This window comes from Sphingopyxis sp. LC363, from assembly GCF_000756385.1.
Taxonomy (GTDB): Bacteria; Pseudomonadota; Alphaproteobacteria; order Sphingomonadales; family Sphingomonadaceae; genus Sphingopyxis.
Map to the genome: position 1 here is coordinate 55846 of NZ_JNFC01000001.1, position 57235 is coordinate 113080.

The 57235-nt window shown below is 66.6% G+C and carries 47 protein-coding genes (2 of these 47 running past the window's edge); 27 read left to right on the plus strand and 20 right to left on the minus strand.

Going from position 1 to position 57235, the window contains the following annotated elements; translation table 11 throughout:
- The 3 genes in view from FG95_RS00280 to FG95_RS00290 are tightly spaced (at most 28 nt apart) and all read left to right on the plus strand, a layout consistent with a single transcriptional unit that may run on beyond the window.
- Positions 1-107, plus strand: the 3' portion of a protein-coding gene (locus tag FG95_RS00280) for a hypothetical protein (RefSeq protein ID WP_037553165.1). The gene continues 223 nt to the left of window position 1, outside the view; 107 of the gene's 330 nt are visible here — the last part of the coding sequence; its start codon lies beyond the left edge, outside the window; its stop codon occupies positions 105-107.
- Between the two features lie 28 nt (positions 108-135).
- Positions 136-486: a hypothetical protein gene (locus tag FG95_RS19705; protein ID WP_152567538.1), complete on the plus strand. Its 351-nt coding sequence runs from the start codon at positions 136-138 to the stop codon at positions 484-486.
- 19 nt (positions 487-505) lie between these two features.
- Positions 506-817, plus strand: coding sequence for a hypothetical protein (locus tag FG95_RS00290; protein ID WP_037553166.1), 312 nt, complete (start codon positions 506-508; stop codon positions 815-817).
- A gap of 32 nt (positions 818-849) precedes the next feature.
- Here the strand turns inward: FG95_RS00290 and clpB are convergent, their stop codons facing one another.
- Together clpB and FG95_RS00300 are read right to left on the minus strand one after the other, a co-directional pair.
- Complete coding sequence (gene clpB, locus FG95_RS00295) at positions 850-3429, minus strand: ATP-dependent chaperone ClpB (protein WP_037553167.1); 2580 nt, start codon at positions 3427-3429, stop codon at positions 850-852.
- A gap of 81 nt (positions 3430-3510) precedes the next feature.
- Positions 3511-5085, minus strand: coding sequence for a leucyl aminopeptidase (locus FG95_RS00300; protein ID WP_037553169.1), 1575 nt, complete (start codon positions 5083-5085; stop codon positions 3511-3513).
- A gap of 150 nt (positions 5086-5235) precedes the next feature.
- On the opposite strand from FG95_RS00300, the gene FG95_RS00305 reads away from it, so the two are divergent.
- From FG95_RS00305 to FG95_RS00320, 4 genes are all read left to right on the plus strand, one after another.
- The gene (locus FG95_RS00305; RefSeq protein WP_200880125.1) at positions 5236-7392 is read left to right on the plus strand and encodes an acylase; all 2157 of its coding nucleotides are present in this window, start codon (positions 5236-5238) and stop codon (positions 7390-7392) included.
- A 97-nt stretch (positions 7393-7489) separates the two neighbouring features.
- Complete coding sequence (locus FG95_RS00310) at positions 7490-10369, plus strand: M16 family metallopeptidase (RefSeq protein ID WP_037553170.1); 2880 nt, start codon at positions 7490-7492, stop codon at positions 10367-10369.
- Between the two features lie 26 nt (positions 10370-10395).
- Complete coding sequence (locus FG95_RS00315; protein ID WP_037553171.1) at positions 10396-10698, plus strand: hypothetical protein; 303 nt, start codon at positions 10396-10398, stop codon at positions 10696-10698.
- Positions 10699-10820: 122 nt separating this feature from the next.
- The gene (locus FG95_RS00320) at positions 10821-12065 is read left to right on the plus strand and encodes a multidrug effflux MFS transporter (protein WP_037553173.1); all 1245 of its coding nucleotides are present in this window, start codon (positions 10821-10823) and stop codon (positions 12063-12065) included.
- 443 nt (positions 12066-12508) lie between these two features.
- Here the strand turns inward: FG95_RS00320 and FG95_RS00325 are convergent, their stop codons facing one another.
- From FG95_RS00325 to FG95_RS00345, 5 genes are all read right to left on the minus strand, one after another.
- Positions 12509-14047, minus strand: a complete 1539-nt coding sequence (locus FG95_RS00325; RefSeq protein ID WP_037553175.1) for an amino acid permease — start codon at positions 14045-14047, stop codon at positions 12509-12511.
- Between the two features lie 100 nt (positions 14048-14147).
- A complete protein-coding gene (gene pbpC / locus FG95_RS00330; protein WP_037553176.1) occupies positions 14148-16286 on the minus strand; it encodes a penicillin-binding protein 1C in 2139 nt (712 codons plus the stop codon).
- A gap of 176 nt (positions 16287-16462) precedes the next feature.
- A complete protein-coding gene (locus FG95_RS00335) occupies positions 16463-22306 on the minus strand; it encodes an alpha-2-macroglobulin family protein (RefSeq protein ID WP_081932941.1) in 5844 nt (1947 codons plus the stop codon).
- A 137-nt stretch (positions 22307-22443) separates the two neighbouring features.
- The gene (locus FG95_RS00340) at positions 22444-22821 is read right to left on the minus strand and encodes a histidine triad nucleotide-binding protein (RefSeq protein WP_037553177.1); all 378 of its coding nucleotides are present in this window, start codon (positions 22819-22821) and stop codon (positions 22444-22446) included.
- Between the two features lie 10 nt (positions 22822-22831).
- Positions 22832-23152 (minus strand): phosphoribosyl-ATP diphosphatase, encoded by a 321-nt coding sequence (locus FG95_RS00345; protein WP_037553379.1) that lies wholly within the window; start codon positions 23150-23152, stop codon positions 22832-22834.
- 176 nt (positions 23153-23328) lie between these two features.
- Between FG95_RS00345 and FG95_RS00350 the strand changes: the two genes are divergently transcribed.
- Positions 23329-26403 (plus strand): TonB-dependent receptor domain-containing protein, encoded by a 3075-nt coding sequence (locus FG95_RS00350; RefSeq protein WP_161786520.1) that lies wholly within the window; start codon positions 23329-23331, stop codon positions 26401-26403.
- Positions 26404-26746: 343 nt separating this feature from the next.
- On the opposite strand, the gene FG95_RS21280 is transcribed toward FG95_RS00350, so the two are convergent.
- A complete protein-coding gene (locus tag FG95_RS21280) occupies positions 26747-27523 on the minus strand; it encodes a cold-shock protein (protein ID WP_037553179.1) in 777 nt (258 codons plus the stop codon).
- Positions 27524-27786: 263 nt separating this feature from the next.
- On the opposite strand from FG95_RS21280, the gene FG95_RS00360 reads away from it, so the two are divergent.
- The 12 genes from FG95_RS00360 (at position 27787) to FG95_RS00410 (ending at position 41103) form a co-directional block, all read left to right on the plus strand.
- Entirely contained in the window at positions 27787-28404 is a 618-nt protein-coding gene (locus FG95_RS00360) for a ribonuclease D (protein WP_037553181.1), read from the plus strand.
- A gap of 20 nt (positions 28405-28424) precedes the next feature.
- A complete protein-coding gene (gene lptC / locus FG95_RS00365; RefSeq protein WP_037553183.1) occupies positions 28425-29063 on the plus strand; it encodes an LPS export ABC transporter periplasmic protein LptC in 639 nt (212 codons plus the stop codon).
- Positions 29060-29638 carry an LptA/OstA family protein gene (locus FG95_RS00370; protein WP_081932942.1) on the plus strand — a complete coding sequence of 193 codons (579 nt, stop codon included), beginning with the start codon at positions 29060-29062 and terminating at the stop codon, positions 29636-29638. Before lptC ends, FG95_RS00370 begins: the two co-directional genes overlap by 4 nt.
- 106 nt (positions 29639-29744) lie before the next feature.
- Complete coding sequence (locus tag FG95_RS20680) at positions 29745-29894, plus strand: hypothetical protein (RefSeq protein WP_161786521.1); 150 nt, start codon at positions 29745-29747, stop codon at positions 29892-29894.
- A gap of 46 nt (positions 29895-29940) precedes the next feature.
- Positions 29941-31761 carry an ABCB family ABC transporter ATP-binding protein/permease gene (locus tag FG95_RS00375; protein WP_037553185.1) on the plus strand — a complete coding sequence of 607 codons (1821 nt, stop codon included), beginning with the start codon at positions 29941-29943 and terminating at the stop codon, positions 31759-31761.
- A gap of 112 nt (positions 31762-31873) precedes the next feature.
- Positions 31874-33916 (plus strand): putative bifunctional diguanylate cyclase/phosphodiesterase, encoded by a 2043-nt coding sequence (locus FG95_RS00380; RefSeq protein ID WP_235211409.1) that lies wholly within the window; start codon positions 31874-31876, stop codon positions 33914-33916.
- 70 nt (positions 33917-33986) lie between these two features.
- Positions 33987-35630 carry a YbaL family putative K(+) efflux transporter gene (ybaL, locus tag FG95_RS00385; RefSeq protein ID WP_037553186.1) on the plus strand — a complete coding sequence of 548 codons (1644 nt, stop codon included), beginning with the start codon at positions 33987-33989 and terminating at the stop codon, positions 35628-35630.
- A gap of 79 nt (positions 35631-35709) precedes the next feature.
- Positions 35710-37485 carry a DNA helicase RecQ gene (recQ, locus tag FG95_RS00390; protein ID WP_037553188.1) on the plus strand — a complete coding sequence of 592 codons (1776 nt, stop codon included), beginning with the start codon at positions 35710-35712 and terminating at the stop codon, positions 37483-37485.
- A gap of 65 nt (positions 37486-37550) precedes the next feature.
- Positions 37551-37985 carry a TIGR01244 family sulfur transferase gene (locus tag FG95_RS00395; protein ID WP_037553189.1) on the plus strand — a complete coding sequence of 145 codons (435 nt, stop codon included), beginning with the start codon at positions 37551-37553 and terminating at the stop codon, positions 37983-37985.
- Positions 37982-38386 carry a hypothetical protein gene (locus FG95_RS00400; protein ID WP_037553190.1) on the plus strand — a complete coding sequence of 135 codons (405 nt, stop codon included), beginning with the start codon at positions 37982-37984 and terminating at the stop codon, positions 38384-38386. Before FG95_RS00395 ends, FG95_RS00400 begins: the two co-directional genes overlap by 4 nt.
- On the plus strand, positions 38379-39293 hold the full coding sequence (locus FG95_RS00405) for a sterol desaturase family protein (protein ID WP_037553191.1): 915 nt from the start codon (positions 38379-38381) through the stop codon (positions 39291-39293). Before FG95_RS00400 ends, FG95_RS00405 begins: the two co-directional genes overlap by 8 nt.
- A gap of 223 nt (positions 39294-39516) precedes the next feature.
- The gene (locus FG95_RS00410; protein WP_037553192.1) at positions 39517-41103 is read left to right on the plus strand and encodes a GMC family oxidoreductase; all 1587 of its coding nucleotides are present in this window, start codon (positions 39517-39519) and stop codon (positions 41101-41103) included.
- A 3-nt stretch (positions 41104-41106) separates the two neighbouring features.
- On the opposite strand, the gene FG95_RS19710 is transcribed toward FG95_RS00410, so the two are convergent.
- Positions 41107-41661: a winged helix-turn-helix transcriptional regulator gene (locus tag FG95_RS19710; RefSeq protein WP_052181945.1), complete on the minus strand. Its 555-nt coding sequence runs from the start codon at positions 41659-41661 to the stop codon at positions 41107-41109.
- A 61-nt stretch (positions 41662-41722) separates the two neighbouring features.
- Here FG95_RS19710 and FG95_RS00420 point away from each other — a divergent pair, with 61 nt between their 5' ends.
- Positions 41723-42097: a VOC family protein gene (locus FG95_RS00420; RefSeq protein ID WP_037553193.1), complete on the plus strand. Its 375-nt coding sequence runs from the start codon at positions 41723-41725 to the stop codon at positions 42095-42097.
- Positions 42094-42573 (plus strand): hypothetical protein, encoded by a 480-nt coding sequence (locus FG95_RS00425; RefSeq protein WP_037553195.1) that lies wholly within the window; start codon positions 42094-42096, stop codon positions 42571-42573. Before FG95_RS00420 ends, FG95_RS00425 begins: the two co-directional genes overlap by 4 nt.
- Before the next feature lie 233 nt (positions 42574-42806).
- On the opposite strand, the gene FG95_RS00430 is transcribed toward FG95_RS00425, so the two are convergent.
- From FG95_RS00430 to tldD, 10 genes are all read right to left on the minus strand, one after another.
- Positions 42807-45197 (minus strand): TonB-dependent receptor, encoded by a 2391-nt coding sequence (locus FG95_RS00430; protein WP_037553197.1) that lies wholly within the window; start codon positions 45195-45197, stop codon positions 42807-42809.
- Positions 45198-45551: 354 nt separating this feature from the next.
- Positions 45552-46925 (minus strand): ammonium transporter, encoded by a 1374-nt coding sequence (locus FG95_RS00435; RefSeq protein ID WP_037553199.1) that lies wholly within the window; start codon positions 46923-46925, stop codon positions 45552-45554.
- A gap of 17 nt (positions 46926-46942) precedes the next feature.
- A complete protein-coding gene (locus FG95_RS00440) occupies positions 46943-47281 on the minus strand; it encodes a P-II family nitrogen regulator (protein WP_003043080.1) in 339 nt (112 codons plus the stop codon).
- Between the two features lie 195 nt (positions 47282-47476).
- On the minus strand, positions 47477-48181 hold the full coding sequence (locus FG95_RS00445) for an endonuclease/exonuclease/phosphatase family protein (RefSeq protein ID WP_037553200.1): 705 nt from the start codon (positions 48179-48181) through the stop codon (positions 47477-47479).
- A 15-nt stretch (positions 48182-48196) separates the two neighbouring features.
- Entirely contained in the window at positions 48197-48427 is a 231-nt protein-coding gene (locus FG95_RS00450) for a putative signal transducing protein (RefSeq protein WP_037553201.1), read from the minus strand.
- A 265-nt stretch (positions 48428-48692) separates the two neighbouring features.
- Positions 48693-49271 carry a pyridoxamine 5'-phosphate oxidase family protein gene (locus FG95_RS00455; protein WP_037553203.1) on the minus strand — a complete coding sequence of 193 codons (579 nt, stop codon included), beginning with the start codon at positions 49269-49271 and terminating at the stop codon, positions 48693-48695.
- Positions 49272-49299: 28 nt separating this feature from the next.
- Positions 49300-49875 (minus strand): DUF924 family protein, encoded by a 576-nt coding sequence (locus FG95_RS00460; protein WP_037553204.1) that lies wholly within the window; start codon positions 49873-49875, stop codon positions 49300-49302.
- A 69-nt stretch (positions 49876-49944) separates the two neighbouring features.
- On the minus strand, positions 49945-50346 hold the full coding sequence (locus FG95_RS00465) for a hypothetical protein (protein ID WP_037553206.1): 402 nt from the start codon (positions 50344-50346) through the stop codon (positions 49945-49947).
- A gap of 82 nt (positions 50347-50428) precedes the next feature.
- Positions 50429-51664, minus strand: a complete 1236-nt coding sequence (locus FG95_RS00470) for a hypothetical protein (RefSeq protein ID WP_037553207.1) — start codon at positions 51662-51664, stop codon at positions 50429-50431.
- Between the two features lie 238 nt (positions 51665-51902).
- Positions 51903-53345, minus strand: coding sequence for a metalloprotease TldD (tldD, locus tag FG95_RS00475; RefSeq protein WP_037553209.1), 1443 nt, complete (start codon positions 53343-53345; stop codon positions 51903-51905).
- A gap of 105 nt (positions 53346-53450) precedes the next feature.
- Between tldD and ung the strand changes: the two genes are divergently transcribed.
- From ung to FG95_RS00495, 4 genes are all read left to right on the plus strand, one after another.
- Positions 53451-54155, plus strand: coding sequence for a uracil-DNA glycosylase (gene ung, locus FG95_RS00480; RefSeq protein ID WP_081932954.1), 705 nt, complete (start codon positions 53451-53453; stop codon positions 54153-54155).
- Positions 54156-54165: 10 nt separating this feature from the next.
- Positions 54166-54924 (plus strand): sulfite exporter TauE/SafE family protein, encoded by a 759-nt coding sequence (locus tag FG95_RS00485; RefSeq protein WP_037553211.1) that lies wholly within the window; start codon positions 54166-54168, stop codon positions 54922-54924.
- Positions 54921-55379, plus strand: a complete 459-nt coding sequence (locus FG95_RS00490; RefSeq protein WP_037553212.1) for a YaiI/YqxD family protein — start codon at positions 54921-54923, stop codon at positions 55377-55379. Before FG95_RS00485 ends, FG95_RS00490 begins: the two co-directional genes overlap by 4 nt.
- 303 nt (positions 55380-55682) lie before the next feature.
- Positions 55683-55862 (plus strand): hypothetical protein, encoded by a 180-nt coding sequence (locus FG95_RS00495; RefSeq protein WP_152567539.1) that lies wholly within the window; start codon positions 55683-55685, stop codon positions 55860-55862.
- Positions 55863-55984: 122 nt separating this feature from the next.
- On the opposite strand, the gene FG95_RS00500 is transcribed toward FG95_RS00495, so the two are convergent.
- Positions 55985-56623 (minus strand): glutathione S-transferase family protein, encoded by a 639-nt coding sequence (locus FG95_RS00500; protein WP_037553214.1) that lies wholly within the window; start codon positions 56621-56623, stop codon positions 55985-55987.
- A gap of 101 nt (positions 56624-56724) precedes the next feature.
- Between FG95_RS00500 and FG95_RS00505 the strand changes: the two genes are divergently transcribed.
- Positions 56725-57235 carry the 5' portion of a competence/damage-inducible protein A gene (locus FG95_RS00505; RefSeq protein WP_037553215.1) on the plus strand. It continues 251 nt past the right edge of the window, so only the first 511 of its 762 coding nucleotides appear in the window; its start codon is at positions 56725-56727; its stop codon lies beyond the right edge, outside the window.

The window sequence follows — 57235 nt, forward strand, 5'->3', positions numbered from 1 at the left end:
GCGTTTGCTATACCAATGAAAAGTGGAAGGAAGTGACCGCGCAGGGCAACCAGAATGCGCGCGACACCGCCGAAGCGATGGTGGGCAAGGGCGTGAACTCGAACTGATCGGTCATCGGGGCGAAAAGGGGGGAAGATGCGGGCGCTGGCAATAAGCGTTGCGATCATCGCCGCCACACCGGCGGGCGCAGGTGATGGCACTTTGCGCCTCGCGCGCGCGCCGTCGGACATGTCGGGGGCAGAGATCGACGCCTATAACGAAGGGCGGATGGCGAGCGATCCCGACTATATCCGTTGCCGCCGGATCGAGCAGGTGGGTTCGCTCGTCAAGAAGCTGCGCGTCTGCAACACCAACGCCGAATGGAAGCGCATCGTCGACAAGGGCAATCAGGATGCGCGCGATTCGATGGAAACGCTCGCGCGCGGGTGGAGCGTTTCGCAGGAACCCCAGGATCAGTTGATGCGGGCGCCCGGCCGGCCGCAATGAACGGAAGGATATCTCTCCCATGCTGAATATCTTGACCGCACTCGCGCTCGCCGCCGCCCCGGCGACGACGGAGACCGAAAACCGCCGCGCGCTCGACAAGGCGCCGTCGGCGATGACCAATGCCGAGATCAAGGCGTTCAACGAAGGGCTGGCGATGACCCATCCCGACTATATCAAATGCCGCAGGATCGAGGAGAGCGGCTCGTGGGTCAAAAAAGCACGCGTGTGCCGCACCAACGAGCAGTGGAAGCAGGCATGGGCGCAGGGCAACCAGAATGCGCGCGACACCGCCGAGGCGATGACGCGCGCACCCGTCAATCACAGCAATTGATCCGCGCCGTTCCGGGAGCGGGCTGATCCGGCTCAGGCCGGGGTCAGCACCAGCGCCCCGTCGCCTTCGTCGACCATGATCGTCGACCCATCCTTGACCTCGCCCTTCAGGATCAGGTCGGCGAGCGGGTCCTGCAGATATTTCTGCACCGCGCGCTTCAAGGGCCGCGCGCCATAGACCGGATCATAACCGACGCGGCCGAGCCACGCGCGCGCGGCGTCGGTGAGGTCGAGCGTGACCTTGCGGTCGGCGAGCAATTTCTGGACGCGCGCGACCTGGATGTCGACGATGCCGCCCATATGCTGCTGGCCGAGGCGGTGGAAGAGCACGATCTCGTCGAGCCGGTTCAGGAACTCGGGCCTAAAATGCGCGCGCACGACCTCCATCACCGCGGGCTCGGCCTGTTCGATCGGCGCGTCGTCGGGAAGCGCGGCGATCGCCTGGCTGCCGAGGTTTGACGTGAGGATGATCAGCGTGTTGGTGAAGTCGACCGTGCGGCCCTGTCCGTCGGTCAGCCGCCCGTCGTCGAGCACCTGGAGCAGGATGTTGAACACGTCCGCATGCGCCTTTTCGACCTCGTCGAACAGCACGACCTGATAGGGACGGCGCCGCACCGCTTCGGTGAGCGTGCCGCCCTCTTCATAGCCGACATAGCCCGGCGGCGCCCCGACGAGCCGCGCGACGCTGTGCTTCTCCATGAACTCGGACATGTCGATGCGGACCATCGCATTGTCGTCGTCGAACAGGAAACGCGCGAGCGCCTTGGTAAGCTCGGTCTTGCCGACGCCCGTGGGGCCGAGGAAGAGGAACGAGCCCAAGGGCCGGTTCGGGTCCTGCAGCCCGGCGCGCGCGCGGCGCACCGCGGTCGAGACGGCGCGGACGGCTTCGTCCTGCCCGATCACGCGCTGACCCAGCGTGTCTTCCATGCCGAGCAGTTTCTCGCGCTCGCCCTCCATCATCCGGTCGACGGGAATGCCGGTCCATTTGCTCACGACGGCGGCGATGTCGTCGGCGGTGACTTCCTCGCGCAGCATCGCGTTGCCCGCGGCCGCCTGCGCTTCCTCAAGCCGCTTTTCGAGGCCGGGGATGGTGCCGTAGGAGAGCTCGCCCGCCTTGGCGAGGTCGCCCGCGCGCTGCGCCTGATCGAGCGCCGAGCGCGCGGCGTCGAGCTCTTCCTTGATCTTCGCCTCGGCGTGGATCTTGTCCTTTTCGGCCTGCCATTTCTGGGTGAGTTCGGCCGACTGCTGCTCGAGATTGGCGAGTTCGGCCTGCAAGCTTGCGAGCCGGTCCTTCGACGCGGCGTCGCTTTCTTTGCCGAGCGCGGCCTCCTCGATCTTCATCTGGATAATGCGGCGGTCGAGGCTCTCGATCGCTTCGGGCTTCGATTCGACCTCCATGCGGATGCGGCTCGCCGCCTCGTCCATCAGGTCGATCGCCTTGTCGGGCAAAAAGCGGTCGGAGATATAGCGGTTCGACAGCGTCGCCGCGGCAACGATCGCGCCGTCGGTGATCCGCACGCCGTGGTGCAGCTCATATTTCTCCTTGATCCCGCGCAGGATCGAGATCGAGTCCTCGACCGTCGGCTCGCCGACGAAGACCGGCTGGAAACGCCGCTGGAGCGCGGGATCCTTTTCGACATGCTTGCGATATTCGTCGAGCGTCGTCGCGCCGATGCAGTGGAGTTCGCCGCGTGCGAGCGCGGGCTTCAAGAGGTTCGACGCGTCCATCGCGCCCTCGCCCTTGCCCGCGCCAACGAGCGTGTGCATCTCGTCGATGAACAGGATGATTTCGCCCTCGGCCGCCTTCACATCGTCGAGCACGCCCTTGAGGCGCTCCTCGAACTCGCCGCGATATTTGGCGCCCGCGATCAGTGCACCCATGTCGAGCGCGAGCAGACGGCGGTCCTTCAGGCTGTCGGGCACGTCGCCGTTGACGATGCGGAGTGCCAGCCCTTCGGCTATCGCGGTTTTGCCGACGCCGGGTTCGCCGATCAGTACCGGGTTGTTCTTGGTGCGGCGCGCGAGGATCTGCACCGTGCGGCGGATTTCCTCGTCGCGGCCGATGACGGGATCGAGCTTGCCCTCGCGCGCGACCTCGGTGAGGTCGCGGGCGAATTTTTGGAGCGCGTCGTAGCGGTCCTCGGCCGACGCCGTATCGGCGGTGCGGCCGCCGGTCAGCTTGGCGATCGCGGCGTTCAACGCTTCGGGCTTCACGCCGGCGTCGGCAAAGGCCTTGCCCACCGGCGTGCTCGGGGCGAGCACCATCGCGAGCAGGATGTTCTGGACGGCGACATATTCGCTGCCCGCCTTTGCCGCGACCTGTTCGGCTTGGTCGAGCAGGCGCACCGCGTCGTTGTCGAGCCCCGGTGTCGCCTGCGCGCCCGATCCCGACACGGCGGGGAGCTTGGCGAGCAGCGCGTCGATGCCGGCCACCGCGCGCGCGGTGTCGCCGCCGCTGTTGTCGATCAGCCCTGCGGCCATGCCCTGATTGTCTTCGAGCAAGGCCTTGGCGATATGCTCGGGCGCGATCCGCTGATGGTTCATGCGGATCGCGATCGTCTGCGCCGCTTGCAAAAAGCCCTTGGCGCGGTCGGTAAATTTTTCGAGGTTCATTCTGGATAAGCCCCTTTCTCGCCGGCCAAGATAGTGTTGCTATTGTGCAACACAAGGGGCATTGCGAGGTTCCGCAAGACTCTATTCGCTGTCTCGCGCGAGCTGGTCGAGCAGGCGCACGCCGAAGCCGGTCATTCCCTTGGGAACAAGCGGTGTTGCTTTGTCGGCCTGGTTGACGCCGGCGATGTCGAGATGCGCCCAAGGGGTCGCCTCGTCGACGAAGAATCCGATAGCGTGCGCGCCGAGGCTGGCGCCCGGTCCCTGCCCCGGCGCGATGTTACGGATGTCGGCGATGTCGGATTTGAGCTTCTCGGCGTAATTTTTGTGGAGCGGCATCCGCCACAGCTCCTCGCCGCTCGCGGCGCCGGCGGCGAGCAAGGCGTCGGCGAGCTTTTCGTCGCGCGCGAAGAGGCCGGCATATTGATCGTCGAGCGCGCCGACGATCGACCCGGTGAGCGTCGCGATATTGACGATCGCGCGCGGCTTGTAAGTCGCCGCGACATATTCATTGGCATCGGCAAGGACGAGACGGCCTTCGGCGTCGGCGTTGAGCATCTCGATCGTCTTGCCCGACATGGTGCGCGTGATGTCGCCGGGGCGCTGGGCATTGCCGTCGGGCATATTTTCGGCCAGCGCGGCGACCGCGACGACATGGACCGGCGCGCGTGACTTTGCGAGCGACAGCGCCGCACCGACGACCGAGGCGGCGCCCGACATGTCGCCCTTCATGTTCCACATGCCGTTTCCGGGCTTCAAGGAAATGCCGCCCGAATCGAAGGTGATGCCCTTGCCGACGAAAGCGATCGGCGCGTCGGATGTGCCCGCGCCGCGATAGCGCACCGCGAGCAGGCGCGACCCGCGCGGGCTGCCCTGTCCGACGCCGACGAGCGTTCCCATGCCGAGCTTGCGCATCGCCGCTTCGTCGAGCACCTCGATGCTGACGCCCGGCGCCCCGGCAAAGGCCTCGCGGACGCGCGCGACGAAGCTTTCGGGATAGATGATGTTCGCTGGCTCGTTCGCGAGGTCGCGCGACAGGCGCACGCCGTCGACAAGCGACTTCCAGCGGCGGGCGAAGGCGGTTTCGGCCTCGGCGGGGTCGGCGCCCACCAACGTCACCGCGCCCGTCGGCGGCGTGTTTTTGTCGACCGTCTTGTAGCGGTCGAAGCGATATTGGCCGAGCGCGAAGCCATAGGCGGCGTCTGCCGCGCTTATGTCGCCGAAAGCGCCCGCGATGGTCACCGGATGCGCTTCGCTCTTGAGTTCCTGTGCCGCCTTGCCGCCCGCTTCGGCCAGCGCGAGCGACGAGGGCGTAGCGCCCGCGCCGACGAGCAGGATGCGTGGGTGCGCGCCAATGCCGCGCAGCGACAGCGTCGATCCGGCCTTGCCGTCGAAGCCCGCCGCGGTAGCCGCTGCGGCGACGGCCTGACGCTCGGCCGCGGTCAGCGCGACGCCGTCGAGCGGCGGCAGCGTGGCGTCGGTCATTATGACGACGAGCGCGGCGCCCGCGGGTGCCGTCGCGGCAAAGCCGATCGCGCGCTCGGCGCTGTTCGCGGCGGTCGCCGGGACGACGCCCGACCCGATGACGCTCTGCGCCATCGCGGCGGGTGCGGGCGCCAGCGTAAGGCAGGCGGATAGGAGCAGGCTCTTGATGCGCATCGTTCGAAATTCCCCGTTGTTCAAAGACCTGTATCCTGCATAGCGGCGCTCGGCCCACCCGCAAATCCGCCTCGACGAACGACAGCCGCTTGCCATCGGACGACATGACGGCCACAGATGCGCCCGGACCGGCGACGAAGAGGACCCACGATGCTGCGACGGATTTTACTGGGCTTTCTGGCTCTGGTCGTCGTTGCCGCCGTATCGCTCGCTTTTTGGGAACCGCTGACTGCCGAAGCGCCGCCGGCCCCCGTCTTCAAGCCTGCCGACGTCCGCATCGCGCGCGACAATTTCGGCGTGCCGCATATCTTCGGAAAGACCGACGCCGACGTCGCCTATGGCGTTGCCTATGCCCATGCCGAGGATGATTTCTCGACGCTGCAGGAAGTGCTCGCGATGACGCGCGGGCGCGCCGGCGCGATGCTCGGCGAGGATGGGGCGAAGGTCGACTATGCCGCGGCACTGCTCGATATCCGCGCGACGACGCGGCGCGACTGGCCGCGTCTGCCCGAGGATGTGAAAAATCTGTTCACGGCCTATGCCGCGGGGCTCAACCATTATGCCGACAAGCATCCGGGCGAGGTGCGGTTGTCGGGACTGTTCCCGGTGACCGGCGAGGATGTCGTCGCGGGCTTCGTGCTGCGCTCGCCCTTTTTCTTCGGGCTCGATTCGGTGCTCGGTTCGCTCGTCGAAGGCACCGAGATCGGGCGCGAAGGCGGCCCCGCGCTCGACAAATCGGGCAAGCTCGTCCCGCGCGAGCTGACGCCGGTCGGCACCGACCCGGCCGATAACGGCTCCAATGCGATGGCGGTCGCGCCAGCGCGATCGACCGACGGCGCGACGCGGCTCGTCTCCAATTCGCACCAGCCGTGGACCGGCGGCGTCGCCTGGTACGAGCTGGTCGTCCATAGCGATGAGGGCTGGGATTTCGCCGGCGCCAACTTCCCGGGCTCGCCTTACCCCTTCCTCGGCCACAATAAATATCTCGGCTGGACCAACACGGTGAACCGGCCCGACCTGATCGACGTCTACAAGCTGGTGCTCGACGACAGCGGCGAAAATTACCGCTTTGACGGCGCGTGGCGCCCGCTTGCGGAGCAGCGCATCTGGCTGAAGGTCAAGTTCGGCCCGTTCGTGCTGCCGGTGCCGCGTACCATCTGGCAGTCGGTCCACGGGCCGGTGGTGAAGAATGAAAAGGGCGCCTTTGCGATCCGCTACGCCGGGATCGATCAGGCGAATATGGTCACCCAATATTATCGGCTCAACAAGGCGAAGAGTTTCGCCGAATGGCGCGCGGCGATGGCGGGGCAGGGCGTGCCCGCGACCAATTTCATCTATGCCGATGCAAAGGGCAATATCGGGCTTTTCTACAATGCCATGTTCCCCGACCGCCCGGCGGGGTTCAACTGGCGCGGGGTACTGCCCGGCGACACGTCGGCGGATCTGTGGACGAAGACGCTGCCGTTCGACCGCGTGCCCGCGCTCGTCAATCCGCGCTCGGGCTATGTGATGAACGCGAACAACACGCCGTGGGTCGCGGCGGGGCCGGGCGACGAACTCGACGCCGCGGCCTTTTCGCCGCTGCTCGGGATCGAGGACGATATGACCAATCGCGCGGTGCGGCTGATCGAGCTGTTCGAAGCGTCGGGGCAGATCGACGAGGCGCGGCTCAAGGCGATCAAATATGACACCGCCTATTCGCGGAGGGGCTATGCGAAAGCGTGGATGGACCGGCTGCTCGCACTCGACACCAAGGATGATCCGGCGCTCGCGCGGGCGCAGGAACTGCTGCGCGCATGGGACTGGACTCTCGACGGCCGGGGCAAGGGCGACGCGCTCGCGCTGATGGTGCTGCGTCCGGCGAACGGCCGCCATTACCAGCGCCGTGCGGCACCCGACCCGCGCACCGTGCTGAAGGAGACGGTCGCGCATCTGCAGGAACATTTCAACGGGCTCGATCCGAAGCTCGGCACCGTGCTGCGCCTCCGCCACGGCGAAGGCGCGAACCGCGTCGACCTGCCGCTCGACGGGGGCAACGACACGGTGCGCGCTTCGACCCTGTGGGACGAGGAGCCCGACGGGCGGCTGAAGGTGCGCCACGGCGACAGCTTCATCATGTTCGTGACGTGGGACCGGAACGGGCGCGTGCGCTCCGAATCGATCCAGCCGTTCGGCGCCGCGACGACGCGCCCCGACAGCCCGCATTACAATGATCAGGCGCCGCTGTTCGTGGCGCATAAATTGAAGCCCGTGCTGTTCGATCCGGCCGCGCTGAAGGCCAGCGGCGCGCGTTTCTATCGGCCTTGAAAGCCCGGAACCGCTGTCCTAAACCGTTGATACAGTGCCGTCCGGCACCCGATTTCGAGCAGGCGTTCGCCTGCGTGCCTTGATCTAGGGGATTTTCATGGCTCGTTTCCATCGTTTCGTCGTCGCCCTTGCCTTGTCGACCTCGCTCGTCGCCGCCGCTCCTGCGCTCGCCAAAGCCGCGGCGCCCGCGCCGACCGCCGACCTCGTCAAAGCGGTCGATATTCCCTACGAAGCCTTCACGCTCGACAATGGCCTGCGCGTCATCGTGCACGAGGATCGTAAGGCGCCGGTCGTCGCGGTGTCGGTGTGGTACCGCGTCGGGTCGAAGCACGAGCCCGCGGGCAAGACGGGCTTCGCCCATCTGTTCGAGCATCTGATGTTCAACGGCTCCGAAAACGCTCCCGACGATTTCTTCGAGCCGCTGCGCCAGGTCGGCGCGACCGATTTCAACGGCACCACCTTCCTCGACCGCACCAATTATTTCGAAACGGTGCCGACCGGCGCGCTCGATCTCGCGCTGTTCCTCGAAAGCGACCGCATGGGGCATCTGCTCGGCGCGGTGACGCAGGAAAAGCTCGATAACCAGCGCGGCGTCGTCCAGAATGAAAAAAGGCAGGGCGACAACAATCCCTATGGGCTGCTTCGCTACGAGATTTTCGAGAATCTCTTTCCCAAGGGGCACCCCTATCATCACAGCACGATCGGCTCGATGGCCGACCTCGACGCGGCGAGCCTCGACGACGTGAAGACATGGTTCACCGACAATTACGGCCCGAACAATGCGGTGCTCGTCCTTGCGGGCGACATCGACGTGCCGACCGCGAAGGCCAAGGTCGGCGAATGGTTCGGCGACATTCCGCGCGGTCCCGAGATCAATGCGCCCGCAACCTCGCTGCCGACGCTGCCCGCGCCGCTCGCGAAGGAGGTCAAGGACCTGATCCCGACGACGCGCATCTATCGTATGTGGACGATGCCGGGACTCAACGATGCCGAATCGGTGCCGCTGCAGATGGCGATGTCGGTGCTCGGCGGGCTGTCCTCGTCGCGGCTCGACAATGCGCTGGTGCGCAAGGACCCGATCGCGGTCAGCGTTTCGGCCGGCGCGTCGCCGTTCGAGGATGCGGGGATCGTGCTGGTCCAGGCCGACGTCAAGGCGGGCGTCGATCCCGCGCATGTCGCAAAAAGGCTCGACGAGGAAATCGCGGCCTTTCTCGCAAGCGGGCCGACCGCCGACGAATTGCAGCGTGCGACCGCCAGCTATCTCGGCGGGGCGATCTCGCAGCTCGAATCGGTCGGCGGTTTCGGCGGCAAGGCGGTGACGCTCGCCGAGGGTGCGCTCTATTCGAACGATCCCGCTTACTATAAAGTCGAGCTCGAGCGGCTTGCCAAGGCGACGCCCGAGCAGGTGCGCGACGCGGCGCGCAAATGGCTGTCGCGCCCCGCCTTTTCGCTGACCTATACGCCCGGCGAGCGCACCGAAGGCGGCGAGCATCGCGGCGGCGCGGTGGTCGCGGCGAAGGGTGCGCCGGCGGTCCAGCCCGACCGCTACTGGAACCCGGCGCTCGGCGACGTCGGCCCCGACAGCGGGATGGGCGCGGCGACCGCGATCGCCGACCGCTCGCAGTTTCCTGACGTGACGGGCCTCAAGGCGCTCGAATTTCCCGAGATCGAGCGCGCCAAGCTCAAGAACGGCATCGAGCTGGTGTTCGCGCGCCGCACGACGGTGCCGACGGTCAACGTCCAGGTGAGCTTCGATGCCGGCTATGCCGCCGACCCGCGCAGCGCGCTCGGCACCCAGTCGCTGATGCTCAGCCTGATGGACGAGGGCACGACCAGCCTCGATTCGATCGCCTTTGCCGAAGCGAAGGAGCGGCTCGGCGCGCAGACCTATGGCTATGCGGACGCCGACGAAACCGCGCTCGGGCTGTTCGCGCTCAAGCCGAATTTGCGCGCGTCGCTCGCGCTGCTCGCCGATTATGTGCGCAATCCGGCCTTCGATGCGAAGGAACTGGAGCGGGTGCGCGCGCAGCAGCTCAACCGGCTCAAGGCCGAACTCAACGAGCCGCGCGCGATCGCGCAGCGGGTGCTGATGCCCGCGCTCTACGGCGCCGAGCATCCCTATGGCATTCCGCCCTCGGGCCTCGGCAATGCCAAGGCGGTGACCGAAGCGACGCGCGATCAGCTCGCGGCTTTCCATTCGGCGTGGATCCGCCCCGACAATGCGCGCATCTTCGTCGTCGGCGACACGACGCTCGCCGAGGTGAAGAAGGAGCTCGACACGGCGTTCGGCGACTGGAAAGCGCCGGCAACGCCGAAGCCGACGAAGCATTTCGAGGTCGCGGTTCCGAAGCCGCAGCCGCGCATCCTGCTCGTCGACCGGCCCAAGGCGCCGCAGTCGGTGATCCTCGCGGGCAAGGTGCTCGACGCCAAGGGCGGCGACGGGCTGGAAGTGCTGCGCGCGGCGAACGACATCTTCGGCGGCAATTTCCTGTCGCGCTTCAACATGAATTTGCGCGAGACGAAGGGCTGGTCCTATGGCGTGCGCACAAGCGTGTCGGGCGAAAAGAACCGGGTCAGCTGGATCGCTTCGGCGCCGGTGCAGGCCGACCGTACCGGCGATTCGATCAAGGAGTTGCAAAGCGACCTCAAGGCCTTCCTCGGCGACAAGGGCGTGACCAAGGAGGAATTGCAGCGCACCGTGAACGGCAGCGTCCGCGAACTGCCGGGCAGTTTCGAAACCTCGAGCGACGTGCTCGGCGGGCTGCGCGCGATCGAGAAGTTCGATCGTCCCGACGATTATTATGAGAAGCTGCCCGCGACCTATGAGGCGATGACGCCCGAAGCATTGGATGCCGCGGCGCGCGGGGCGCTCAGCACCGACGATCTCGTCTATGTCGTCGTCGGCGATGCCGCCGTGGTGAAACCGCAGCTTGACGGATTGGGTCTGCCCGTGGAAACGGTGTCTCCCGCTAACTAACATCAGTTTCAGTAAGGAGAGCGCAGATGTCCCAAGTCGATGGCAGCTATGATTGCGTCACCAAGTCGCCGATGGGCGACCAGAAGTCGGTTTTCACCGTCGCCAGCAACGGCGACAGCTTCACCGGCCAGAACGCCGGCGCGATGGGGTCGCTCGATGTCGAAAATGGCAAGGTCGACGGCAACAAGCTGAGCTGGACCATGAACATGAAGGTGCCGATGCCGATGACGCTCGAATGCGAAGCGACGATCGACGGCGACGCGCTGACCGGCACGATCAAGGCCGGCGCGTTCGGTTCGATGGCGATGACGGGCACGCGTCAGGGCTGACCCGTCAGCATCCGGGAAATGTGAAGGGCCGTCCTATCGGGCGGCCCTTTTTGCTTTGCATAGCAATGCCCTTTCACCTTGGGGGTATCCAAAGCGGCGGCTTGGGCGCATAGGCTGCTGCCATGCACAAGCCGGCCCAATCCCCCCAACGGAGCCTGCCGGGCGACCGGGAAATGGTGGTCATGATGGCGATGGTCATGGCGCTCAACGCGCTCGCCATCGATTCGATGCTGCCCGCGCTGCCGTCGATCGGCGAGGCGCTGGGCGTCACCGTCGCCAACGACCGTCAGCATGTCATCTCGATCTATCTGCTCGGCATCGGTTTCGGGTCGTTGCTTTACGGGCCGCTTTCGGATCGCTTCGGGCGCAAGGGTGTGCTGGTTCCGGCGCTGTTCGCCTATCTGGCGCTATCGATCGGCTGCGGGCTCGCGACGAGTTTCGAAATGCTGCTCGCGCTGCGCTTCATCCACGGGCTGGTGAGCGCCGCGCTCGGCGTGATCGTCGTCGCGGTGATCCGCGACCTGTTCGCGGGCGACGCGATGGCGAAGCGGCTGTCGCTGATCTTCCTCGTCTTCATGATCGTGCCGATCATTGCGCCGACGATCGGCGCTGGCATCGCCGCGGTGGCGGGCTGGCGTGCGATCTTCATCGTGCTTGCGGCGATGTCGATCGTGATGCTGCTCTGGCTCCGCCGGCTGCCCGAAACGCTCGATCCCGCCGACGTGCGCCCGCTCGATTTCAAGACGATGGTCGCGGGTTGGGCAACGGTGACGCGGCACCGCCGCGCCGCGGGCTATATGATCGCGTCGGGGATGATGCAGGGCGCGCTCTACGGCTATCTCAACAGCAGCGAGCAGATCATCGCCGAGGTGTTCGGGGCGCGGGCGATGTTCCCGTTGATCTTCGCCATCGTCGCGGTCGGTATCGCGATCGCCAATTTCTCGAACGCCGCGATCGTCGAACGCTTTGGCGCGCGGCGCGTGTCGCAGTCGGCGGTGTTCGCCTTCATGGCGACGTCGATATTGCAGATCGTCGCGGCGCTCAGCGGCGCCGAGACCCTGTGGATGTTCACCGCGCTGATGATGGTCAATGTCGGTCTCGTCGGCTTTATCGGCAGCAATTTCGGCTCGATCGCGATGGAGGATTTCGGGCATATGGCGGGCGTCGCCTCGTCGTATCAGAGCTTTGCCAAGACGCTGGTCGCGGCGACCGTCGGCGCGACGATCGGCCAGCAATATGATGGTACGACGCTGCCGCTCGCTTATGCCTTCCTGATCTCGGCCGTCGTCGGCCTCGCGCTCGTTTTCTGGGCCGAACGCGGCAAGCTGTTCACCCGGCCGGGAACCGCGCCGAAAAGTCCGTATTGACGACCATCTAGGCTCGCGGTCATAGGATCCGCTTGGGGGTGGAGAGTTACCGTTTCCTAAAGCCCAAAATATCGCGTTCGGACAAATCTACCGAGGTAGAAGCCTGCGATAGCTCCTGCCGATGGCCAAAGAGGTCCGAACAGGAAGTCTAGCCCGCTCGTAGAACGGAGACTTTCTGGGTGCTGGCTCTGCCATCTGCTTATGTAGGCAATCATGGTGATTGGAATCGGCAATAAGGCCAAGCAGCCTATCTTGTGGCTCGGAATTGCCAAGCCAACAAAGAAACCCGCAACGAGGCCGATGATTAGAAGAGCTTCAATCCCAATCACACGCTCTTTTTAGGTGCCATAATCAACGTTCGCAATCGGTCGATTGCTGTCATCGTCTTATCGGATAACAAAAAAAGGGGGCCGAAGCCCCCTTTCCCTCTATTGGTCGAACCGTCAGTTGAACGACGGTGCCGGCGGGACCGGCGGCGGCGGTGCGTCGGGGTCGTCCTCGTGCACTTCGACATGCCCCAGACCCACATGGCTGCGCTTGCGGCTGTAGACGAAGTAGACCACCAGGCCGACGGCGGCCCAGATCAGGAAGAGGTTGATGCTCTTCTGGTCGAGATTGAAGAAGAGGTAGAGGCAGCCGAGAATCGCGATCGGCGCCGTGATGTAGATCAGCGGCGTCTTGAACGGACGGTGGCGGCCCGGATCGGTGCGGCGGATCACCATCACCGCGATCGACACCGCAGCGAAAGCGAAGAGCGTGCCCGAGTTCGAGATGTTCGCCAGCTGCCCCACGGGGAAGAAGGCAGCGAACAGCGCGACAGCGACGCCGGTGATGATCGTGATCACGTGCGGCGTGTTGAATTTCGGGTGGATCTTCGAAAAGGCCTGCGGCAGCAAGCCGTCGCGGCTCATCACGAAGAAGATGCGGGTCTGGCCGAACATCATCATCAGAATGACCGACGGCAGCGCAAGGCCGGCGGCGAGGCCGATGAGATTACCGATCTGCGGCCAACCGATTTCGCGCATCGTCCACGCCAGCGCTTCCTTCGAGCAGACCACCGCCTGATCGCTGATGGCGCCGCACGCCGCCGCGAGTTCGCGGCTGCCGGGTTCGAGCGCATGGCCGGTCGCGGCATCGATGCCGACCGGCTGCGCGCCGACGGTGCCGATGACGCCCGCTGCAACGAGCAGGTAGAAGATGGTGCAGATCGCGAGGCTGCCGATCAGGCCGATCGGCATGTTGCGCTGCGGATTCTTGGTCTCTTCGGCTGCGGTGGAAACCGCATCGAAGCCGACATAAGCAAAGAAGATCGACGCCGCAGCGGCGCCGATGCCGCCGATACCCAGCGGAGCGAAGGGTTCGAACTTCTCCATGTTCATCACCGGCAGGGCGAGGACGATGAAGAGCGTCAGCGCGGCGACCTTGACCACGACGAGGAAGGCGTTGACCGTCGCGGATTCGCGTGTTCCGATGACGAGCAGCATCGTGACGAGGCCCGCGATGAACATTGCGGGCAGGTTGATCATACCGCCATCGAACGGCCCGAGCACGTATTTTGCGGGTATATCTATCCCGAAACTATGCTCGATCAACCCGACGACATAGCCCGACCAGCCGACCGAAACGGCGCCCGCGGCCACCGCATATTCGAGGATCAGCGCCCAGCCGACCATCCAAGCGATCAGCTCGCCCATCACGGCATAGCTATAGGTGTAAGCCGATCCCGACACCGGGACCATCGACGCCATTTCGGCGTAACAGAGCGCGGCGAAGGCACAGACGAAGCCGGCGATGATGAAGCTGATCATCATGCCGGGGCCCGCCTTTTGCGCGGCTTCGGCGGTCAAAACGAAAATCCCCGTCCCGATCACGGCGCCGATCCCCAGCATGGTTAACTGAAAGGCGCCGAGCGTGCGCGTAAGCGATTTCTTTTCCGCTGTCGCCAAAATGGCATCGAGCGGCTTTACGCGGTCAAATAGCATATTCTTCCCCTTTGGAGCGGCTGAGCTGCCGCCCGTCTCATGGCGGGGCAGACTAGCCGCTCCGCGCGTCAGCGCAACTTAATTTCAGAGGGCCACCGCCTTACCGTACCGTAAAGCGCACACGGTCAATCATTCGGCCGCCTGGATCAACCAGCGCGAGCATATGCGCGCCCGGGCGGGGCAATATTTGCTGCCCGGCGTCGGCATCGCCGAGCGGTTTTTTGTCTAGGATCAGCCGGTATCCGGCGACCGATCCGCTGACCGTGACCGCGAGCCGCTGGCGATCGATCGGAATGTCGGGGTCGAGCGCGTAGACGCTGCCGCTGACCGGGCTGGTGATGCGCGGGCGGCGCGCGGCCTGCGGCGCGGAGGCCATTTCGGTCTGCGCGGTGCCGGCGAGGAAATATTCGCGGCGCGGCGGCTCGCGCGTGCCGGGGAGGCTGACCTGCCGCACCTCGACGCCGTTCGGCATTTTCGGCGGCTTGCCGGGGCTGCCGGCATGGAGCGCCATCATCACGTCGCGCCAGACCGGCGCGGCGCCCGAGGTGCCCGACACCGCGCGCATCGAATCGCCCTCGAGATTGCCGACCCACACCGCGACGGTGAAGCGGTCGGTAAAGCCGATGCACCAATTGTCGCGCATGCCTTTCGAGGTGCCGGTCTTGGCCGCGGCCCAGAAGGGGAGGCGGAGCGCGCTGTCGGCGCCGAACGCGTCGGCGCGGGCGGAGGCGTCGGCGAGGATGTCGCCGACGATGAAGGCGGCGGCGGGGTTGACGATCGCGCGCGCTTCTTCACCATCTTTGCGCATATCGCTGAAGTGGACGGGCGACCACTTCCCCATATTCGCCAATGTTCTGAAGGCGTTGGCCTGTTCGACGAGCGACACTTCAGCCGAACCGAGCGCGAGGGAGAAGCCGTAATATTCACCGTCCTCGACAAGGCCGTGATAGCCCAATGCCCACAGGCGGTCGCGGAACTGCTGGACGTCGTCGATGATGAGCGTGCGCACCGCGGGGACGTTGAGCGACGAGGCGAGCGCGTGGCGGACGCTGACCGGTCCCTTGAAGCTGCGGTCGTAATTTTTGGGGACATAGAGCCCCGACGCGGTGTCGAGCTGGACCGGGCTGTCGTCGAGGATCGAAGCGGCGGTGAGCCAGCCATGCTCGATCACCTGCGCATAGAGATGCGGTTTCAGGGTCGAGCCCGCCTGCCGCCGCGCGTTGGCACCGTCGACCTGCGCGGCGGTTGATCCGAGGCCGACACCCCCGACATAGGCGAGCACCTCGCCGGTCGCGTTGTCGAGCACGACGACCGCGCCGTCGCGGACGCGGTTCGCGCCGAGCCCCTCAAGCTGGCGGCGCAGCGCGACGATCGCGGCGGTCTGGATGCGGCGGTCGATCGTCGTCGCGACGCGCTTGCCGGGCTTGTCGAGCAAGCGGACGGCAAGGTGCGGCGCGAGGCCGGGGTCGAAGCGCGCGGCATGCTCGCCCGAGACGAGCGTTGCGGCGGCGGCGCGGATCGCCGAACAATCCTTCGCTTTCGCAATGCGGCACGCGCGGCGGCCGAGCGCCTCGGCGCCCGCGGCGGGATTGGGGAGCAGGCCCGCGAAGAGCGCGGCGTCGGTACGATTCATTTGGGCGGGCTTCTTGCCGAACAGGCTTTGCGCGCCCGCGCCGATGCCCTGCGCCTCGCCGCGCAAGGGCAGGAGGTTGAAATAGGCCTCGAGCATCTGTTCGTGCGACCAGTTCGACGCAAGCGCCTGACCCGCGCGCATCTGACGGATCTTCGTGCGCCAGTCGCGCTGGCCCGGCTGCGCGAGGCCGGGATCGAGAAAGGCGGCGAGCTGCATCGCGAGCGTCGAGGCGCCGCGCGAGCGGTCGCCTGTCGCCCCTCTTGTAAAGCGCGCGCGGACCGCGCTCGCGACCGCGAGCCAGTCGACCCCGCCGTGCGACCAGAAACGCCGGTCCTCGGCGTTCACCACCGCGTCGCGGACGGCGGGGCTGATGTCGCCGAGCGGCACCCACGCGAGGCGGCGGCGTTCGAAATCGACGCGCTCGCTGTCGAGAAGCTGGCCGTCGCGATCGTAGAGCCAGGCTTCGCTGGGGCGCCAGTCGGCGCGGACGGTGGCGAAGTCGGGCATCGGGGGCGATTTCGTCGCGAGGTGGGCGATGGTGGTGAGGACGAGCGCAGCGAGCGCGAGCCAGGCGAGGGCGTCGCGGAGGCGGAATCGAACGGTCATTGGTCGCGAGGCCTAAACAATCCTCCCCGTGCCGAAGGCATGGGGAGGGGGACCGTCGCCGCAGGCGATGGTGGAGGGGCGGCTACCTCGCGCCATAGCCCCTCCGTCAGCGCTTCGCGCTGCCACCTCCCCATCGCTGCGCGACAGGGAGGATTTTGCGGGCTCGCGCTTGCCCATCAAGACCCCACGCTCGCCACCGTCAGCGGCGCGTTCGGCCACTGGCCGCGGATCGCGGGCGAATACATCGCCTCGACGCGTGTCGGGGGCAGCGTGAAGCGGCCCGAGCCGTTCAAACGCACGACATATTCGACCGCGTGGGTGCCCGCGGGCATCCAGCCGAAATAGCCGCGCCAGCTGTCCTTGCCGCGCTCGACATAGCTCGGCTGCGCGCCCGATCCGCCCGCCTGTTCGGCGAGCATTTCGGACTGGCCGCCGAGATTGCCGACGATCGTTGCGCCCGGGGCGACCGGATCGCTCACCACGACCCACGTCCGGCCCGCGGCCGCGACGACCTCGATCCGCACCTTGATCACATCGCCGCGCGTCAGCCGGTCCTTGTTCGCCGCCTTGACGATGCTGACCGAGCGCTTGATCCGGTAGCCGGCGTTGAGCGGTTCCTTCAGCGGCACCGCCGCCTTGACGCTGACGGTGGCCCATGGCGCGCCGCCGCCCTGATGGCTGAGGCTCATCGTCCCCGCGTTGAGCGCGACGCGGAGCGGCGAGACCGGCTCCGCCGGCAGCGGCCAGCTTTGCGTCGCGGTGTCGCCCGCGAGGCCGATGTTGGTGACGCCGGTGATCGCGCTCGCCGGATAAAGCGCGGCGAAGCGGCGGACGGTGACCGCGCCCCATGCGTTGGCGGGGGTCGTGTCCCAATGGCCCTTGCGCTGGCGCTGCGCGACGCCGACCATCAGCTTGCCCGCGTCATCCTCCCAGCCCTTGCGGCCGAGCACGGCTTCGAGCGCCTTGATCGCCATCTCGTCGCCGCTGGTCATCATCCACCACGGCGCTTTCGCATCGTCGACGAGGTCGAGGCGCGTGCCTTCATAGACGAGGCGCTTTCTGAGTTCGGCTTCGGCCGCGGTGCGCAGACCGGCGGCATTTCGCACCCCCGGCGTCTTTTCGAGCGCGACGAGCCAGTCGGCGAGCGTGCCCGTCGTCATGTCGGCGGGCGCGATGTCGATCGCGGCGACGAGGCTGGCGCTCGACGCCTTGTTGCGTGCGAGCGCCGCCAAGGCCGCGATCCGCACGGGGCGGATGTCCCACGGGCCGTATCCCTTGCGCGTGAGGCGTCCTTCGACGACCGCCTGCAGCGCCTTGACCATCTTTTCTCGCGATGCCTCGGGGATCGCGAAGCCGTTCGCGGCGGTCACGTTCATCACATAGGCGGTGAGTTCGATCGATCCTTCCATCCGTTCGTTCGGCCAGTAGCGGAGCAGCCCGTCGTCATCGAGATAGGTCGGCATTGCCCCCGCGAGCGCCTGCCAGCGGCCGATGTCGCCCAATGCCACGGCGCGCGACGTCTGCTGTTCGAAGCAGGTGTAGGGATAGGCGCTCATATAGTCGCGCACGCCGGTGAGCGGCGGCGCGAGCGTGCCTGCGAGCGCGATATCGACATAGCCGCCGGGGAGCGCGCCCGCGGGGATCGCGATCGGCAGCGTCGTCGCCGGGCCGACGCGGAACAGGCTCGCGGCCCAGGTCTCGATCGGCACCGCGGGTTCGATCGTCTGTTCGAAGACGAGCCGGTCGCGCGCCTTGCCGCCCTTGGCCACGGCATCGACGGTCCATTCGATCGGGCCGGTCCGGTCGGGCGCGGTGATCGACCAGCTGATCGGCACCGTGCCGCCCGCGGGGATGGTGACAGTGAGCGGCGGCGCGGTCGCGACGGCGGGCGACAGCGTCGGGGTCGCGGTGACCTCCATCGGCTGATCGGTGCCGTTCCTGAGCGTGAAGCGCGCGTCATAGGTGTCGCCGGTACGCACCAGTTCGGGCATGCCGGCGAAGACGCCGAGATCCTGCACGGTGCGCACGCTCGTCTCGCCGGTGCCGAAATATTGCGAGCCGTCGGTCGCGATCGCGACGAGGCGGAAGCCCGAGAGATTGTCGCTGAGCGGCACGTCGACCGTTGCGCGGCCCTTGGCATCGAGCGGGACATGGCCCTTCCAGAGCAGCACGGGGCGGAAATCCTCGCGCGTCAGGCCCGAAAGGTCGCCGCCGCCGCCGCCGCCCGGTTCGAGCGCCTTGCGGCCATAGTGGCGCTTGCCGACGACCTGCATCTGCGCGGTCGAGGTGAGCACGTCGAGCGTGCGTTCGCCCATCATCGCGTTGAGCACTTCCCAGCTTTCGTTGGGCGCGAGCTGAAGCAGCGCTTCGTCGACCGCGGCGAAGGCGACGTCGGCATTTTTCGGCGCCTTGCCACCCGGGGTCTCGACCTCGATCGCGACCTTCGCGGTTTCGCGGACCGCATATTTCTCCTTGTCGGCCTTGACCTTGACGCCGAGCTGATGGCCTTCCCAGCCGACCTTGATGCGCGCGATGCCCATGCGGTAGGCGGGCTTGGCGAGGTCAACGAGGGCGGTCGGCGGCGCGCCCTCGCTATTCTCGATCTTGAAGCCGGCCGTGCGCTTGAGCTTGCGGAACCAGCTTTCGCCGCCGGTGACGCGGCCGCGCACCGCCATCACCGAGACATAGACGTCGGGGGCGTAGGTCGCGGGCAGCTTGACCTTGACGACGGGATTGGTGCCCTTCAGCGGCACGACGAAGCTCGACAGCACGCCCTCGCGCTCGACGGTGACGAGCGCGGTCGCTTCGCGGAAGGGCATGCGGACCTGGAATTTCGCGGTGTCGCCCGCGTCGTAGCGCGGCTGTTCGGCGATCACGTCCATGCGGTCGCCATTGTCGCCGCCGAACCACCAGTCGTCGTCGCCCGCGAGCCAGACCGAGCGCACGGCGCGCGCCTCGTTACCGTCGGCATCCTGGGTGGTCGCGACGACGGTGATTTCGCCCGAGACGCCGGGCGCCATCGCGCAGCTCGCGCGGCCGAGCTTGTCGGTCGTCGCGCTGCATGTCGCGCCGAGGCGCGTCGTGCGCATCTGATTGTCATAGGCGTAGAAGCCGCCGATCAGGCGGCGCCGCGCGGTGATAATCTCGCGGTTGTAGAGCGCGACGGCGACGCGCTGGCCGCGGATCGGCTTGCCGTCCAAGTCGAGCGCGATGAAATTGAGGCGCAGGTCGTTGTCGCGCATCAGCCAGCCGTCGGTCTTGAGCCCGAGCCGGACGGCCGAGGGATAGAGAGTGATGCGGCGGCTCGACGTCAGCGTCTCGCCGTTCGCATCCTCATAATCCATTTCGGCGGCCATCAGCGTCGGTTCGATGATCGGCTGGTCGACGGTGACGCTCGTCGTCGCGCTGCCATTGGCGTCGAGGGTGAGCGGGACCGAGCGCGCGAGCGGCAGGTCGGCCGACGGCGTATCGCCGCTGTCGTCGAGCTGGACCACGCCCTCTTTCACCGGCTGGCCGTCGAAATCCCAATCCTTGTAGTCTTCGGGTGGCGACCAGCTCGAGCGGAAATTGGTGCGGAGCTCGACGGGTATATTGGGGGCGGGGCCGCCCGAGAGATAGCCGACGAAGAGATTGAGCGGCACCGCGGCGGGGCGGACGAGCGCGGTCTTCGGCCCGGTGATCGTCGCCTTCATCGTCGGCAGGCGATATTCGTCGACCCGGACCGTCTGGCCCGGCCAGATCGTCTTGTCTTCGCCGTCCTTATCCTTGGTGACGAAGACGAGTTCATAATCGCCCATCGGCGCCGAGGCGGGGACGTTCCATACCGTCTCGCCGCTGCCCGCCGCGGTGATGGCGAACGGCATCTCGAATTCGGTGTCCGAGCCGCGGTGGACGAGGCGAAGCTTGCCCGCGAGCGGTTCGGGGGTGCGGAAGCCGAGGCCGATCGGGCGGCGCAGGATATGCTTCATATGCACCGTCTCGCCCGCCTTGACGAGCGCGCGGTCGAAGACGGTGTGGAGGATGTCGCTGCGCTCCGACCAGCCATAGGGGAGGTCGAAATCATAGGGACGGATGCCGTTTCCCCAGTCGGTGAGCGTGAAGCTGAAATCGTCGCCCGAGCGCGCGCTGACCATCAGGGCATGGCCTTCGCTTTTCGCCATGTCGGGATTTTCCTCGCAGCTCGACCAGGTTTCGGGCTCGGGCAGCGCCGATGGGAAGGCGAGGCGGCCCGCCTTGTCGGCGCTGCCCCGCGCGAGCAGGCGGCCGGTGCAGGCGTCGGTGACGCGGATTTCGGCGCCGCCGACGGGAAGGCCGGTGTCGAGCGCGGTCACCCACGCGAGCGAGCCTTCGCGGCCCCATTTGAAATGCACCGCCATATTGGTGACGAGCGCGGCGGTCGCGACATAGCGCGTGCCGCGGCGGCCGAGCAGCGCGGCGCCCAATTCCGGACTCGCGATCTCGACGACGTGGAAGCCCTTTTCGGCGAGCGGGATGCCGACGACCTCGAATTCCTTGCCGCCGCCCGGCGGGGTCAGTTGCAGGTTGCGGCGTTCGCCGCCCGCCGGGGCGCCGACGAACACCGATTTGGTGCCGGTGTAGTTGACGGTGACGTCCTTGCCCGCGGCGTTCTTTTCCTCGCGATAGTCGGTGTCGTCGGCGTCGTCGACGCGGCGGAGCCAGCGCGCGATCGCGGAATCGTCGTCGCGGACCCGAAGCGCGGCCACGGGCATTTTGAGGTTCGACTGGACGAGGCTCGCTTCGACCCCGCGCACGGTGACCGGCAGCACCCCGCCCTCGCCCGCTTCGAGGATGCCAAATTCGGCGGCGAATTTGACCAGCGGCGGGGCGCGGTCGATGTGGAATTTCAGCGGGAAATTCGACTGGTTCTGCAGCTTGCGGCCGCTCTGGTCGGTGACGTTCGCGGGCAGCACGAGCGTCGCGTCGACATTCTGCGGCAGCGGGCCGGCGAAGCGCACGGTGGTGAGCCAGGCGTCATTCTTGTCGTCGTCGTCGATTTTGGGCGTAAGGCGCTTGCCGTCGGACGTGCTCAGCGTCGCGGCGAGCGCGCTCTCGCGCCGCACGGGCGAGGCGAAGCTCAACACGACATCCTTGATCGGATTGCAGCCCGCCTGCGGGTTGACGCGGCTGCACGACATTTTGGCGGTGAAGGCGGGGCGCACGTCATAGTCGAAGCGCTGGTCGCGGCCCGCGATGCGGCCGGGCACCCCGGCTTGCGCGATGCGCGCGTCCCAGACGAGCGCCATCTCGCGTCCCGGCGGCAGCGGGCGGCGGCATTTGAGCGCGACGATGCGGTCGAGCGCGGCTTCGCGGTCGACGCCCGCCGCGGGGAAGCGCTGCGGCAGGCCGGCGTCGTAGGTGAAGGACTGGCGCGACCAATTATTGTCGCCGAGCCCGGTCAAAATCTCGGTCGCGGTTTCGCGCGGCAGGACGTCGAGCGGGATCTTCTCGCCGATGCCGTCGACCGCGCAATAACCGTAGCGGCCGACCGAGGCGCGGTCGGCGGCGACATTGGTCGCGACGAGGAAGATCTGCTCTTCCTCGATCCCGCCGCCCATGCCGCCGACGAGCACCGCGCGCGCCGAGGGGCCGCCGGTGTCGAGCGCGAAGCGGCTGTTGCCCGCGACCGCGACGCCGCGCGCGGTGGTCAGCCCGTCGCGCAGCTCGACATGACAGGCGAGCCCGCCGGGGAGCGGTTTGTCGAACTCAAGCACCCAGGTGCGCGTGTCGACCCAGCGGCCGGTCGACGGAAGCTTGCAGTCGTTGGTGGCGGGGGCCGGTGCGCGCGGGTCGCCGAGCGGGACCATGTCTTCGGAGAAACGCAAGGTGAAGCGCGTGATCGTGCCGTCGCCGGTGCCCGAGCTGCCGGGGGTCGCGAGTGTGACCTGCGGTACGGTGTCGGCGGTCGCGGTCGCGGCCATCGCGAGGGTGAGCGGCAGGATCAGCGCCATTTTCGCCTTGCCGGCCAGCCATGTGCCCAGCGCGCGCCATGCCTTGCCCATCGCTTCGTCTCCCCTTCTGGCCCGGATATCTATCCTGCTGGAAACAGGGGCAAGAGTCCACCCGTCGCCGTGCATCGCGCACGCTTAGTCGCAGAGGGGGAAAATGCTGTGACCGGGGTCACAGACGGAGCGCGATATCAGCGCGCGAGCATCGGGCCGAGCGGCTGGCCGGCGAAGATGTGGACGTGGAGGTGCGGGATTTCCTGATGGCTGTCGAGGCCGGTGTTGGCGAGCAGGCGGTAGCCCGGCGCGACGAGGCCCTGATCGCGTGCGACCTTGCCCACCGCGCGGACGAAACCCGCGATCTCGGCCTCGCTGCCGCGCTCCGAAAAATCGTCCCAGCTCACGTAAGCGCCCTTGGGGATGACGAGGATGTGGAGCGGCGCCTGCGGGTTGATGTCGTGGAAGGCGAGGGCATATTCGTCCTCGTAGACCGTCTTCGACGGCAGCTCGCCGCGCAGGATGCGCGCAAAGATGTTGCTGTCGTCATAGGGGCGGGTCGCGTCGATCGGCATGAGGAAGCTCCTAGTGGGGGCGGCCGGCCTTTTCGGTGTGGCCCGAGGTGCCGTGGCGGCGCGCCAGTTCGGCGGCGATGTCGTCCCACGACAGGCCGCGTGTCGCAAGCAGGATGGTGAGGTGGAAGACGAGGTCGGCCGCCTCGCCGGTCAGCGCGGCGTCGTCCTCGGTGAGCGCCGCGATCACCGTCTCGACCGCTTCCTCGCCCAGCTTTTGCGCGATCTTGCCGCGGCCTTTCGCGGCGAGGCTCGCCACATAGGAAGCCTCGGCGTCGCCTGCCGCGAGACGGTCGCGGATGATCGATTCCAGCCGGTCCAATGCTTCGCCCATCGCGCTCACCATCATCCGATCCTTTCGGACGCGTGCGTAGCGGTGCGCGCCGGTCGCGGCAAGCGGGTGCGAGGCCCAAAAAATTACCGCTGCGTAAACCATATCGAAACGTCCGGCGGATAATTTCGGGTGCGCCGGGGGGCGAGATCAACTTCTGAATGGACAAGGATATGGAAATGGGCACCGGCCCCCGGGTGTTTCTGGCTGCAACGGCCTCGGCGATTGCGCTCGCGGCGAGCCCCGCAATGGCGCAGGACGATGGCGACGAAATCATCGTCACCGGCTCGCGCATTGCGAAGAGCGAATTCACCAGCGCCGACCCGATTCAGGTCATCGACCCCGAGACGGCGAAGCGGCAGGGGCAGGTGCAACTCGCCGACGTGCTGCAGTCGACTCCAGCAGCGCAGGGATCCATCCAGATCAATTCGGCGATTTCGAACCGCTTCGTCGCCAATGGCGGCAATGACGTTCAGACGGTGTCGCTGCGCGGGCTCGGCGCCGAGAGGACATTGGTGCTGATCAACGGCCGCCGCGCGGGGCCGGCGGGGATTCGCGGTTCGGTTGCGCCCTTCGACCTCAACGTGCTGCCGCTGTCGGTGGTGCGCCAGGTCGAGATACTCAAGACCGGCGCCTCGTCGATCTATGGCTCGGATGCCGTGGCAGGCGTGGTCAATATATTGATCCGCGACGACCTCGACGGGTTCGAAGCGGGCGGTTTTTCGTCGATCACCGAACATGGCGGCGGCGAAAGTTACGGCGCCGACGCGAGCTTCGGCAAAAAATTCGACCGCGGCCATGTTTTCGCGACGGTCGATATCTTCCGCCAGCAGAATCTGACGCGGCGCGACCGCGGCTTCCTCTTCTGCTCCGAAGAATATCTGAAGCGCGAGGCCGATGGTAGCCGCGCCGACATTGTCGATTTCCGTACGGGACGCCCGGCGTGCAGCAGCACGCAGGCGAACATGATCGTGTTCAGCGATTTTTCGGGGGTCGACGAAAATGGTTTCCCCACATTCGGCCCCGGGCTGATTGCGCCGAACGGGCAGGCCGTTTTCGCGGGCCAATATGGCGCCGAGTTCGCGGGCGTCGGCATCCCGATCAATGCCTATAATCCGATTGGCGTGTTCGGGCCGGACAATTTCTTCGGGGTCAATTTCGACGGGCCGTCGACCGGCGCGCTCAACCAGTTCGAGCCCGCCGAGCAGGGTTCGGACGTCTTCTCGAGCGTGCGCCGGGTCAGCGCTTTCGTCGAGGGGGCTTACGACGTCACCGACGGGATTACCGCTTATGGCGAATTCCTGTTCAGCAACCGCAAGTCGCATAACAATGGCGTCCAGCGGATCGAGCTGCAGCAGTTCACCGGCGCGTCGATGCTGCCCTTCTTCCTGTGTGATCCGACGCAGTATAATTGCGATCCGGGTGACATGGGCGATCCGCTCAACGGGGAGTTCGGCGGCAATCTGATCCTGCGCCCGCGCGTGCTGGTGAAGTCCCAAGCCCAAGCCGACGTCGATTATTATCGCGGCGTGCTGGGCCTGCGCGGCGAGATCGGGGCGGCATGGAAATGGGATGTCCACGGCCAGCACAGCCGGTCGGACGCGCGCTATACGCAGGACGTCATCTATCAGGATGCGATCGCCTCTCAGACCTTGCGCACGCGTTCGTGCGCGGGGACGGTGACCGCGATTCGCGGCGTCGAGTGCATCGACATCGACTTTACCGATCCGCGCGTGCTGCGCGGCGATTTCACGGCGCAAGAACGCGCCTTCCTGACCGGACGCGAGACGGGGCGGACCTTGTTCAAGCAGAGCTCGGCCGAGGCGCTGCTGACGGGCAAGCTTCTGACGCTTCCGGCCGGGCCCGTCGGCGTCGCCTTTGGCGCGAACATCCGCCGCGACGAGATCGACGACACGCCGGGCGAGGCGACGCTCGCGGGCAATGTCGCCAATTTCACGACCTCGGGCATCACCGCGGGGCGCACCGTGTCGAAGGAGCTTTTCGGCGAGGTCGAATTGCCGCTGCTCGCAGGCGTGCCGATGATCGAGCGGCTGACGCTGTCGGCCGCGGCGCGCTACACGCATGTCGAGGCGACGGCGCGCGGCGGTGCGCAGGACAGTTTCAGCGATACGACGTGGAAGGTCGGCGCCGACTGGGCGGTGACCGACTGGCTGCGTTTCCGCGGCACTTGGGGCACCTCGTTCCGCGCGCCGGCGCTGTTCGAACTCTTCCTTCAGGACCAGACGGGCTTCCTCGGCCAGCAAGACATCGATCCGTGCATCCAGACCGCGGCGCGGCTTGCGGCGGGGGCGATCAGCCAGCGCATCTTCGACAATTGCGCCGCCGACGGCATCGCCCCCGACTATGCCGGCGGGATCGGCCCGGCGACGATCGTGTCGGGCGGCGGGCTCGGCCGGCTCGAACCCGAAACCTCGACCGCGAAGACGGTGTCGGTCATCCTGACCCCCGATCTGTCGGGGGCGCTGTGGGGCGGGCTCAAGACGCGCCTCGCGGTCGATTATTTCGACATCAAGGTGCGCGACGAGATCGCGCTGCTCGGCGCGGCCAACATCCTCACCGGCTGCTATGATTCGGAAAATTTCGCCAGTGAAGCCTTTTGCGGCCTGTTCACGCGCACCGCCTCCGGCCCCGACGCGCAGAGCGTCGCGAGCGTCACCGACCGCTATGTCAACATCAGCCGCCAGCAGGGTCGCGGCGTCGACGTGTCGCTCGCGGTCGATCAGGACCTCGGCAATCTGGGGTCGCTGACCTTCCGCGCGCAGATGACATGGCAGGTCGAGGACAAGGTCGAGCTCTTCCCCGGCACCGAGATCGACGACAATGGCAAGATCGGCAATCCGAAATGGGTCGGCGATTTCAACCTCGGCTGGACGAAGGACAAGTGGACGCTTTTCTACGGGCTCGATGTCACCGGCGCGGCGTCGAACGAAGAGGATCTGCTGCGCGCGCAGGGCGGCGATCCGTGCCGTACATCGAGCTTCCGTCCCGGCGGGCGCTTTTGCCCCGACGTCAGCGTGCCCGCGACCTTCTATCATTCGCTGTCGCTGAGCCGCGACGTCGCCGACCGTTTCCGGATCACGCTGGGCGTCGCCAATCTGTTCGACACGCCGCCGCCGCGCGTGTCGACCGTCGTCACCGCGACGCCGCCGGTCATCGGGCAGGCGCCGGCGTTCGGGACGCAATATGATTATCTGGGGCGGCGTTTCTTCCTGGGAGTGCGCGGGAAGATTTGAGCCGGGTTCCGTTTTGGGGTGGTGAGCTGTCGTCCAGATCCTCCCCTTTGCGCAGCAATGGGGAGGTGGCAGCCCGCAGGGCTGACGGAGGGGTCGACGCCGTCAGGCGTCGGTGCAAGGCCAGACCCCTCCACCACCGCTTCGCGGAGTGTAGGGTTGGATTGCCCCCGGCAATCCAAGTCCAGTCCGGGGGACTGGACGACCCAACACTCCCCCTCCCCAGCGCTTCGCGATGGGGAGGATCTGTACGTCCGCTTCCGGTCGCCACCGGTCGTTCGCAAACCGGCGTTCCAAACAAAAAGGGCGGCTCGCGGGCCGCCCTTTCGTTTGCCTGTCCGGCCGATCAGTCCTGATGCGGCTGGATGTTCACCGCCGCGAACTTGCCGCGGTCGTCGACTTCGATGTCGAAAGCCACGCGGTCGCCCTCGTCGAGGCCGGTCATGCCGGCGCGCTGCACCGCGCTGATGTGGACGAAGGCGTCGGCCTGTCCGTCGTCGCGCGCGATAAAGCCGAAGCCCTTCGTCGTATTGAAGAATTTGACCGTGCCCGAGGTGCGTTCACCGGTCAGCTGACGCCGGCCGCGGGCGCCGCCCGGACGGTCGCCGTCGCGCTGGCGCGGGGCGAATTCCTCGATCGGCAGGGGCTCGCCCTCGATCTTGAGGTCGATCGCCGACACCTTGCCGTTGCGTTCGACGAGCGTGAAGCCGAGCGGCTGGCCCGACGCGAGGCCCTGGAGGCCCGCCTGTTCGACCGCGCTGATGTGAACGAACACATCTTCGCCGCCATCGTCGCGGGCGACGAAGCCGAAGCCCTTCGATGCGTTGAAGAACTTCACCGTGCCCTGGCCCTCGCCGACGACCTGCGCCGGCATACCGCCGCCGCGTCCGCCGCCGAAACCGCCGCCGCCGCGATCGCCGCCACCGAAGCCGCCGCGGTCGCCACCGCCGAAGCCACCGCGATCGCCGCCGCCAAAGCCGCCGCGATCACGATCGCCGAAGCCGCCACGACCGCCGCCGTAGCTGTCGCCGCCGTAGGGAGCCGGTTCGAAGCTGTCGAAATTGCCGAAATCATCGCGCTTGCCGCGTCCCCGATGGCCACGGCGATCCTTGTTGAAACTCATTGCTTAGTAGTCGCTTTCGGTCGTCCACACCCCATTCAACCGGCTCCTTGCGCCGGACGGGGACGCAGTTCACCACGGGCACGGACTCGCCCCATGCCACCAAGAGCGCAAGATATAGCCTAATTATCCACAGGCTGCGAACAGAAAATTTCAGAAAGGCGGCGGGGAATATCGCCCGCTTTGCCGCGGGCTTCGGCGGTCCGGGGCCGGGCCCCGAAACCAGCCATTGAGCGGCAGGGCCGCTTGGCCTAAGGCGGGCGTCTATGACAGTCTATTTCCACGAAGAAGATCTGCCCGAGGGCGTGCTGCGTCCGGGGCCGGTCGCGATCGACACCGAGACCATGGGTCTGAACCCGCTGCGCGACAGGCTCTGCCTCGTCCAGATCAGCGACGGGACGGGCGACGAGCATCTGGTGCGCTTCGGTCCCGGTAGCGCCTATGATGCGCCGGTTCTGAAAGCGATTCTGACCGATCCTTCGCGGCTGAAACTCTTTCATTTCGCGCGCTTCGACATCGCCGCACTGCAGCAGGCGCTCGGCGTGGTGACCGCGCCCGTCTATTGCACCAAGATCGCCTCGAAGCTGGTGCGCACCTATACCGACCGGCACGGGCTCAAGGAACTGGTGCGCGAGCTGCTCGGCCAGGAGGTGTCGAAGCAGCAGCAGTCGAGCGACTGGGGCGCGGCCGAGCTCAGCGACGCGCAGCGCGACTATGCGGCGAGCGATGTGCGTTTCCTGCATGCGATGAAGGACATTCTCGACGCGCGGCTGGCGCGCGAGGGGCGCATGGCGCTTGCGCAGGCCTGTTTCAATTTCCTGCCGACGCGCGCCGCGCTCGACCTTGCGGGCTGGCCCGAGGTCGATATTTTCGCGCATAGCTGAAGGTCCGGGAGGTTTCGCCCATGTCCGAACGCGCCGATCTCGATCGCACGATGCGCCAGATGTGGGCGGCGAGCGGGTCGAGCCACGACCGGGTGGTGCGCATCCTGCGCTTCGGGCTGCCGCTCGTCATCGGCGTCGTCGCGGCGGTGCTCGTCTTCTCGCCCTTCACCCAGCGCGCCGAGATCAGCTTTCTGCTCGCCAAGGACAAGGTCGATATGGCGAGCGAGCGGATGAAGGTGACGCGCGCCGAATATCGCGGGCAGGATGCTAAGGGACAGCCCTTCGCGCTGCTCGCGGGCAGCGCGGTGCAGAAAAGCTCGGCCGAACCGATCGTGCGGATGACCGACCTGTCGGGGGCGATCAAGCTCGCCGACGGCCCCGCGACGATCGTCGCGAAGAACGGCGCCTATAATATGGAGACCGAAAAGGTCGCGGTCCCGGGAACGGTGCAGGTCAAGAGCGCGAACGGCTATAGCATCGACGCGAGCAATGTCGCGGTCGACCTCAACACGCGCACGCTCTCGGGCGAGGGCGGCGTCGACGGCACATTGAACATCGGCCGCTTTTCGGCCAATCGGCTGTCGGCCGACCTCGACAAGCGGATTGTGCGGCTCGAGGGCAATGCGCGGCTCAGGATCAATCAGGGAGTGCTCAAATGAACCGGCTTTGGACCCTGAAGAGCATGGCGATTGCGGGCGCGAGCTTCGCCCTGACCAGCTTGGCAATGCTGTCCAGCGGCGGCGGCGGCGACGCGGCGCGGGCGCAGGCACTCGCCAATCACAACAGCAACGCGCCGGTCGATTTCGCGGCGGGCAGCATCGAGGTGCAGGACCGCGCCGACCGCGTCGTGCTCGCGGGCAATGTCCGCGTGATGCAGGCGGGGCTGACGGTCACCGCGCCGCGGATGACCGTCGCCTATACGCGCGCGGGCGGCACCGACGTCAACCGGCTCGACGCGACGGGCGGGGTGACGGTGGTGAAGGGCGACGAAATGGCGAAGGGCAATGTCGCCATCTACGACCTCGACCGGCGCCTGATCACGATGGTCGGCAATGTCGAACTGCGCCAGCGCGGCAACAATCTGCGCGGCGGACGGCTCGTCATCGACTTGAGCAGCGGGCGCGCGACGGTCGACGGGCGCGGCGCGGCGCGCGGACCCGACGGCAATCCGGTAGAGGGCGGCACCGGCGGGCGCGTCACCGGCACCTTCACGGTACCGGAAAGAAAGCAGTAACCACGCCGCTTTACCGGGCCGCAACCATGCGGTTTCACCATGGCTGCAGGGACCAGGTCATAGCGGTGCCGGGGGGCAACGCCGCGCATAGTTGAAAGCAGCCCCCATGCGCTTTGCTCCCATCGTCCCGCCCCGGCGTCCGCTGTTCGGTCGCCGCCACGAACCGCCCACCGCGATCGTCCCGACCCCCTCCTCCGAGGAACGGCGGCTGATCGACCGGATCATCCGCCACGCGGGACGGCGCGAGTCGCGCTAGACGAGGGAGTTGGCGCGGCGGCGTTGTGCCCCTACATGGGGCGTCCATGCCCCCCGATACCGCAACATCCGCCGACGCCAGCCGCGAACCGCCCGTCCTTGCGACGCTGCGGCGCTTTCTCCCCTATCTGTGGCCCGCGGGGCAGGCCGAGGCGAAGCTGCGCATCGTCCTTGCGGGACTCATCGTGCTTGCGTCGAAAGGCGTGCAGCTGTCGATGGGTTTCCTCTACGGCGCCGCGATCGACCGCATGGCGCCGGGAATGGAGGAGGGCGTGGCGCTCGCGATCGGACTGGTGCTCGCCTATGCCGGCGCGCGTTTTGCCGGGGTGCTGTTCGACAATCTGCGCAACGTCGTGTTCGAGCGCGTCGGGCAGGATGCGACGCGCGAACTCGCGATCGCGACGTTCAGCCATCTCCACGCGCTGAGCCTGCGCTTCCACCTCGCACGGCGTACGGGCGAGGTCACCAAGGTGATCGAGCGCGGCACCAAGAGCATCGACACGATGCTCTATTTCCTACTCTTCAACATCGCGCCGACGGTGATCGAACTCGCCGCGGTGCTGATCATCTTCTGGACCAAATTCAGCTTTGGCCTCGCGAGCGCGACCGCGCTGATGGTCGTCGTCTATATCATTTTCACGCGCAAGGTGACCGACTGGCGCAACGCGCTCAGGACGCGGATGAACGACCTCGACACGCTGACGATCGGGCGGAGCGTCGACAGCCTGCTCAATTACGAAACGGTCAAATATTTCGGCGCCGAAGAACGCGAGGAAGCGCGCTACCGCGACGTCGCCGACCAATATGCGCGCGCCGCGGTCAAGAGCGAGAACAGCCTCGCCTGGCTTAACATCGGGCAGAGCCTGATCACCAACGCCGCGCTCGCGGGGGCGATGGCCTATACCGTCTGGGGCTGGTCGACCGGCGAGTATAAGGTCGGCGACGTGGTGCTGGTGAACACGCTGCTTGCGCAGCTCTTCCGACCGCTCGACATGCTCGGCATGGTCTATCGCGTGATCCGGCAGGGGCTGATCGACATGGAGGCGATGTTCCGCCTGATCGACACCCCGCCCGAGATCGCCGATGCGCCGGACGCGTGGCCGCTCGTCGTGAACGGCGGCGCGGTGGCGTTCGAGAATGTCGTCTTCGGGTACGAGCCCGACCGCACGATCCTGAACGGCGTCAGCTTCGCGGTCGGCGCGGGCGAGACGCTGGCGATCGTCGGGCCGTCGGGCGCGGGCAAGTCGACGATCGCGCGGCTGCTCTTCCGTTTCTATGATCCGCAGGGCGGGCGGATCATGATCGACGATCAGGATATATCGCAGGTGACGCAAAAGAGCCTGCGCGCCGAGATCGGCATCGTCCCGCAGGACACGGTGCTGTTCAACGATTCGATCGGTTACAACATCGCCTATGGCCGCGAAGGCGCGAACGCCGACGAAATCGCAGCGGCGGCCGAGGGCGCGGCGATCGACAGCTTCATCGCGTTGCTGCCGCAGGGTTACGACACCGAGGTCGGCGAGCGCGGGCTCAAGCTGTCGGGCGGCGAGAAGCAGCGCGTCGCGATCGCGCGAACTTTGCTCAAGAATCCGCCGCTGCTGATCCTCGACGAAGCGACGAGCGCGCTCGACAGCCGCACCGAGGCGGCGATCCAGTCGACGCTCGACCGCATCGCGGCGCGGCGCACGACGCTGGTGATCGCGCACCGCCTGTCGACGGTGACGAACGCCGACCGCATCATCGTGCTCGAGAAAGGCCGCGTCGCCGAGACGGGGACGCACGACCAGCTGCTGGGCATGCGCGGCCTCTACGCCGACATGTGGGCGCGGCAGCAGGCCGAACGCGACGAGGGCACGGTCGACGCCTGATCGCGGCGTTCGCTAAATTTTAACGCCGGTTTACATTTCTGTAAGTGATTCCCACCCATTGAGCTTCTTTGGCTCTGTCCGCCTGACGGACGTTCGAGGGGAAGGTGGGCGCTTGATCAGGCTGGCGATGTGTATCGCGATCGACCACGATCCGTGGCTCGTCGCGCTGGCGGTCGCGATTTGCGGCGTCGGCGCCTTTGCGATCGTCCAGATGTTCGAGCGCGCGCGCGATGGGTCGCGGTCGCAGGGGATCGCCTGGGCCTTCCTTGTCGCCGTCGCCGCGAGCGCGACGATCTGGTGCACGCATTTCGTCGCGATGCTGGCGTTCGAGGCGAAAGCGCCGGTGACGCTCGATCCGGTGCTGACGATCGCCTCGCTGATGGTCGCGATGGTCGGCAGCTTCATCGGCTTCGCGGTCGCGGCGTGGGGCAAGGACGAGGTTTTCGGCGCGATCGGCGGAGCACTGTTCGGCGCCGCGATCGCCGCTATGCACTTCACGGGCATGACCGCGTACCGGGTCGACGGGATCGTGACTTGGGACGGCCAGTATATCGCGGCAGCGGTGATCTGCGGCATGGGTTTCGCCGCCGCGGCGCTGACCGTGTTGCGCACGAGCCGCGCGGTGCGATACCGCGTGCCGCTCGCGACTTTGCTCATCGTGCTGGCGATCGCGTCGCTTCATTTTCTCGCGATGACCGCGATGCGGATCACCCCGATGGCGCTCGACGAGACGCCGCTGCGTCCGGCCGAGTTCAGCGCGCTGGCGCTCGCGACGGTGCTCGTCGGCGGGATGGTGATCGCGGCGGGCGTCTTCGCCGCGATGCTCGACCGCCAGACGCGGTCGGAGGCGCTGCGCGAGATGACGCGCATGGCGATGAACGACGCGCTGACGGGCCTGCCCAATCGCGTCGCCTTTCGCGGCGAACTGGCGCGGCAGATCGGCGCGGCGATGGTGAGCGGCGAGCGGGTCGGGCTCTGCGCGATCGATCTCGACCGTTTCAAGGAAATCAACGACGTCCACGGCCACAAGGCGGGCGACGAGGTGCTTGCGCGGATTGCGCAGCGGATGCGCGATACGCTGGGGCATAATGAGTTCGTCGCGCGGCTGGGCGGCGACGAGTTCGTCGCGCTGACACGCTTTACCGAGCGCGCGCAGCTGACGGCCTTCGCCGCGCGGCTCGATGCCGAACTCAAGGCGCCGCTGGTCTTTCCCGATTTCGAGGCGCGGCTCGGCGCGAGCATCGGCGTGGCGGTCTTTCCCGACGATGCGGCGACCGCCGAGATGCTGGCGAACAATGCCGACCTCGCGATGTACCGCGCCAAGGCCGACGCCGCGACCACCCCGTGCCATTATGACTGGCAGCTCGACGAGGCGATCCGCGACCAGCGCGAGCTGGCCGCCGACCTGCGCAGCGCGATCGATCGCGGCGAACTCGACGTCCATTATCAGGTCCAGACCTCGGTCACGACGGGCGAAATTACCGGATATGAAGCCTTGCTGCGCTGGACGCATCCGGTGCGCGGCGCGATCCCGCCGGCGGTCTTCATCCCGCTCGCCGAGGCGAACGGTTTCATCCTCGCGCTCGGCGAATGGGTGATGCGGCGCGCCTGCACCGACGCGGCCGCCTGGCCGCACGCGTCGAAGGTCGCGGTCAATGTCTCGCCGCTGCAGCTCGCGCACGTCGACCTGCCGCGCCTGTTCCACCAGATATTGCTCGACACCGGCCTGCCGCCGCGGCGGCTGGAGATCGAGCTCACCGAAACCGCGATCATCGCCGACCGCGAACGCGCGCTGCACGTGCTGCGTCAGATCAAGGCGCTCGGCGTCGGGGTCGCGCTCGACGATTTCGGAACCGGCTATTCGTCGCTCGAAACGCTGCGCGCTTTTCCCTTCGACAAGATCAAACTCGACCGCTTCTTCCTCGCCGAGCTTGCCGGCAACGTCCAGTCGACCGCGATCCTGCGCGCGGTGCTCGCGCTCGGCAAGAGCCTGTCGATCCCGATCCTTGCCGAGGGCATCGAGACCTCCGAACAGCTCGACGTGCTGCGCCGCGAGGGCTGCGACGAGGCGCAGGGTTTCCTGATCGGCCGGCCGGGGCGCGGCGTTGCGCAGGGCGACGATCGCGGCGGCGACGACCGGGTGTTCGCCGCCTGACGGCTCGATCGCAACGAAAATAGCCGGCTTGGGTTGACCCTGCGCGCGCCGCGCCTTTACGCAGGGTCTCATGCCGCATGATACCACGCTGATCGGAACCATCGTCGCGGGTCTCGGCGTCGCCTTTCTGATGGGCGCGCTCGCGCACCGGCTCAAAATATCGCCGATCGCGGGCTATCTGCTCGCGGGCATCCTCGTCGGCCCCTTTACACCGGGCTTCGTCGCCGACACCGGGCTTGCGATGCAGCTCGCCGAGATCGGCGTCATCCTCCTCATGTTCGGGGTGGGCCTCCACTTTTCGTTCAAGGACCTGCTTTCGGTCCGCAAGATCGCGGTGCCGGGGGCGACCCTGCAGATCGCGGTCGCGACCGCGCTCGGCACGATGCTCGGCCTCTGGCTGGGCTGGTCGATCGCGGGGAGCGCGGTGTTCGGGCTGGCGCTGTCGGTCGCATCGACCGTCGTGCTGCTCCGCGCATTGCAGGCACGCGACATGGTCGAGACCGAGAAGGGGCGCATCGCGGTCGGCTGGCTGATCGTTGAGGACCTCGTCATGGTGCTCGCGCTCGTGCTGCTGCCCGCGATGTTCGGCGACCGCGGCGACGAAGGAGTGAGTGCGGGGCTGCTCCAGTCGGCGGGTATCGTGCTGGTCAAGGTCGTCGGTTTTGCCGCATTCATGTTCCTGATCGCGCGGCGGGTGCTGCCGTGGGTGCTCCACTGGGTCGCGCATTCGGGGTCGCGCGAGCTGTTCCGGCTCGCGGTGCTGGCGATCGCGCTGGGGGTCGCATTCGGCGCGGCGGTGATGTTCGACGTATCCTTTGCGCTCGGCGCCTTCTTCGCGGGCATGATCCTCGGCGAGACGCAATTGTCGCGGCGCGCCGCCGAAGAGACGCTGCCGCTGCGCGATGCGTTCGCGGTGCTGTTCTTCGTGTCGGTGGGCATGCTCTTCGACCCCAAGGTAATCGTCGAGCAGCCGCTGCCGGTGATCGCTACAGTCGCGATCATCGTCATCGGCAAGTCGGTCGCGGCCTATGCGCTCGTCCGTGCCTTCGGCCATAAATCGCAGACCGCGCTGACGATTTCGGTGAGCCTCGCGCAGATCGGCGAATTCTCGTTCATTCTTGCGGGGCTCGGCGTCGGGCTCGGGGTATTGCCTGAGACGGGGCGCGACCTGATCCTTGCGGGTTCGATGCTGTCGATTCTGTTCAATCCCATCCTTTTCACGCTGGCGGTGAAGCGCATCCGCGCCGACGAACCGATCGAGGAACCGTCGGGAGACATTGTCGAGGAAGCGCCCGAACCGTGCAACGCCGGGGTCGTACTGATCGGTTATGGCCGCGTCGGCAGCCATATCGGCAGCATGATCTGCGGCCGCGGCGAAGGGCTGACGGTGATCGAGGACCAGAAGGACATGGCGGCCGCGGCGCGTGAGGCGGGCGCAACGGTGATCGTCGGCGACGCCACCAAGGAGAGCATTTTGCGCCAGGCCGGGCTCGACGAGGCGTCGACGCTGCTGATCGCGATTCCCGAGGGGGTCGAGGCGGGGGCGATCGTGCGCCGCGCGCGTGCGATCAACCCGAAGCTGGTGATCGTCGCGCGCGCGCATTCGGACGAGGAAGTGAGCGACCTGGTCCGTCGCGGCGCGGACCATGTCGTGATGGCCGAACGCGAGACGGCGTCGCGGATGGCCGAACGGGCGATGCTGACACGGGCTTAGTCCCGACGTTGATTTGTTGTCCGTCTGGATGAGTCCGGGGCTTCCCTCTCCTCCTCATCCGCCCTATCGCCCTCGCACAATGTCCGCCGACGCTCTTCTCCCGCTGCTCAAAACGACCTTCGGTTTCGACCATTTTCGCGGCCGTCAGGGCGATGTGGTCGCGCGGGTGATGGCGGGCGAGCGCACGCTTGCGGTGATGCCGACCGGCGCGGGCAAGTCGCTGACTTATCAGCTGCCGGCGGTCGCGCTCGATGGCTGCGTCGTCGTCGTGTCGCCGCTGATCGCGCTGATGCACGACCAGCTGCGCGGTGCGCGCGCGGCGGGAATTCGCGCCGCGAGCCTGACGAGCGTCGATGCCGATTTCGCCGACACGCGGCAGGCGTATCGCGACGGCGAACTCGACCTCCTCTATATCGCGCCCGAGCGCGCCACCGGCGAAGGCTTCCGCTCGTTGATGGAAGCGCGCACGCCCGCGCTGTTCGCGATCGACGAGGCGCATTGCGTTTCGGAATGGGGGCATGATTTCCGCCCCGATTACCGGTTGCTCCGCCCGTTGCTCGACGCTTTCCCGTCGGTGCCGCGGCTTGCGCTGACGGCGACGGCCGACAAGCACACGCGCGAAGATATCCTCCTCCAGCTCGGCATCCCGGCCGAAGGGCTGGTGCTCGCGGGCTTCGATCGCCCGAACATTCGCTATCGGGTGACGCCGCGCGTGACTCCCGCAAAGCAGCTCACCGATTTCATCGCCGCCAATCCCGGGCCAGGGATCGTCTATTGTCCGACGCGCGACGGGACCGAACGCATGGCGCAAAAGCTCGCCGCCGCGACCGGACGCAGCGTCGCCGCTTATCACGCCGGGCTCGACGCCGAGCGCCGCGCGCGGGTGCAGCACGACTTCGTTGCGTCGGAGGATGGCATCGTCACCGCGACGGTCGCCTTCGGCATGGGGATCGACAAGCCCGACGTGCGCTTCGTCGCGCATGCCGGGCTGCCGAAGTCGATCGAGAGCTATTATCAGGAAACGGGACGCGCGGGGCGCGACGGCGACCCCGCCGAGGCGCTGATGCTATGGGGCGCCGAGGATTTCGCGCGCGCGCGGATGCGGCTCGGCGAATTGCCCGAGGCGCGCATCGCAAGCGAACGGGCGCGGCTCAACGCGCTCGCGGCGCTGGTCGAGACCGTCGAGTGCCGCCGCGCGCTGTTGCTGCGCCATTTCGGCGAGTCGCCGCCCGAACGCTGCGGCAATTGCGACCCCTGCCTCGAACCGCCGCGCCAGCTCGACGCGACGGTGCTGGCGCAGAAACTGCTTTCGGCGGTCTATCGCACCGGGCAGAGCTTTGGCGCCGGGCATGTCGAGGCGGTGCTGACGGGGCGGAACGACGAGCGCATTGCCCAGCGGGGGCACGACAAGCTCTCGGTCTTCGGTATCGTCGCGGGCGAGGAGGCGCGGCTGATCAAGCCGCTCGTGCGCACGCTCGTCGCGCGCGAGGCGCTCGAGACGACCGAGCATGGCGGGCTGATGTTCGGTCCCGCCGGGCGCGCGATGATGAAGGGCGAAACGCCGGTGTTGATCGCCGAGCCGCCGGTGAAACGGACGCAAAGGGCTTCGCGGGCGGATCGGGCCGCCGCGAACCCGGTCGGCGATCCCTTGTTCGACGCGCTTCGCGCGATGCGGCGCGAACTGGCGGCCGAAGCCGGGGTGCCGCCCTATGTGATCTTCCACGACGCGGTGCTGCGCGCGATGGCGAGCGAACGGCCCGCGACGCGGAGCGCGCTCGCCGACATTCCCGGCGTCGGCGGCAAGAAGCTCGACGCGTGGGGCGACGCGTTTCTGAACGTCATCCGCCAATATTGATTGCAGCTTCACGCCCACCACCTTCATGCTTGTCAGCAAGTGGGCGGCGGGAGTAGATCGGCGGCATGAGCGATTTTCGTCCCCTGTCCGCCCAGTTCAGCGTCGCGCCGCAGATCGGCATCGAGGATGTCGCCGAGGCCAAGGCGCAAGGCTTTGCGCTGGTGATCAACAACCGTCCCGACGGCGAGGAGCCGGCGGCGCCGCAGGGCGAGCATATCTCTACCGCCTGCGCCGCCGAGGGGCTGGCCTATGCCGCGATCCCGATCGGCCATGCGGGGTTCAGCCATGCGCAGATCGACGCGCTCGACAAATTGCTGGCGAGCGCGACCGGACCCATCCTCGCCTATTGCCGGTCGGGAACGCGCTCGACGCATCTCTGGGCGCTGACGCGCGCGCGCGCCGGCGACGATGTCGGCGGCATCGTCGATGCGGCGGCAAAGGCGGGCTACGATCTTTCGGGGCTGCGGCCGATGCTGGACGCGCTGTCGGGGGAAAAATGACCGCGGTGCTTGTCCAGACGGGCGCGTCGCTCGTCGCGGTGCTGTTCATCGCCTGGCTGGTCGGCAGGATGGGGCTCGGCGCCGATCCGCGGATTGCGGACGAAGCCCACGCGATCCGGCTCGCCGAAGAGGCCGAAGCGGGGTTTCGCGGGATCGAAGTCGCGCGCGACCGCGCGGGCTTTGCCGCGATCGTCCGCAATGCCGAGGGGCGGATGATGCTGATACGCGCGCATGGCAATCATTTCGCGGCGCGGCCGGTCGATGCGAGCGTTATCGGACGGCTCGACAAGGATTTCCTGACTTTGACGATGCCGGAGCGAACATTCGGCGCGGTGACGCTGCAACTGGGGAAGGACGCGGGGATGTGGGCATCGCGTATGCGGGAGTTCGGCCGTGCCTGAGCTGCCCGATCCCGTCGTCTACGCGGTGCCGGGTTTCATCCTGCTGCTGATCGTCGAAATGATCGTGTCGCTGCGTCGCGACAAGAGCCGTTACGAGGCGCGTGACACGCTGACCTCGCTGATGCTCGGCACGGTGAGCCAGGTCGCCGGAGCGCTCGTCGGCGCGGCGGTGATCGGCATGGCGGTGTGGGTCTATCAATTCCGTCTGTTCGACATCGGGATCGAGTTCAGCACTTGGTGGTGGGCGTGGATCCTCTGCTTCTTTCTCGACGATCTCGCCTATTATGCCTTTCACCGCAGCGCGCACCGCGTGCGCTGGTTCTGGGCGAGCCATGTCATCCATCATTCGAGCCAGCATTATAATCTGTCGACCGCGCTCCGGCAGACGTGGACCGGCTTCTTCAGCCTTGGTTTCATCTTCCGCCTGCCGCTGTTCCTGATCGGCTTTCCACCCGCGATGGTCTTTTTCTGCGCGGGGCTGAACCTGATCTACCAGTTCTGGATTCATACCGAGGCGATCGGGCGGATGCCGCGCTGGTTCGAAGCGGTGATGAACACCCCGTCGCACCACCGCGTCCATCACGGCGTCAATCCGCGCTATCTCGACGCCAATTATGCGGGCGTCTTCATCATCTGGGACAAGATGTTCGGCAGCTTCGTCGCCGAACGCGACGACGAGCCGGTGCGTTACGGCATCGTCAAGCAGCTCGGCAGCTTCAACATATTGTGGGCCGCGGTGCATGAATGGGTCGGGATCGCGAAGGACGTGTGGGCCGCGCCGTGGAAGCACAAGCTGTCCTATATGTGGCGCGAGCCCGGCTGGAGCCACGACGGCAGCCGCGCGACGAGCGCGATGATCAAGCAGCGCTGGGCAGCGGGGCGGTCGGTCGAGGAGCCGGCGGAGTAGGCGCCGAAAAGGGGCACGCGGAGACGCGGAGGGATTACCAACTCCGTTCGTGCTGAGCTTGTCGAAGCACAGTTTTTCGCCTTGGCGTCGTAAGAAGGAAGAACGGCCCTTCGACAAGCTCAGGGCGAACGAAGAAGGAAACCCCTTCTTCCTTGCTTCGCCACCTAATGACATTCATGTAAGTCGCAGTGGACCACCGACCGGGTGGCGAGGGGAGCGGCTTATGGATCAGTTCGACATCATCGTCATCGGCGGGGGCAGCGCGGGGAGCGCGGCGGCGGGGCGGCTCGCCGAGGATGGCAAGCGCGCCGTCTGTCTGGTCGAGGCGGGCGGGCGCAACGACAATATGCTGATCAAGACGCCGGGCTTCATGCCCTTCATCCGGAACAGCTCGAATTATAAATATGAAACGGTGCCGCAAAAGGGGCTGAACGGGCGCACCGGATACCAGCCGCGCGGGCGCGGGCTCGGCGGCTCGAGCGCGATCAACGCGATGGTCTATATCCGCGGCCACGCCTTCGATTACGACCAGTGGGAATCGCTGGGAGCGACCGGCTGGAGCTATGCCGACGTGCTGCCCTGGTTCAAACGCGCCGAGCATAATGAGCGCGGAGCCGACGATTTCCACGGCAGCGGCGGGCCGCTCAATGTCATGGACCAGCGCTGGCCCAATGTGACGAGCCGGCGCTTCGTCGAGAGCGCGGCGGCGCTGCAACTGCCGCGCACGGCCGATTTCAACGGTGCGAGCCAGGAGGGGTTTGGCCTCTATCAGGTGACGCAGAAAGCGGGCGAACGCTGGTCGGCGGCGCGCGCCTATGTCGAACCCTTGCGCGAACATGGCAATTTCGCGGTGCGCACCGGCGCGCTCGTCGAGCGGATATTGATCGAGAACGGGCGTGCGACGGGCGTCGAAATCCGGCGCGGATCGAAACGCGAGACGCTCCGCGCGCGCGGCGGGGTCGTTCTGTCGGCGGGCGCCTTCAACAGCCCACAGATATTGATGCTGTCGGGGATCGGGCCGGGCGCGCATCTTAAGGACAAGGGGATCGCGGTCGCGCTCGACCGCGCCGGAGTCGGCGCGAACCTGCAGGACCATATCGACTATGTGTCGAGCTGGGAAACGCGCTCGGCCGACCCGTTCGGCGACAGCGCGAGCGGCACTTGGCGGATGCTGAAAGCGATCTTCGAGCATCGCCGCCAGCGCACGGGCATCATGACGACATGCTTTGCCGAGGCGGGCGGCTTCTGGAAATCGCGGCCCGATCTGCCCGCGCCCGACATCCAATATCATTTCGTCCCCGCGATGCTGGAGGATCATGGCCGCACCAAGGTGAAGGGCCACGGTTTTTCGTGCCACGCCTGCGTGCTCCGGCCCGAGAGCCGCGGGTCGGTGACGCTGGCGTCGGGCGATGCCGCCGCGGCGCCGGTGATCGATCCGGGCTTCCTGACCGATGCGCGCGACATGGCGACGCTGCGCGCCGGGGTGCGGATGATGCACCGGATCGCCGCCGCGCCGCCGCTGTCGGATTATGCGGGGGTCGACCGTCACCCGGTCGATCTCGACGACGATGCGGCGCTCGACGCGCTGATCCGCGCGCGCGCCGATACCGTCTATCACCCGGTCGGAACGTGCCGGATGGGCAATGACGTCGACGCGGTGGTCGATCCGGCGCTGAAGCTCAAAGGCGTCGAGGGCCTGTGGGTCGCCGACGCGAGCGTGATGCCGCGGCTGGTCAGCGGCAACACCAACGCGCCGAGCATCATGATCGGCGAACGCGCGGCCGACTTCGTGAAGGCGGCGCTGGCCTGAGCGCTAAGAGCAAGCGGCCGCCAACAATCGGCCGCTGCCCGTCAAGTCATACCGACTCGCGGGCGGGCGCATATCGATCACCTCGCGCGTCACCAGCCCATGGCGCCCAAGCGCGGCCAGCCCCTGCGACAGCGCCCGCGGTGTCGCGGGGGCGAGCAGGCGCGACAGCGCGTTGAAGCGGTCGTGCCCCACGCCGATGCCGACGACGAGCGGCAGCCCCCAGCGCGTCGCGGCGCCAGGGGGCAGGCCGAGCGCGCCATGGGCTTCGGCGATCGTCGCGGCGCGCGCGGCGGCCGCCTGACCGCTGTCGGTCAATATATATTCGGGGCGAAGCGGGTGGCCGTGACCGGGGTTGCGCCGCACCCAGCCGATCGCCTGCGCCGCCTCCAGCGTCCGCGTCAGGCTGTCGCGCGACAGTCCGAGCCGGTGGACGAGCTCGACGAAGCGCGCGCCTTTGCGGGCCGCGAGATCGGCGAGCAAGGGCACCAGCCAGCGGTGGCTGCCGAGCTGGACCAGCAACGGATCGGGCGGCGGCGGATCGGACTTGCTTGACGGCATTTGCAAGTAACTATACAAACCAGACCATCGATGCAAGGATGTTGGCAGAGGGAGCAAAGGCATGGCACTCGAATATGGATCCGAGCTTACCTGCTCGATGGGGGTGAAGGACATGACCGCGTCGATTGGATGGTACGGGCGGGTGATGCGCTGCGAACTGCTCTACCGCGCCGACGAGATCGGCTGGTGCGAAATGAGAACCCCCATGGCGGGGGTCAATATCGGGCTGAGCGAGGTCGAGAGCGTCGTGCAGGGCGGCGGCGCGACCAATGTGTTCGAGGTCGCCGACATCGTCGAAGCCAAGGCCCATCTCGATGCCGAGGGCGTGCGGCAGGACGGCGATATCCAGCATATTCCGGGGCTGGTGAAATTGCTCACCTTTTACGATCCCGACGGCAACGCCTTCATGTTCTCGCAGTCCGATATGGTGTCATGACGGCACTCGGCTGGGCCGCCGCGGCGCTTCTCGCGTCCGCGCCGCCCGCCGCCGAGCCACCGTCGCTGACCGCCTGGCACGGAAGCTTGGTCGGTGAGGGCGAGGCGTTCGGCAAGCCCGCGACCGCGACGCTCGAGATCGCGCCGGGCGAGGGCGGCGCGACGATGCTTTCCTATCGGCTGAGCATCGAGCGAACCCCGCCCGTCGCCTACTCGGCAGAGGCGACCTATGCCGTCGATGCGAAGGGGCGCGTCGGCGGGAAATGGACCGACAGCACGGGGCGCACGCGCGCGGTTGCGGGCGGGGTGAATGCGGCGAAATGGTGGACGCATTGGGGCAGCGCCGATGTCGAGATCGGCCGATCGACCTATGTCCTCGACGAGAGTGGGCGGCTCCTCGTCAGCGATTCGGTCCTGCAGGAAGATGGCGGCTGGCGCGTCTTCGCTGTGCTGCGCTATACGCGCAAAAACCCCTGAAAGCCGCCACTTTTCAGGCGGGCGCATGTTGTGCACAAAAAAAGAGGGCCGGGACTTGCGTCCCGGCCCAGCCTTTCAGGCTCTCCCCTCCTGAAACTGTTGACCCAATGAATGCCACATTAATGTCATGTTGGAAAGGCTAAAATTGCGGCAATGCTGCACAAAATTTGTGCAGCATTTCAGTTGAGAAAGGGGCCGGCACGCGCCGGCGATCCGGCCCCTTTCGCGGCCGCTTAAAAGCCCTTTCGCACCGTGACGCCGAAGGTGCGCGGCTGGTTCGTCGCAAAGCCCAGCCGCGCGCGTCCGCCGCGCTCGCGGTCGAAGGCGAGCAGGGCGTTTTCGTCGAACAGATTGTTCACATAGACCGAGATTTCGAGTTCGTCGGGAAACTCGATTCCCGCGCCGATATTGACCAGCTGATAATCGGGCAGCTTGAGGTCGAGCGTCGTCGCCGATCCGATCGCTGCGCCGCCGAAGGTGAAGCCGTGGACGAAGGTCCGCGGGTTGTTCTCCTGATCTCCCGGCTGCGTATAGCGGCTGCCGACATGCTGGAAGGAGGCGGTGACGAAGGCGTTGCTGTTCCCCGATGCGTCGATCGGGAAGCTGTAGGTCGCGTTCGCCGCCATCTGGAACTTCGGCACCGAGGGCAGGCGGTTGCCGTCGCGGATCCCCTCGATCACCGTTCCGTCGGGGCGCGTCAGCGTCGAATCGAATTCGGCCTCGACATAGCTGCCCGACAGTCCGAGATCGAAGCCGGTGAAGGGGCTCGCCGACAGCTCGAATTCAAGCCCCATCGTATGCGCGTCGGCGTTGAAGACGATGCGCGACGAGCAGCTGCCGGCATCGGCGGTGACCTGCAGATTGTTGATCTTGGTATAGAAGCCCGCGGCGTTGAAGGTGATGCCGCCGAACTGCGCCTTCACCCCGCCTTCATAGTTCCACAGCGTTTCGTCGTCGTAGCGCGGCCGGCCGCCGAAGGTCTCGGCATCGGGGCCGCCCGGATTGCCGCCGTCGCAGAGCGGCAGATTGAGCGGATCGTTGACGCCGCCGAGGCGGAAGCCCTTCGACGCCTGCGCGTTGAGCGTGACGCCGTCGGCGACGTCGTAGCTCAAGAGCAGGCGCGGCGAAAAACCGGTCGACGAGGTCTTGTCGCGGTCATTGTCGCCGTTCGTGAACAGCCCGCCCGATACGAAGCGCCGCGTTTCGTCGAAGGCGTAATAGCGGCCGCCGACCGTCGCGGTCAGCCGTTCGGTGAAGTCATAGCTGACCTCGCCGAAGATCGCGATTTGCGACAGGTCATAGGGGATGTCGGCATTGTAGGGCGAATCGGGGCCGAAGCCATTCGCCACCGCCGCCGAAGTTCCAGCGCCGAGGGTCGCGTCGGTGAAGGCGTCATAACCGGGCGTCGGCAGGCGCTGGGCATAGTCGCGTTTGACGTTCGCATAATAGCCGCCGACGAGCCATTGGAAGGGGCCCTCGCCTGCCGAGTTCACGCGAAGTTCCTGCGTGAACTGCTTGACCCCCGTCGTGTCGACGAGGTTCGACGGGAGCAGGATGCCCGCGTCGGGGAAGCCGAGATCGGCCGACACGCTGCCGGTGAGCGCGCTCGCGTCGCGGCTGACGAGGATGTCGCGATCGGTATAGCTCGTGACCGAGGTCAGGCCGATCGTGTCGCCGCCATAGTTCATCGTGAGGTCGAAGAGCTTGACCTCGTCCTCGAAGGCTTCGTCGAGCAGCAGATATTGCTGGCGTTCCTCGAAGGTCACCTGCGGGCGCGTCGTCGTGAACTGGTTGGCATAGAGATTATAGACCTCCTGCCGGTTGAAACCGTCGGTGGTCACCTTTTGATAGAGGAAACGCGGGGTGATCGAGAGATTCTCGGCCGGTTCCCAGCGGAGCGACACGCGGCCGCCATAGCGTTCGCCGCTGTTGACGTCCTCGCTCTCGCCGCCGCCTTCGCGCAGCGCATCGATGAAGCCGCCGTAGCGCGTGTAATAGCCGACCGCGCGCATCGCGAGATTCTCGCTTAGCGGCAGGTTGATCGCGCCTTTCAAATGCCCGCCGAAATCGTCGCCATCGACGAGATTCACATTGCCTTCGACCTTGCCCTCGACGCGGTCGGTGGTCGGCTGGTTGGTGATGTAGCGGAGCGTGCCGCCGACCGAACCCGAGCCGAAAAGCGTGCCCTGCGGCCCGCGCAGCGTTTCGACGCGGTTCAAATCGAACAGGTCGAGGTCGGGGGTGAAGAGCGACAGCGAGACGACCGATTCGTCGAGATAGACGCCGACCTGTTCCTTGACGCCCGGCTGGTCGCGCGCGATCTGGCCCGCCGAAACGCCGCGCACCGATACCTGGCTCTGCCCGGGCCCGAGATTCTGGACGGTCAGCCCCGCGACGTTGCGCGACAGATCCTCGATCGTGCTCGCATTGGCGCGCTCGATCGCCTGTTCGGTCTGGGCGTTGATCGAAAAGGGAACGTCCTGAAGGCTGGCGTCGCGCTTGGTGGCCGTGACGATGATCTCGTTGCCGTCATAGCTGTCCGACGGCGCGTCCTGCGCCGCTGCCGGGGCGCTTGCGAGCGCAAGGCACGACAAGCCTGCGAGCAAAGATGCTCGTGCATTCATGATAATCCTCCTCCTGGTGGCCAATCTGACGCTGGTCCGGGCGGGAGGGTGCGCTTCTTGCGGGTGAGAGGCAATGGGGGACGATTCGCGCGCAATAAAATTACCCGGACCTGTTGCGTCGCGGCCACAGTATAAAAATGGCCGGGGACGTCGGTCGCGGGCCCGTGGCCCTTTCGGCCACAATCAAAAAAAGAGGCCGGGACGGCGGTCCCGGGCCCGTGGCCCTTTCGGCCACAATCAAAAAAAAGGCCGGGACGTCGGTCCCGGCCAGTGGTTCGCAGGAGGAACCTGGTGAGGATCCCGCCGCCGCCGATTGAAAGGAGAGAGACGTGCGGCGACGGGTATCCTGTCTCGTCAATAATTATAGGCGCGCTCGCCGTGCTCGCCGAGGTCGAGGCCTTCGCGTTCGACCTCTTCCGACACGCGCCCGCCGGTGACCAGCTTCGCGACATAGAAGGCGATGGCCGAGCCGGCGCCGGACCAGAGGATCGCGACGAGCACCGACTTGATCTGGATCCAGAGCTGCGCGCCGAGGACATAGTCATCGCCGGCGGGACCGCCGAGCGCGGCGAGCATCGTCACCGCGGTGCCGACCGAGCCGATGATGCCGCCGAGGCCGTGGATACCGAACACGTCAAGCGAGTCGTCGAAGCCGAGCTTGGGCTTGATCTTCATGACGAACCAGCAGCAGACGATGCCGGCGATCGCGCCGAGCAGGATCGCGCCGAACGGACCCGAATTGCCCGCGGCCGGGGTGACGGCGACGAGGCCGGCGATCGCACCCGAACAGGCGCCGAGCAGCGAGCCCTTGTGGCCGAGCGCGCGTTCGGTGAGCATCCAGAAGAGGACGCCGGCGGCGGTGGCGGTGAAGGTGTTGATCAGCGCGAGGCCGGCCGAACCATTGGCTTCGAGCGCCGAGCCGGCGTTGAAGCCGAACCAGCCCACCCAGAGGAGGCCGGTGCCGATCAGCGTCATGGTCAGCGAGTGCGGCGCCATGATGTCCTTCTGGTAGCCGCTGCGCTTGCCGATGATGAAGCCGCCGACGAGCGCTGCGACGCCCGCGTTGATGTGGACGACGGTGCCGCCTGCGAAGTCGAGCGCGCCCCAGCCGAAGATCAGGCCGGTCGAGGCATCGTCACCGCCGAGATACCAGACCATGTGCGCGATCGGGTAATAGACGATGGTCAGCCAGACGATCGCGAAGACCATCACCGCCGAGAATTTCATGCGCTCGACGAGCCCGCCGAGGACGAGCGCGACGGTGATCGCCGAGAAGGTCATCTGGAAGGCGATGAAGACGAATTCGGGGATCACGACGCCATCGGTGAAGGTCGCGACGGTCGAATCCGCGGTGACGCCGGCGAGGAACATCTTTCCGGCCGAGATGAACTGGTTGGCGTCGCCGCCGAAGGCGAGGCTGTAGCCGTACATGACCCAGAGGATCATCGCGAGCGCCGCGACGGCGAGCACCTGCGTCAGCACCGAGGCCATATTTTTGGTGCGGACGAGCCCGCCGTAGAACAGCGCGAGGCCCGGGACGATCATCGCCATGACGAGCACGGTCGAGATCATCATCCACGCGGTGTCGCCCTTGTCGGGCGTCGGTACGGCTTCGGCGGCGGCGGGCGCCGCTTCGGCGACGGCTTCCTGTGCCCAGGCGGGCAGCGCGGCGAACAGCGAAAGGCCCGCGGCCCCGGCGCCCGCCGCAATCTTGTTTGCGAACTTCATTGCTTCCCCCTTTATCATTACAGAGCCGCCTCGCCGGTTTCGCCCGTGCGGATGCGCACGGCCTGACCGACGTCGAGGACGAAAATCTTGCCGTCGCCGATCGAACCGGTACCGGCGCTTTGCTGCAGCGTTTCGACGACCCGCGGCGCGAGCGCGTCGTCGCAGACGAGCTCGATCTTCACCTTCGGCACCATGTTGGTGGCATATTCGGCACCGCGGTAGATTTCGGTCTGCCCCTTTTGCCGGCCGAAGCCTTTGACCTCGGTCACGGTCATGCCGGCGATGCCGAGTCCGGTGAGCGCCTCGCGCACCTCGTCGAGCTTGAATGGTTTGATGATGGCCAGGATCAGCTTCATGACGCCCCCTTTTGCTAATGGCACCATGTTGCACTGCAACGGGCGTGCCAAATTGCGCCCGAGGTTCGAAAGTTAACATTTTGTGACGGTTTTGGAGTCACCGACGCACCGGATCGTGCGTTCGGTGGGCAGGCGAGGCAGGCTGCTGCCTAAATTTTAGGCAGCGTTGTTCCCCTCCCGCAAGCTGGAGGGGGTTTAAGTGTCGGCGGCGGCCTTGAACCGCGCCCAGATGGGCAAATGATCCGACGCCCTCGCCGCGAGCGCGCTGCGATGGACGCCCGCCTCGACCGCTTCGAGGTCGGGGGTAGCGAAAATCCGGTCGAGCTTGGCGACGGGGCGGCGGCTGTGGAAGCTGTGGCCGGTGTCGACGAGGCGGTGTTGCGCGCCGAAATCGGCAAGGCAGCCGCCGGTCGCGCGCCATTCGTTGCAATCGCCCATCAGGATCGTCGGCAAGGGCTCGCCCTCGGCGACATGGTTCAGGATCGCGCGCGCCTGCTGGCGGCGGCGCAGCCCCGAAATATCGAGGTGCATGCCGACGACGCGGAGCCGCGTATCGCCGATGCGCACCGTCGCGGCGACGGCGCCGCGCGGTTCGAGCGTCGGCAGGTGGAGCGCGTGACTTTCCTCGACCTCGGCACCCTTGCGCACGAGCAGCGCATTGCCGTGCCAGCCGATCGCATAGGGACGCCCGCTCAAGAGATCGACGGGGACATAATCGCTATGATCCGCGAACATGTGCGGCGGGATCGCGCTCGCGCGGGTGCCGAAACGCCGGTCGGCCTCCTGCAGCGCAACGATGTCGGCATCGAGTTCGCCGAGCACCGACAGCACGCGGCCTGGATCGCGGCGGCGATCGAGCCCGATGCCCTTGCGCATATTGTAGCTGGCGACCTTGATCATCTGCTTTTCAAGCGCTCAGGCCGCGGTTCCGTTCCCGCCGCCCTCGAACTCGGTCATCAACGCGCGCGCCTCGTCCAGATCCTCGTCGAGCACCATCACCCGCACCGGAATGAGCAGCCCGACGCTCTCGGCGATATTCATGCCCGCGTCGAAACAGACCGCGTGGACACCCGCGCTTTCGAGCCGGCCGCGCAGCAATTCGGCCTCGGCGCCGTTGGGAAGCCGCACCAGCTCGACGAGCGGCATTAGGACGTAAATCCGTAGATTGCGCGGTCGAGGCGCCGAAATGGCGAAGATATCGGCTTCGCGCGGCTGCCGCAGAGGGTGGTTCCATCTGCAAGGCCGCGCGGGGGCGAGATCGAAGCCATTTCGACGTCCCCCACAACAAGCGGAAGGGGGGATTTGACCGATTTTGTCCATGGCCGCGTCAGCAAGCCTGGGAATATACTCATATGCCTGCGCCTCGCTTCCTTGCCCTGAACAAAATCGCTTCAAACCTCGAACGCGCAATCTACGGATTTACGTCCTGGGGCTCGCCCGAAATGAAACGGTCGGTTGGGCGCGTCGGCAGGCCGTCGATGCTCCGGTCGCGTTCCTTGAATTTTTCGACCCACAGCGCGCGGTCGGCTTGGCGGTGATATTTTTGCAGCGTGTCGCGCTCGTGTTGCAGTTCCATCATCGGCACGCCCCAGCCGCAGCTCGTCTGCACGCTTTCGATGTCGATCACGAAAATCTGGCGCGTGCCGGGAAGCAGCTTGAAATGGGCCGCGAGCGCGTCCCATTCCCCGTCCTGCGGCAGCACGGGACGCCCGCGGCCATAGATGCGCAGGATCAGTGCGCTGCGGTCGAAGGCACAGAACATGATCGTGATCCGGCCATCGGCGGCGAGGTGCGCGTGGGTTTCGTTTCCCGATCCGCCGAGGTCGAGATAGGCGACCTGATTTTCGGAAAGGACGCGGAAACTGTCGGCATAGCCCTTTGGCGACAGGTTGATCCGGCCGTCGGCGGCGGCGGTCGCGGTGAAAAAGACCGGCTGCTTCGCGATGAAGGCGATATGCTTTTCGGTCAGCGTATCGGTGAATTCGGCCATGGCTGTTCTCCGGTTCGGATCCGCCCTATCACCAATTCTTGCCCTCTTCTATCGCCGCTTCCTCATCGGGCCGGGTCGCGCGGCCGAGCGCGTCGTTGCGGTGGGGGAAGCGGCCGAAGCGGTCGACGATGTCGAAATGCTTCTTGGCATAATCCTGAAACATCGGGTCGTCGAACTGGCCGAAGAGGCGCAGCGATTCGCGCTGGTCGCCGAGATCCTCGCTATGCTGAAAGGGCAGGCAGGCGAACTGGCGGCGCTCGTCGGGCCAGCTTTCGTGCCAGCCGCGCGCGACGATGCCGCGCGCGATCGCGCGGGCGAGGCTGTCGGTCGCGAAGGCGTCGGCGTGGCCGCGATAGATGTTGCGCGGCACCTGATCGAACAGGATCGTCGCCGCGAGCGCGGTGTCGGGGTCGGTCAGAAAGGCCTCGGCGGGCTGCGAACGGAGGGCCTCGTGCCAGCCTTCGGCAAGATCGCGGACCTCGGCATCGAAATCGGGGCCGCCGCCGTACCAGTCGTCCATGCCATGGTCGTCGAACCAGAAGGCGAGCAGCTGCCGGGCCCAGTCGGCGGGGGGCGGTGCGGGTGCTTGGGAATCGTTCGTCATTGCGAGCGCAGCGAAGCAATCCAGAGCGGTTTGCGCAACCCTGGATCGCTTAGCTGTGCGCTCGCGAAGCTATTCGCCCTTCGCTTTTCGATAGGGGACGAATTCGCCGAGCGAAACGAAGCCGCTGTACATCCGGCTCGTCCGATCGTGCAGTTCGAGCGTGTCGATGCTGCACAGCTGGCTCCCCGTCGTCCTGAGGACGAGAATATCGTCGTCGTCGAGCGATTCGGCGCCGCCCTTCGGCCGGTTGACCCAATAGGTGCTGCCGACCTTGTAGACGATCGCGGTCTTGTCGATGATCTGCGAGCTGCGCGCGGTCGACAGCGGGATGCAATTCTGCGGTTCGCCGGCAACGCGGCCTTCGAGCAGCTTGGCGAGCTCGGCCTCGGGATCAAGCTTCTCGCGCGCGGTCGCGGCGGGAGCGGCCGCTACGGCCGCGGCGGCAATGAGCGCCGGGATGAGGTGACGCATGGTTCGACTCCTGTCTTCATCATAGCCTACCCGGCGCTCTTTTACGCGATTGTGCGTGAACAGGGGCTGACTCGCCGCCGTTTCAGCACGCTCCGTCGGGGAGCGGAATGCCGAACGGGCCTTTGCACTTCTTCTTTTTCGCGGGCTCGGCCAGAGCGCTGCCGCCCGTCGACGACCCGCCCATGCCGCCGAAATCGGCGCCGATCATCAGCATCGTGTGCGACCGGAAGCGCACTTTCGCGGTCCAGTCGATATTCCACACCGCATTGCCCGCGGGCTTCGGCGGATAGGAGAAATTCGCCTCGGGTCCGAAGGCGTTCAAATTGCCGATCATCATCTCGCCCGACGCCTTCTTGACCTCGGCGGGAATCTGGCAGCTCGTCTGCGAGGGCGGCATCACGATCCTTTTGGTGATCAGGTTCGCCACGACCGGCGGCGGCAGCCAGTCCCACAGGCCGCCGCCGAATTCGCGCGCGTTGCTGCTCGTCCACCACACCATGTCGCCGTTCCCGCCGCCGCGGTCCATGCCGCCGAACGCCCAGGCGACATAGCCGGTCGCCGGCTGGAGCGCGTTCCAGCGGATCATCACCGACCCGTCGCCCTGCTGCGCGGTCGAGGCACCCAGTGCGGGCATATAATCCTGCGCGAGCGTGAAATTGATCTCCGGCCCCACATTGCCCGCGACGCGGTGCGCGCCGAGCAGCGAGCTGTCCTTCGGCACCGCCTTTGACGATTTGCGGTTCGGCCAGTCGGCATAGGAGGCGCTGTTCGACGCCATCACCTCGCGGATGCGCGGGACGGTCGAGGTGAAAAGGTTCGGCGGCACTTGCCCCGCCGCGACCTTGGCAAAGTCGATCACGACGGGCTGCCCCGGCCCGGCCTTGGCGCCGCAGCCCCAAAAGAGCAGCAGGCGGCCCTTGGGACGTTCGAAATTGTCGGGCATTTCATTGCCGTCCTCGCGCGGACGCGGTTGTCCGGGCTCGGGCCCCCATAGCGGCAATGACGCGCCAAGCTTCGCCTGCGGCTGGAAAAAATGGTCGGCGCGCACGGGCGGCTTGGTCGGCGGCTGATTCGCCCCGAGCCGAAGTTCGATCGTGCGCGCGACCTGATTTTCGGGGCCGCCGCCGAACATCATCCCCATCATTCCGCCGACGCCGGGCTTGCGCCCGCCCGCGGTCATCGCGGCGAAACCCGACGCGGTCGCGACGTCCATTTCATAGCGTTCTTTGGGTCCGGTGGTCTTTTGCGCCGAGCCCGGAACGGCGGCGAGCATCGCGGCGATGGCGGCGACGGAAACGAAACGCAGAGTCGAACGCATGCTATCCTCCCTGTTGCAGGGGATCCCCCCACGGATGATGCGACCGAATCCTGTTTCTGTTTGGTTATCCTATATGCGCGGCGAGGCCGGACGCCAAGTGAGCGCGATCACAGGGCTAAAGCCGCATTCGTCACCCTCGAACGAGACACGTGGCTCGTTCGACTTGATCCGGGTCCATGCGGGCCGGTGAAGTCATGGATGCCGGATCAAGTCCGGCATGACGAAGAGGGAGGACTGGTTACGCCGTCCCGCCCACCGTCAGCCCACTCACCAGCAGCGTCGGCTGGCCGACGCCCGCAGGGACGCTCTGCCCCGCCTTGCCGCAGATGCCGATGCCCTCGTCGATCGCCATGTCGTTGCCGATACCCGTGACCTTGGTCAGCACGCTCGGCCCGTCGCCGATCAGCGTCGCGCCCTTGATCGAGTCGCCCAATTTGCCGTTCTCGATTTTGTACGCCTCGGTGCAGGAAAAAACGAACTTGCCCGACACGATGTCGACCTGTCCGCCGCCAAAGCTCTTGGCGAAGATACCGTTCTTGACGCGGCTCAGAAGCTCGGCGGGATCGTCATTCCCGCCGCGCATGAAGGTGTTGGTCATCCGCGGCATCGGCGCGTGCGCGAAGCTCTCGCGGCGCCCGTTGCCGGTCGGTTCGACGCCCATCAGCCGCGCGTTGAGGCGGTCCTGCATATAGCCTTTCAGGATTCCGTCCTCGATCAGCACCGTCTCGCCGGTCGGGGTGCCCTCGTCGTCGATGCTGAGCGAACCGCGGCGGCCGCCGCCGACCGGGCTTTCCATCGCGCCGTCGTCGACCACCGTCACGCCGGGCGCCGCGACGCGTTCGCCGATACGGCCGGAAAAGGCGCTGGTGCCCTTGCGGTTGAAATCGCCCTCGAGCCCGTGGCCGACGGCTTCGTGCAGCAGCACGCCGGGCCAGCCGGGGCCGAGCAGCACGGTGAACTCGCCCGCGGGGGCGTCGACCGCGCGCAGATTGACGAGCGCCTGGTTCAGCGCCTCGTCGATCGCGCGGTTCCACTGTGCGGGTTCGAACAGATGGTCGTACATATAGCGGCCGCCGAGGCCGAAATAGCCGCTCTCGCGGCGCCCGTTCTCCTCGACCACGATCGAGACGTTGAGGCGGACGAGCGGGCGGATATCGGTCGCGAGGAAGCCGTCGGCGCGGACGATCTCGACCACCGACCAGCTTCCGGCGAGCGCGACCGAGACCTGCACGACGCGCGGATCGCGCGCGCGCGCGGCGGCGTCGACCTTCTGGCAAAGCTCGACCTTCTTCGCGAAGGGGATGAGGTCGAGCGGATTCGCCTCGTCGTAAAGGTGGCGGTTGGTGCGCGGCGGCGGGCCGGCGGGGGCTTGGCTGGCGGGATCGAGCAACGCGAGCGTTTCGGCAGCGCGGCGGATCGCCCCTGCGCTGACGTCGCTCGCATGCGCGAAGCCCGTCATCTCGCCCGATACGGCGCGGAGGCCAAAGCCGGCGTCGGTCGAATAATCGGCGGTCTTGAGGCGCCCGTCGTCGAAACCGAAGCTCTCGGTCGCGCGATATTGCAGGTAAAGCTCGCCGTCGTCGGCCTTGGCGAGCGCCTCGCGCGCAAGCTTTTGCGCGAGATCGGGGTCGAGCGCATCGGCGCGATAGAGGAAGCGGCGGGGGTCGGGCGGGCTTGTCATTGGGGGGATATAGGGAAGCGAGCCGATGACGCAAAGGCCCGTTCGCCGCGCCGTGGTGAACAGGAGGCTGGACAAGCCCGCCGCGCTCTGGTGAAGCCCATGGGCATGGCCGAGGTCAAACTGCATCCCGACTGGCTCGCCCGCCTCGGCGGCGAGTTCGAGCAGCCCTATATGGCGGCGCTCAAGCAATTTCTGGCGGGCGAGCGCGATAAGGGGAAGGCGATCTTTCCGCGCCCGCGCGACTGGTTCGCCGCGCTCGACGCGACGCCGCCGCAGGATGTGCGCGTCGTGATCTTGGGGCAGGACCCCTATCACGGGCCGGGGCAGGCGCACGGGCTCTGCTTTTCGGTGCAGCCCGGCGTGCGTACCCCGCCGAGCCTCGTCAACATCTACAAGGAAATGAAGAGCGACCTCGGCATCCCGCCCGCATCGCACGGCTATTTGAAACATTGGGCCGAGCAGGGTGTGCTGCTGCTCAACAATTGCCTGACGGTCGAGGCGGGGATGGCCGCGTCGCATCAGGGCAAGGGATGGGAGAAGTTCACCGACGCCGCGGTCGCGGCGGTCGCCGCCGATCCGGCGCCCAAGGTCTTCATCCTGTGGGGCAGCCATGCGCAGAAGAAGGCGGCGAACGTGCCGGGGCTGGGCCCCGGCGGCCCGCACCTGATCCTGCGCGCGCCGCATCCCTCGCCGCTGTCGGCGCATAACGGCTTTTTCGGGTCGCGGCCGTTCAGCCAGGCGAATGCCTTTCTCGAGGCGAAGGGGCGTGGCGCGATCGACTGGCGCTTGCCCGAAAACCCCGACGCATGATCCCCGCCGCATGAGCATCCTGGCCGATCCGGCGACGCTGGCGATTCTGGTCGTCGCGGTCGTGTTGCTCGGCATGGCGAAGGGCGGGCTCGCCGGGGTCGGTGCGCTCGCGACGCCTCTGGCGGCACTGGTGCTGCCGCCGGCGACCGCGGCGGCGCTGCTGCTGCCGGTGCTGATTGTGCAGGACGTGATCAGCGTCTGGTCGTTCCGCAAGACGTGGGACGGCTGGATCATCGGCTGGATGCTGCCCGGCGCCGCGCTCGGCATCCTCGCGGGCTGGTACTATGCCGAACGGGTGAACGAGGCGCAGCTGATGGCGGCGCTGGGCGCGATCACGCTCGCCTTCGGGCTTTACCGTCTGTGGGTCGAGCGCGGCGGGCGGATCGTCGCGGCGTCGCAGTCGCCGGGCTGGGGCGGCAGCCTGTTCGGCTTCGCGACCGGGCTGACGAGCCAGATCGCGCATGCCGGCGGCCCGCCGTTCCAGATGTGGGTGACGCCGCGCCGCCTGCCGCACCTCGTCTTCATCGGAACGAGTTCGGTGCTCTTCGCGCTGATCAACTGGATGAAGGTGCCTGCCTATCTCGCGCTCGGCGCCTTTCCGCACGAGGTCGTCGTCGCGGCGCTGCTGCTGATGCCGCTCGCGATCGTCTCGACGCTGCTGACCGTGCGCTGGATGAAGCGGATGAACCCCGAACGCTTCTATGTGCTCATCTATGCGCTGATGGTGTTGCTCGGCGCCAAGCTGCTCTGGGACGGGCTTTCGGGATGAGCGCGCCAGTGATCCTCGTCGATGCCGACGCCTGCCCGGTGAAGGACGAAATCTATCGCGTCGCGTGGCGGCACGAGGTGGCGGTCAAGGTCGTGAGCAACAGCCGGCTGCGCGTGCCCGAGCACCCGCTGATCGAACGGATTACCGTCTCGGACGGCTTCGACGCCGCCGACGACTGGATCGCCGAAGCGGCGGATGCGAAGAGCATCGTGGTCACCGCCGACATATTGCTCGCCGACCGCGCGCTGAAGGCGGGGGCGACGGTGCTCGGCCCGAACGGCAAGCCCTTTACCGCGGCATCGATCGGCCCCGCGATCGCGACCCGCGCGATCATGGCCGACCTGCGCGCGGGAATGGACGGCCGGGTCGGCGGGCCGCCGCCCTTTTCGAAGGCCGATCGCTCGCAATTCCTGCAGGCGCTTGATGCGGCTTTGGTACGCCTCAAGCGCGGTTAGAGCATCAAGCTGATAATCGGAATCAAACCCGACCCCGTTTGTGCTGAGCTTGTCGAAGCACCGTCCTTCTTCTGCGGTGCCAAAAGAAAGAACGGCCCTTCGACAAGCTCAGGGCGAACGGGTTTTAATTAGCGCACGATGCTCTAAAAAGTTTCTTTCTTTTCTTTTCAAGTCTTTGTGAGTTTTTCTCCGGCGAGTGACGGCGATCACCGCCGGGTGCGATGCCGTGCGGCATAAGCAGCGCATCGGGAAAGACCCGAACCCAATTCGATGACTTTGAACCGATTCTGAAAGGAAATGAAGATGACCAAGAAGATGATCGCCCCTGTCCTCGCGCTCGCCATCCTCGCTTCGGCGACCCCCGCGATGGCGCAGTCGGCGCAGCCCGCGCAGGGCAGCATCACGGTGACCTCGAACCCGATCCAGATCCTGATCGGCCTGCTGCTCCCCGCCGTGCAGAAGGTGCGCGAAGCCGCGCGCTAGGCGCGACCGGTTTCCTATCCGGGCCGCCCCACCACGGCGGTCCGGAACCACAGCCCTCCCGCCCCTGCGACCCGGGCGGGAGGGCTGTCTCGTTTCCGAGTTCCGCGCCTAGGGTCCTGACCCTAGCCCGCGGCGCCCGCCGCCTGCATCTCGGCGATCAGCCCGTTGTCGATTTCCTTCGCGCGCTGGTAGGCCGGGCGTTCGCGAAGTCCGGCGGCATAGGCCTCGAACGCCGGGCGCGGCGCGATGGTGCCGAACTGCAATCCCCAGTCGATCTGGCTGCCGACATAGACGTCGGCGGCGCTGAAGCGGTCGCCCGCGACGAACGCCTTGCCCGCGACCGCGCCTTCGAGCGCGTCGAGAGCCGCGGCGAGCGAGCCGAAGCCCGCCATGCGCTGCTGGTCGGCATCGGGTTCGATCCCGAAATGCTTGGCGGTGATCGCCTGCTCGACGGGGCCTGCGGTGAAAAAGAGCCAGCGATAATAATCGGCGCGGTCGGCCGGGTCGGGGGCGAGGCCCTTTTCGGGAAAGGCGTCGGCGAGATAGGCGCAGATCGCGGCGCATTCGGTGACCGCCTTGCCCTTGTGGACGATCGCCGGAACCTTGCCCATCGGGTTCACCTTGAGATAGGCGGCGTCCTTCATCGTCGTCCCATAATCGAGGATGCGCGGTTCGTAAGGCACGCCGACCTCTTCGAGCATCCAGCGCGCGATCTGTCCGCGCGACATCGGGTTGGTATAGAAAATCAGTTCGTCGGCCATCGCGCTTCTCCCATTGGATTGATTCGGGCAGGAACATATCAAGAACAAGGTTCGACTGCCAGCGGACTTGTTTTGTCATGCCAGCGGGCTAAGGCAAAGCGATGAGCGACGAACGCATCTGGACCGCCGCCGTGCTGGTGATCGGCGACGAGATTCTCTCGGGCCGCACGCAGGACAAGAATGTATCGCAGATCGCGACCTGGCTCGACGTGCAGGGAATTCGCTTGCGCGAGGTGCGCATCGTGCCCGACGTCGAGGACGAGATCGTCGATGCGCTGAACGCGATCCGCGCGCGCTACGACTATGTTTTCACCACCGGCGGCATCGGCCCGACGCACGACGACATCACCGTCGATGCGGTGGCCAAGGCACTGGGCGTCGGCGTCATCGTCCATCCAGAGGCGCGCGCGATCCTCGAGGGCTATTACAGCAAGCGCGGCGGCGAGCTGACCGAGGCGCGGCTGCGCATGGCGCGCACCCCCGACGGCGCCGAGCTGATCCCCAACCGCATGTCGGGCGCGCCGGGCATCCGCATCGGCAATCTGTTCGTGATGGCCGGTGTGCCGCACATCACCGCGGGCATGCTCGACGCGCTGACCGGCGAGCTCGAAG

Excerpts from the sequence above, each read along its gene's own strand:
- FG95_RS00455 (WP_037553203.1), bottom strand. The coding sequence starts at position 49,271 with ATGGCCGAATTCACCGATACGCTGACCGAAAAGCATATCGCCTTCATC.
- ybaL (WP_037553186.1), top strand. The coding sequence starts at position 33,987 with ATGCCGCATGATACCACGCTGATCGGAACCATCGTCGCGGGTCTCGGC.
- lptC (WP_037553183.1), top strand. The coding sequence starts at position 28,425 with ATGTCCGAACGCGCCGATCTCGATCGCACGATGCGCCAGATGTGGGCG.
- FG95_RS00350 (WP_161786520.1), top strand. The coding sequence starts at position 23,329 with ATGGGCACCGGCCCCCGGGTGTTTCTGGCTGCAACGGCCTCGGCGATT.
- FG95_RS00465 (WP_037553206.1), bottom strand. The coding sequence starts at position 50,346 with ATGCGTCACCTCATCCCGGCGCTCATTGCCGCCGCGGCCGTAGCGGCC.
- clpB (WP_037553167.1), bottom strand. The coding sequence starts at position 3,429 with ATGAACCTCGAAAAATTTACCGACCGCGCCAAGGGCTTTTTGCAAGCG.
- FG95_RS00445 (WP_037553200.1), bottom strand. The coding sequence starts at position 48,181 with ATGATCAAGGTCGCCAGCTACAATATGCGCAAGGGCATCGGGCTCGAT.
- FG95_RS00335 (WP_081932941.1), bottom strand. The coding sequence starts at position 22,306 with ATGGGCAAGGCATGGCGCGCGCTGGGCACATGGCTGGCCGGCAAGGCG.
- FG95_RS00490 (WP_037553212.1), top strand. The coding sequence starts at position 54,921 with ATGAGCGCGCCAGTGATCCTCGTCGATGCCGACGCCTGCCCGGTGAAG.
- FG95_RS00315 (WP_037553171.1), top strand. The coding sequence starts at position 10,396 with ATGTCCCAAGTCGATGGCAGCTATGATTGCGTCACCAAGTCGCCGATG.
- FG95_RS00320 (WP_037553173.1), top strand. The coding sequence starts at position 10,821 with ATGCACAAGCCGGCCCAATCCCCCCAACGGAGCCTGCCGGGCGACCGG.
- FG95_RS00410 (WP_037553192.1), top strand. The coding sequence starts at position 39,517 with ATGGATCAGTTCGACATCATCGTCATCGGCGGGGGCAGCGCGGGGAGC.
- FG95_RS00375 (WP_037553185.1), top strand. The coding sequence starts at position 29,941 with ATGCCCCCCGATACCGCAACATCCGCCGACGCCAGCCGCGAACCGCCC.
- tldD (WP_037553209.1), bottom strand. The coding sequence starts at position 53,345 with ATGACAAGCCCGCCCGACCCCCGCCGCTTCCTCTATCGCGCCGATGCG.
- FG95_RS00300 (WP_037553169.1), bottom strand. The coding sequence starts at position 5,085 with ATGCGCATCAAGAGCCTGCTCCTATCCGCCTGCCTTACGCTGGCGCCC.
- FG95_RS00290 (WP_037553166.1), top strand. The coding sequence starts at position 506 with ATGCTGAATATCTTGACCGCACTCGCGCTCGCCGCCGCCCCGGCGACG.
- FG95_RS00340 (WP_037553177.1), bottom strand. The coding sequence starts at position 22,821 with ATGCCGATCGACGCGACCCGCCCCTATGACGACAGCAACATCTTTGCG.
- FG95_RS00360 (WP_037553181.1), top strand. The coding sequence starts at position 27,787 with ATGACAGTCTATTTCCACGAAGAAGATCTGCCCGAGGGCGTGCTGCGT.
- FG95_RS00400 (WP_037553190.1), top strand. The coding sequence starts at position 37,982 with ATGACCGCGGTGCTTGTCCAGACGGGCGCGTCGCTCGTCGCGGTGCTG.
- FG95_RS00460 (WP_037553204.1), bottom strand. The coding sequence starts at position 49,875 with ATGACGAACGATTCCCAAGCACCCGCACCGCCCCCCGCCGACTGGGCC.
- FG95_RS00370 (WP_081932942.1), top strand. The coding sequence starts at position 29,060 with ATGAACCGGCTTTGGACCCTGAAGAGCATGGCGATTGCGGGCGCGAGC.
- FG95_RS00485 (WP_037553211.1), top strand. The coding sequence starts at position 54,166 with ATGAGCATCCTGGCCGATCCGGCGACGCTGGCGATTCTGGTCGTCGCG.
- FG95_RS19710 (WP_052181945.1), bottom strand. The coding sequence starts at position 41,661 with ATGCCGTCAAGCAAGTCCGATCCGCCGCCGCCCGATCCGTTGCTGGTC.
- FG95_RS21280 (WP_037553179.1), bottom strand. The coding sequence starts at position 27,523 with ATGAGTTTCAACAAGGATCGCCGTGGCCATCGGGGACGCGGCAAGCGC.
- ung (WP_081932954.1), top strand. The coding sequence starts at position 53,451 with ATGGCCGAGGTCAAACTGCATCCCGACTGGCTCGCCCGCCTCGGCGGC.
- recQ (WP_037553188.1), top strand. The coding sequence starts at position 35,710 with ATGTCCGCCGACGCTCTTCTCCCGCTGCTCAAAACGACCTTCGGTTTC.
- FG95_RS20680 (WP_161786521.1), top strand. The coding sequence starts at position 29,745 with ATGCGCTTTGCTCCCATCGTCCCGCCCCGGCGTCCGCTGTTCGGTCGC.
- FG95_RS00495 (WP_152567539.1), top strand. The coding sequence starts at position 55,683 with ATGACCAAGAAGATGATCGCCCCTGTCCTCGCGCTCGCCATCCTCGCT.
- FG95_RS00450 (WP_037553201.1), bottom strand. The coding sequence starts at position 48,427 with ATGCCGCTCGTCGAGCTGGTGCGGCTTCCCAACGGCGCCGAGGCCGAA.
- FG95_RS00325 (WP_037553175.1), bottom strand. The coding sequence starts at position 14,047 with ATGCTATTTGACCGCGTAAAGCCGCTCGATGCCATTTTGGCGACAGCG.
- FG95_RS00440 (WP_003043080.1), bottom strand. The coding sequence starts at position 47,281 with ATGAAGCTGATCCTGGCCATCATCAAACCATTCAAGCTCGACGAGGTG.
- pbpC (WP_037553176.1), bottom strand. The coding sequence starts at position 16,286 with ATGACCGTTCGATTCCGCCTCCGCGACGCCCTCGCCTGGCTCGCGCTC.
- FG95_RS00430 (WP_037553197.1), bottom strand. The coding sequence starts at position 45,197 with ATGAATGCACGAGCATCTTTGCTCGCAGGCTTGTCGTGCCTTGCGCTC.
- FG95_RS00305 (WP_200880125.1), top strand. The coding sequence starts at position 5,236 with ATGCTGCGACGGATTTTACTGGGCTTTCTGGCTCTGGTCGTCGTTGCC.
- FG95_RS00420 (WP_037553193.1), top strand. The coding sequence starts at position 41,723 with ATGGCACTCGAATATGGATCCGAGCTTACCTGCTCGATGGGGGTGAAG.
- FG95_RS00425 (WP_037553195.1), top strand. The coding sequence starts at position 42,094 with ATGACGGCACTCGGCTGGGCCGCCGCGGCGCTTCTCGCGTCCGCGCCG.
- FG95_RS00500 (WP_037553214.1), bottom strand. The coding sequence starts at position 56,623 with ATGGCCGACGAACTGATTTTCTATACCAACCCGATGTCGCGCGGACAG.
- FG95_RS19705 (WP_152567538.1), top strand. The coding sequence starts at position 136 with ATGCGGGCGCTGGCAATAAGCGTTGCGATCATCGCCGCCACACCGGCG.
- FG95_RS00470 (WP_037553207.1), bottom strand. The coding sequence starts at position 51,664 with ATGCGTTCGACTCTGCGTTTCGTTTCCGTCGCCGCCATCGCCGCGATG.
- FG95_RS00310 (WP_037553170.1), top strand. The coding sequence starts at position 7,490 with ATGGCTCGTTTCCATCGTTTCGTCGTCGCCCTTGCCTTGTCGACCTCG.
- FG95_RS00345 (WP_037553379.1), bottom strand. The coding sequence starts at position 23,152 with ATGGGCGAAGCATTGGACCGGCTGGAATCGATCATCCGCGACCGTCTC.
- FG95_RS00435 (WP_037553199.1), bottom strand. The coding sequence starts at position 46,925 with ATGAAGTTCGCAAACAAGATTGCGGCGGGCGCCGGGGCCGCGGGCCTT.
- FG95_RS00395 (WP_037553189.1), top strand. The coding sequence starts at position 37,551 with ATGAGCGATTTTCGTCCCCTGTCCGCCCAGTTCAGCGTCGCGCCGCAG.